The organism is Enterobacter sp. 4974935 (assembly GCF_058661735.1).
In genome coordinates, this window is sequence record NZ_JBZWGT010000003.1 from 3,592,561 (window position 1) to 3,650,231 (window position 57,671).

Genomic DNA, 57,671 nt, shown 5'->3' on the forward strand with positions numbered 1-57,671 from the left:
AACTACACTGAAATTGAAGGCGATCCGCTTTACGATCCGAATCGCCACACTCGCCTGAAGCTCGTCCGCTGGGACGACAACGGGATGCCTGATTTCGGCATCCCGCCTGCGGATACGCTGTAACGGCTTCGGCGCGCTGGGTCAGACCAGCGTGCCGTAAATCGTCAGCAACGCCACAATCACCACCACCACAAACGACGTTTTTTTCGCCATCGAGACGGCAGCTTTAGGCGTTTCGACTTTGTTCGTGTGCGGCTCGCGAGCCAGCGAGAATTGAGCCAGTCGGGTTAAGACCTGATACTGCGCGGTATGGCGGTCTGCAAGGGAGGCAAACCACGCTGGCAACGCCTTTTCACCGTGACCGATGAGGGCATAGACCACGCCGACCAGTCGCACCGGAAGCCAGTCGAGCACGTGCAGAATGGCATCAATGCCGGACTGGAGACGTTCATGCGGCGTAAGGTAGCGGGCAAGCCAGGTCTGCCAGGCGCGCAGAAAAGCATAGCCCATCAGCAGTACCGGTCCCCATGGACCGCCCACCACAAACCAGAACAGCGGCGCCAGGTAGTAACGGAAGTTAATCCACAGCAGCGCGTTTTGTAGCTCGCGCAGAAATTCGCGTTCATCGCAGTCCGGCGGTACGCCGTGGATCATCGTCAGCTCGCTCGCCATCGCGCCGCGCGCGTGGACATCATCCCGGGAAGCAGCTTTCAGATACGCGTGATAGTGCAAACGCACCTTGCCCGCGCCAATACACAACACGCCCAGCAGTATCCATACCACCAGCAGCGGCACGTTGAAAAAGAGGCCGTAAAGTGAGCGTAGCAACAGGAACGTAATCACCATCACACCTGCCGTCATAAGCAGCGTGCGTAGCATGGAAAAATGCCTGATCCGGCGGAATAACACTTCCAGCCGATGATCCAGATGCCAGTGCTCGCCGAGCTTAAACAGGCGTTCGGCGATCATAACCAGCAGCATGGTAAACAACGTCATGTTATCTCCTTATCTGACGACGTGGTAAGCATGGCGTGAAACCGGGACCAGTCAAACGCCGGGCCGGGGTCGGTTTTTCTTTCGGGGGCGATGTCGCTGTGCCCCGTAATGTTGTCTTCAATGGCGGGATAAAGCCCCACTAAAGTTTGCGTCACAGCAACCAGTTTCTGATATTGCGCATCGGTGTAAGGCGTGGTGTCCGTTCCTTCCAGTTCAATTCCAATGGAGAAATCATTGCACCGCTCGCGCCCCTGATACATCGACACGCCGGCATGCCAGGCTCGCTTATCAAAAGGAACATACTGAACCACTTCGCCATCACGGCGGATCAGGCAGTGCGCCGATACGCGCAAATGCGCAATCTCAGCAAAGTAAGGATGAGCATCGGGATCTATCGTTCCTGTGAATAACGCGTCGATCCACGGACCGCCAAACTCACCTGGCGGGAGACTTATGTTGTGAACCACCAGCAGTGTGGGCTTTTCATCCTCCGGGCGGCAATCGTGGTGCGGCGACGGTACATGTCGCGCGTCCACCAGCCATCCGTTTTCTAACAACATGCTGGAACTCCTTATCTATGGTGCTGTTACTCGGTTCAGAGTAGCATGTTTCAATATTATGATTCGTTACCAATTTGGAGTTTTATCATGCCGCCTCGCCGCTATAACCCCGACCACCGACGTGACGCGCTTCTGGAACGTATTAATAGTGATATCCCGGCAAGCGTTGCCCATGCCCTGAGAGAAGACCTCGGCGGTGACGTCAGCGCCGATAACGATATTACCGCCCAATTGTTGCCAAAAGAGACACGGTCGCACGCGGTAGTCATCACCCGCGAAGCGGGGGTTTTCTGCGGCAAACGCTGGGTTGAGGAGGTCTTTACCCAGCTGGCGGGCGACGAGGTGCAGGTAACATGGCACGTTGAGGACGGTGATGCGGTCACGGCAAATCAGCCACTGTTCGAGCTGGACGGCCCGTCCCGCGTCTTGCTGACCGGTGAACGCACCGCGCTCAATTTTGTGCAAACGCTCTCTGGCGTTGCCAGTGAAGTACGCCGCTACGTTGACCTGCTGGCAGGCACCCGCACGCAGCTGCTGGATACCCGTAAAACCCTGCCGGGCCTGCGCACCGCGCTAAAATACGCCGTGCTCTGCGGCGGTGGCGCCAACCATCGTCTGGGGCTATCCGATGCCTTCCTGATCAAAGAGAACCACATTATTGCCTCTGGCTCGGTACGTCAGGCCGTGGAAAAAGCCTTCTGGCTGCATCCGGATGTGCCGGTTGAGGTGGAAGTGGAAACGCTGGATGAGCTGGACGAGGCCATTAAAGCGGGGGCTGACATCATCATGCTCGATAACTTCGACACGGAGCAGATGCGTGAAGCGGTCAAACGCACAAACGGCCAGGCGCAGCTTGAGGTGTCCGGCAACGTGACGTTCGACACCCTCCGCGAATTTGCTAAAACCGGCGTCGATTATATCTCCGTGGGAGCCCTGACCAAGCACGTACGTGCCCTGGACCTCTCGATGCGCTTCAAATAACTGATCTTCCCCTCTCCGCCCGGAGAGGGGAAATACGAAACCGCTCGCAATTACGCTGTCCTTCTCTGCAACACTGAATCATTTCCCTGAAAGCCCTTTCACGTTCGCGCTTTTGCCCCTCGTTTCTGCGCGCCGGTACTGCCACAGTAGCGCCACTTAACGTAAGGAGCAGATATGAACAGACAACAAGGATTTACCCTGATTGAGCTAATGGTGGTCATTGGCATTATTGCCATCCTGAGCGCGATTGGCATCCCGGCTTATCAGAACTACCTGCGAAAAGCAGCGCTCACCGATATGCTGCAAACGTTCATTCCCTACCGCACCGCTATTGAGCTTTGCGCCCTGGATCGTGGTGGTGTGGATCGCTGCGACGCAGGAACCAATGGCATCCCCTCCCCGACTACCACGCGTTACGTTTCAGCGATGAGCGTGGCGAAGGGGGTCGTATCGTTAACAGGGCAGGAAAGCCTTAACGGACTTGAAGTGCTCATGACACCGATCTGGAGCGACGGTAACGGTATGACGGGCTGGACGCGCGCCTGCAACATTGCGTCCGACACGGCGCTCAGACAAGCCTGTGAAGATGTTTTCCGCTTCGACAACAACTGACAGGAGTGGACAATGAACACCGAACAGCTTATGACGCTCTGTCAGCGCCATCACGCACTGCTACTCGCAAGCGACACCGAGATGATCAGCATTGCGGTGGTGGGTAATCCTGCCTCTGAGCTGATGGAAGCGTTACGCTTCGCCACGCAGAAACGTATTGATATTGAGTGCTGGACGGCTGAACGGATGGAGAAACGGCTTCAGTCCCTCTCATCATCACACCTACCGGGAATAGTGCCAAACTCAGCCGCTGACGTGCTCAGTACAACGTTGCAGCAGGCAGTGAACCAGCGGGCTTCTGACATCCATATTGAACCGACGGAGCACGGCTACCAGATCCGTTTGCGAATCGACGGTGTTCTCTACCCGCAACCGCCGGTTTCCGCCGCCCTCGGTACGACGCTTGCCGCACGCCTGAAGGTGCTGGGCCAACTGGATATTGCGGAGCGCCGCCTGCCGCAGGACGGTCAGTTTACGGTGGAGCTGGCAAGCGTCCCCGTCTCTTTTCGTATCGCAACCCTTCCCTGTAGCGGTGGAGAAAAAATCGTGCTTCGTCTGCTTCACCAGGTGCAGCAGGCACTGGAGCTTGAACTGCTGGGGATGAGTGCAGACCAGCAGGCCCGTTTTGCCGGGGCGCTTAACAGCCCTCAGGGGTTGATTCTGGTCACCGGCCCGACCGGTAGCGGGAAAACGGTGACGCTGTACAGCGCGTTACAGGCGCGAAATACCCCTGACGTTAATATTTGCAGCGTGGAAGATCCCGTTGAAATCCCGCTTGCAGGCTTAAACCAGACGCAGATTAATCCGCGCGCGGGGCTGACCTTCCAGAGCGTGCTGCGTGCCCTGCTCAGGCAGGATCCTGACATCATTATGGTGGGTGAAATTCGTGACGGCGAAACGGCAGAAATTGCCATTAAGGCGGCGCAAACCGGGCATCTGGTGCTGTCCACCCTCCATACTAATTCGACGACTGAAACGCTGGTACGGCTGCAACAGATGGGCGTCGCGCGCTGGATGATCTCTTCGGCGCTCTCGATGGTGATTGCCCAGCGGCTGGTGCGTCGTTTATGCCCGTACTGCCGACAGGAAGCCAGCCGCCACACCGAATTACCTCGCACGCTGTGGCCCCGGCCGCTTCCTCGCTGGCAACCCACCGGTTGCGAGCGCTGCTACCACGGTTTTTATGGTCGCGTAGCCATTTTTGAAGTGCTCGTCATCGACGACACGCTGCGGCAGGCCATCGCCAGCGGAGCAAGCACGGAGGTGATTGGGTCCAGCGCACGTCAGGCGGGAATGACCTCTTTGTTTGAGCACGGCTGCATGGCCGTAGAGCAAGGGCTGACCACGCTCGAAGAGCTGTTGCGCGTCCTGGGAATGCCCGATGGCTGCTAATTCGCTCTGGCGCTGGCGTGCCCTGACCACCGAGGGGGAGGTGCAAACCGGCACCCTCTGGGCCATCGACCGTAACGCAGCTTACACGGCTCTGGTGCTTAAACAACTGCACCCGCTGGCGCTAAAACGCTGCCAGCAGCGACACCGATGGCAGGTGCAACACTGCTACGATATTTTTCGCCAGCTCGCCACGCTGCTACAGGCCGGACTCACGCTGTCCCAAAGCCTGCACATGCTGGCGGAACAGCATCCTTTGAAGCACTGGCAGGCGCTGCTGCACAGTCTTGCTGATGACCTGAGCGAAGGTTGCGCCCTGTCAGAGGCCATGAAGAAATGGCCAGAGGTGTTTAGCCCCCTTTATGTCTCGATGGTGAAGACGGGTGAGCTGACGGGTAAGCTCGAAGCCTGCTGCCGTCAGCTTGCGCTGCAGCAAAAATCCCAGCAGCAGCTCAGTGCAAAGGTGAAGAAAGCGCTGCGCTATCCGCTGATCATCCTGACGCTGGCCGTTTTCGTGGTGCTGGCGATGGTCACGCTGGTGTTGCCTGAGTTTGCTGCAATCTACAAAACGTTCAACACCCCGCTCCCTTTGCTCACGCAGGCAGTCATGGGGCTGGCGGCCCTGGTTCAGGCGCATATGCTCACCCTTTTGGCCCTGCTCGTGGCAATGGTTGTCATCGCCTGTAAGCTGCGGCGGCATCCGCGCTGGCAGTACGTCCTGTTACATGTACCGGTGATGGGCACGCTGATGCGTGGGCAAAAACTGGGGCAAATTTTTACCGTGCTGTCATTAACCCAGCAGGCTGGAATTGCTTTTTTACAAGGAGTGGAGAGTGTGGAGGAGACCGTTGAGAGTGGCTATTGGCAGGAGAAACTCCGTGAGATACGCAGCGATATCGAACAGGGGATGCCCGTGTGGTCCTCCTTCCAGAAGGCCTCTGTTTTTACACCACTGTGTATTCAGCTCATTCGCACCGGAGAAGTGTCGGGTTCACTGGATGTGATGCTGATGAATCTGGCCCGCCATCATACGGAACAGACATTTCAGCAGGCAGACAATCTGGCGGCGCTTCTTGAGCCTTTGCTACTGGTCGTGACAGGTCTGATTATTGGCACGCTGGTGGTGGCGATGTATCTGCCAATTTTCCATCTGGGGGATGCAATGAGCGCGGGGTAATGCTGGCGCACGGACGCGCGCCAGCCGTAGCCGTCAGAGGCTATTAAATACGCGGTTTTCCTGCTCCTGAACGCGGATAAACGTCGTGCGTTTAGTCAGCTCTTTCAGGCGGGAAGCCCCCACGTAGGTGCAGGCAGAACGCAGACCGCCGAGGATATCGCGCGCCGTGTTTTCGACCGGGCCGCGCAGTGGCAGCTTCACGGTTTTACCTTCCGCCGCACGGTATTTCGCGACACCACCCACGTGACGGGTCATCGCAGATTCAGAGCTCATTCCGTAGAACAGCATGAATTTCTCACCATTCTCTTCCACCACGGTACCGCCGCTCTCTTCGTGGCCGGCCAGCATGCCGCCGAGCATCACGAAGTCCGCGCCGCCGCCGAAGGCTTTCGCCACATCGCCTGGCATGGTGCAGCCACCGTCGCTGATGATCTGGCCGCCCAGACCGTGCGCGGCGTCAGCGCATTCAATTACCGCAGACAGCTGCGGATAACCCACACCGGTTTTCACGCGCGTGGTGCAAACGGAGCCCGGGCCAATGCCCACTTTCACAATGTCGGCCCCGGAGAGGATCAGCTCTTCACACATTTCACCGGTCACCACGTTGCCCGCGATGATGGTTTTGGTTGGCCAGGCTTCACGCGCCTTGCTGACGAACTGGACGAAATGCTCGGAATAACCATTTGCCACGTCAATGCAGACAAAATTCAGCGCCGGATTGGCGTTCAGGATCTGTTTGGTTTTCTCGAAATCTGCATCAGACGTACCGGTCGAGACCATCACATGCTTCACCACGTCAGCCGAGGCTGAGGCGACAAACGCATTCCACTCCTCAGGGCTGTAGTGTTTATGTACCGCAGTAAGGATGTCGAATTGCGCCAGCGCGGTCGCCATCTCGAAGGTCCCGACGGTGTCCATATTGGCCGCGATAATCGGCACGCCAGACCACGTCTGACCGGAATGCTTAAAGGTGAATTGACGTTCGAGTTCAACGTCTGAGCGACTTTTCAGTGTAGAGCGTTTAGGGCGGATAAGAACGTCTTTGAAACCTAACTTCAGATCTTCTTCAATACGCATGTGCGGATTCCTGGGGTTAGAGGCAAATATATTAAAAGCACAACTCCAGTGACGCTATCATACGCACTAATACCTGCTCCGCAAGACTGCGAAATTCTCTTTTTTTACGCTACAATCCTATAAATTTACCTGGTAAAAAGCGGGTAAAGAGAGCTAAACATTGGCTGTTGTAAGTTTGAATTTTAAGCAACTGATTTTAAAACTGAATAATTCCCAGGATCTGATTTAATGGGGTATATCGTCGCATTAACCGGCGGCATCGGTAGTGGTAAAAGCACCGTTGCGCACGCGTTTGCTCGTCTCGGCGTCACGATTATCGACGCCGATATCATTGCCCGTCAGGTGGTAGAACCCAATACACCCGCCTTAAACGCCATCGAAGCGCATTTTGGTCGCCGTGTGATACAGGCTGACGGCACCCTGAATCGTCGGCAGCTGCGTGAGTGCATATTTTCCGATCCGGCGGAAAAAGCCTGGCTTAATGCCCTGCTCCACCCCATTATCCACCAGGAAACTCAGCGTCAGATTGCCGCAGCCAGTTCGCCCTATGTGTTGTGGGTGATCCCGTTACTGGTGGAAAATCAGCTTCAAAATAAAGCAGACAGAACGCTGGTGATTGACGTTTCCCGCGAAACGCAAATCCAGAGAACCATGGCGCGTGACCATGTTTCACGCGAGCATGCTGAACAAATTCTTGCCGCACAGGCCACGCGCGAAGCGCGCCTCGCCGTTGCGGATGATGTTATTGATAATAACGGCGCACCAGATGCCATTGCATCGGATGTTGCTCGTCTGCACGCGAAGTATCTGACCTTCGCCGCGCAGGCCGTTGCACAGGAAAAACCATAATGTCGACTCATATCCTTTTTGAGCATCCGCTTAACGAAAAAATGCGTACCTGGCTACGCATAGAATTTCTTATTCAACAACTTTCACAACATCTGCCCGTCAACGATCACGCCACCGCGCTGCATTTTTTCCGCAACGTGGGCGATCTGCTGGATGTGATTGAACGCGGCGATGTCCGCACTGAGCTGTTGAAAGAGCTGGAGCGCCAGCAGCGTAAATTACAGGCCTGGGCCGAAGTACCGGGCGTAGATAAAAGTCGAATTGACGCTTTACGCCAGCAGCTAAAAAACAGCAGCGCGACGCTGATGGCCGCGCCGCGCGTTGGACAATTTTTACGCGAGGACCGTCTGATTGCGCTGGTGCGTCAGCGTCTGAGCATACCGGGCGGTTGCTGTAGCTTTGACCTTCCAACGCTGCATATGTGGCTGCACATGCCGCAGGAACAGCGCGATCGCCAGGTAAACAGCTGGATGGGCAGTCTGGAGCCGATGAATCAAACGTTATCCCTGATCCTCGATCTTGTGCGTAACTCTGCCCCGTTCCGCAAGCAGACCAGTCTCAACGGTTTTTATCAGGATAACGGCGACGACGCCGATCTTCTGCGTTTGAATCTCTCTCTTGGCGAGCAGCTTTACCCGCAAATTTCCGGACATAAAAGCCGTTTCGCGATCCGCTTTATGCCGCTGGACAGTGAGCATGGCACCGTGCCGGAACGCCTCGATTTTGAACTGGCCTGTTGTTAAGGAGTGCCGATGTCTGACGTAACCACCGTAAACTGCCCAACCTGTGGGAAAACTGTCGTCTGGGGAGAAGTGAGTCCATTTCGCCCATTCTGCTGCAAACGCTGTCAACTTATAGACCTGGGCGAATGGGCGGCGGAAGAGAAACGCATTCCGAGCGAAGGCGATCTCTCGGATAGCGATGACTGGAGCGAAAACCAGCAGTAACATTTAAAGCCTGCTGGCGCTTCGCTTAGCAGGCCTACGGTTGTGCGACCAGCCGGAGGATCACAGGCTCATTGGCAGGCGGGAATTTTTCCGCATCGCTGGCCTGAAGCTCAATCCAGTTACCCGGCTGCCCCTCTTTTCCCCATGGCTCACCTTCCCAGTTTTCCACCAGCCAGAACCACAGCGTTATGTGCCTGTCCGGAAACTGGTACTCCAGCTTATCGAACAGCGTTGCGTCAAGCGGGGTGATCCCCACCTCTTCCTGAAGCTCACGCACCAGCGCCTGCTCCGGCGTTTCACCTGATTCGATTTTTCCGCCGGGGAATTCCCATTTGTTGGCCATATGCGCATCGGCGGCACGTTGGGTAATGAAGATCTGATTTTGCGGGTTGCGAATGATCCCGACAGCAATTTGCAGTGTTTTCATCATGTCACGTCCATAAAAAAGGCGCAGATATCTGCGCCTTTTCGGTTTGTTATGTTCTTAGCTCAGGCGGCCGTGGCACGCCTTGTATTTTTTGCCGGAACCGCATGGGCACGGATCGTTACGACCGACTTTACGATCGCCCGTCTGCGCTGCGATTGCCGCTGCGGCTTCGCTCTCATCGGTCTGATGGCTCAGCTGCTGCATCTGTGCCAGACGCTCAGCTTCTTCACGACGCTGCTGCTCCATCGCTTCCACTTCTTCCGGCATACGCACCTGAACTTTGCTCAGAGTGCTGATGACTTCATACTTCAGCGACTCCAGCATGGCAGCAAACATGGAGAAGGATTCACGCTTGTACTCCTGCTTCGGATCTTTCTGCGCATAACCACGCAGGTGGATACCCTGACGCAGGTAGTCCATTGCCGCCAGGTGCTCTTTCCACAGGGAGTCCAGGGTCTGCAACATTACGCCTTTCTCGAAGTGACGCATCATCTCAGCGCCAACCACTTCTTCCTTACGCTTATAGACGTCCAGCGCGGTTTCGTAGATACGCTCGCGCAGGGTCTCTTCGTGCAGCTCAGGCTCTTTGTCCAGCCACTCTTTGATTGGCAGTTCGAGGTCGAAGTCGTTTTTCAGACGTTCCTGCAGGCCTTCGATATCCCACATCTCTTCCAGAGACTGCGGTGGAATGTGCGCGTCGATAGTGGCTTTGAACACATCTTCGCGAATGCTGTTGATGGTTTCGCTCACGTCGGACACGTCCAGCAGTTCGTTACGCTGGGTATAGATCGCACGACGCTGGTCGTTGGCAACGTCATCATATTCCAGCAGCTGCTTACGAATATCGAAGTTGCGGCTTTCTACTTTACGCTGGGCGTTGGCAATCGCTTTGGTAACCCACGGGTGCTCGATCGCTTCGCCTGGTTTCATGCCCAGTTTACGCATCATGCCGGACACACGGTCAGAGGCGAAAATACGCATCAGCGCATCTTCCATAGACAGATAGAAACGGGAAGAACCGGCATCACCCTGACGGCCCGCACGACCGCGCAGCTGGTTATCGATACGACGAGATTCATGACGCTCGGTACCAATGATGTGCAGACCACCGGATGCCAGCACCGCGTCGTGACGCACCTGCCAGTCGGCTTTGATCTGCGCGATTTGCTCCGGGGTTGGGTTTTCCAGCTCGGCCACTTCGGCCTGCCAGCTACCGCCGAGCATAATATCGGTACCACGACCCGCCATGTTGGTAGCGATGGTTACGGCAGCCGGGTAACCCGCCTGCGCAACGATATCTGCTTCTTTAGCGTGGAACTTGGCGTTCAGCACGTTGTGCTTGATGCCCGCCTTGGTCAGCTCGTTAGACACCACTTCAGATTTCTCGATGGAGATGGTCCCCACCAGAACCGGCTGGCCCTTCGCGGTACGATCGCGAATATCTTCGATGATCGCCTGGATTTTTTCCGCTTCGGTCATGTATACCAGGTCCGGCATATCCTTACGGATCATTGGACGGTTGGTTGGTACTACCACGGTATCCAGCTTATAGATGGAGCTAAACTCAAACGCTTCGGTATCTGCGGTACCGGTCATCCCCGCCAGCTTCTCGTACAGACGGAAGTAGTTCTGGAAGGTGATAGAGGCCAGCGTCTGGTTTTCGTTCTGAATATCCACGCCTTCTTTCGCTTCCACGGCCTGGTGCAGACCATCGGACCAGCGACGTCCCTGCATGGTACGACCGGTGTGTTCATCGACGATGATGACTTCACCGTCTTTAACGATATAGTCAACGTCGCGGGTGAACAGGGCGTGCGCGCGCAGTGCAGCCGTTACGTGGTGCATCAGCATGATGTTGCTCGGGGAGTACAGAGACTCGCCCTCTTCCATAATGCCTTCAGCCACCAGCAGCTCTTCGATTTTCACCAGGCCGCGTTCGGTCAGGTTGACCTGACGCGCTTTTTCATCCACGGAGAAGTGACCTTCACCCTGGAAAGTATCGGAGTCTTCTTTCTCCTGACGCAGCAGGTGTGGAATGATTTTGTCGACTTTACGGTACATCTCGGAGCTGTCTTCGGCCGGGCCGGAGATGATCAGCGGGGTACGCGCTTCATCGATCAGAATGGAGTCAACCTCATCCACCAGCGCATAGTGCAGTTTACGCTGGACGCGCTCTTCAGGGCTGAACGCCATGTTGTCACGCAGGTAGTCGAAGCCGTATTCGTTGTTGGTGCCGTAGGTGATGTCCGCGTTATACGCTTCACGCTTCGCAGGTGCCGGCAGGCCGGACATGTTAATGCCCACGGTCATGCCGAGGAATTCGAACAGTGGACGGTTATTTTCGGCGTCGCGTTGCGCCAGATAGTCGTTGACGGTAACAACGTGAACGCCCTTACCCGTCAGCGCATTCAGGTAAGCCGGCAGCGTTGCAGTCAGGGTTTTACCTTCACCGGTACGCATTTCCGCGATGCAGCGCTCGTTGAGCACCATCCCGCCCAGCAGCTGCACGTCGAAGTGACGCATGCCGAACACGCGTTTACTGGCCTCACGTACTACGGCAAAGGCTTCCGGGATCAGGCTTTCTAAGGTTTCGCCTTTCTCCAGACGCGCACGGAACTCCGCGGTTTTTGCTTTCAGTTCATCATCAGAGAGCTTCTCCATCGCCGGTTCCATACCGTTGATGACGTTCACAGCTTTGCGCATGCGGCGCAGGGTACGATCGTTACGACTACCAAAAACTTTGGTTAACAATTTGATTAGCATAATAAAATCTCAAACGCCCCAGTCGGGCAGATAAATTAAGGTATTGAAAAAGATTAATTTAGCTGAGGCGTTGAGGCCCGGCACGGATGCCGTGAACCTGGCTAATCCAGGTCGAAACAGAGAAGGATGCGGGGGAAACAAAAGCAGTTTGCGCCGTCTGACTCACGGTCACAGGCGGCTGGTTGTCCTGCGTCAGAAGCGCATTGAGCGTATCGAGCAGAGCAAGGTGCTGAGCCTGGACCGGCAGCGTTTCTTCAGCAACAGGCATCGTCTGCGGCGCCATCGCGAACGACAGATGGCGAATAACCGTGCGAATCGCGTGTTGCTGCCAGTAATCAACGGAGAAATTGGGACGACGGCTGGCTTCAAGCCATGCGAGATTAGTGAAGTTAACCCGCGTGGTGAGATCGTGCTTGGTCGTCGTGGAACGTGCTGGGGTTGCCGCGTCTGCGCTGTTGCTGAGCACAGGCAAGCCGAGACTCGCCGCGACCATCCCCAATAAGAGATGCGGCCAGAAGTAACGTCTGCCAAATTGTCGCCAGCGCGTCAGTATTCCGCTCACTTGCTCCACCACGTTCGCCCGCCAGTGCAGGCTGAGTTCATTTATTCTTTTTTAGCGCCCAGATATTACCACTAAAGCCAATACACGACAGCAGGAATGACACCTTGCAGCAGGTAAAAACGGTCATTAATGCAGCGAACACACCGTTATTTGGCACCCAACACAGGCCAGGGGTGAGAGAGACAAATCCAGAAAGGGCAGAAATAAAAACGACTGGCTTCCCTGGTCGGAGAGAGTACCAGGTGAACCAGTCGCTTTTCTTACGAAACGGCTTTAACCGTTACGCCAGGACCATAGTCGGGGCTTTGAACGCCAGCGGCAGTTCAGCTTCGTCTTCGAAGGTCACATATTCCCAGGCTTCCTGTTTTGCCAGGACGGCCTGCAACAGTTTGTTGTTCAGTGCATGACCGGATTTAAACGCGGTAAAGGCACCAATGATGTTGTGACCACACATGAAGAGGTCGCCGATCGCGTCCAGCATTTTGTGACGGACAAATTCATCTTCAAAACGCAGGCCGTCTTCGTTCAGTACGCGATAATCGTCAACAACGATGGCACAATCGAAGCTGCCGCCCAGGCACAGGCCGCGGGATTGCAGATATTCGATATCACGCATAAAGCCGAAGGTACGTGCTCGGCTGATCTGACGCATGAACGCATCCGCAGAGAAGTTCATCGCATAGCGCTGGGTGCTGGAGTCAATCGCAGGATGGTTAAAATCGATGGTGAAGTCCAACGAGAAACCATTGTACGGTTTGAATTCAGCCCATTTGTCGCCATCTTCGACGCGAACGGTCTCTTTAATGCGAACAAATTTCTTCGCGCAGTTCAGTTCTTCGATGCCGGCATCCAGCAACAAATAAACGAACGGAGCAGCACTCCCGTCCATGATCGGGATTTCTGGCGCATCGACTTCAACCATAATGTTGTCGATACCCAGACCCGCCAGGGCGGCGTTCAGGTGCTCTACGGTAGAAATCCGCACGTCATGCTCGTTCACCAGACAAGTACAGAGCATAGTATCACGCACAGATTTGGCATCGGCCGGAAAATCTACCGGTGGATTCAAGTCGGTGCGACGATAGATGACCCCGGTATTGGCCGGCGCAGGGCGTAACGTCAGTGTGACTTTCTTGCCGGTATGTAAACCGACACCCGTCGCCTGAACGATACGTTTAAGTGTCCTTTGTTTGATCATCGTATAATCTCGCCAAATTAACTATCCAACCGAGAGTGTATATCACTAACGGTGGGCCAGTTTAGCACAAAGAGCGCAAATCCCCAAATTCCAGCCAATTCTTAGTCAGCTTGCTTACGCAGGAACGCCGGGATATCCAGATAATCTGGCTCTTTTGCCGTTTGTGGAGTCGGGTCGTTCACCACTTTCGCAGCCGGTTTTTGCTCCTGAGTCAGAGGCGACATACCGTGCTGCTGGTAACGATCCATCACCGGCTGCTGAGTCTGTTTGTTGGTCACGAGGGTGATCTCAGGACGCTTGTCCATACCGATACCGGTGGCCACAACGGTCACACGCAGTTCGTCGTTCATTTCCGGGTCAAGGGACGTACCGATAACAACGGTAGCGTTGTCAGAGGCGAATGCACGGATGGTGTTACCCACGGTTTCGAACTCATCCAGACGCAGGTCAAAGCCAGCGGTAATGTTGACCAGCACGCCGCGCGCGCCAGACAGATCGATATCTTCCAGCAGTGGAGAAGAGATCGCCATTTCAGCGGCTTCTTCCGCACGGTCTTCACCGCTCGCCACGCCAGAGCCCATCATCGCGTAGCCCATCTCGGACATCACGGTGCGAACGTCTGCAAAGTCAACGTTCATCAGGCCAGGACGGGTAATCAGTTCAGCGATACCCTGAACCGCGCCTTTCAGCACGTCGTTTGCCGCGCCAAAGGCGTCCAGCAGAGAGATACCGCGACCCAGCACTTTCAGCAGCTTGTCGTTCGGAATGGTAATCAGAGAGTCCACGTGCTTGGACAGCTCGGTGATACCCTGCTCCGCGAAAGCCATACGCTTCTTACCTTCAAAGTTGAAAGGCTTGGTCACGACAGCAACGGTCAGAATACCTAAATCTTTAGCGACTTCCGCCACAACGGGTGCTGCACCGGTACCTGTACCGCCGCCCATACCCGCTGCGATGAAGACCATGTCTGCACCGTCCAGTGCAGCGCGCAGCGCTTCACGATCTTCTTCAGCCGCGTTGCGGCCCACTTCCGGGTTAGCCCCTGCTCCCAGACCTTTGGTGATGCCACCACCGATCTGAATCGTCTGGCCAACAGCCGTTTTACGCAGCGCCTGCGCATCGGTGTTCACCGCGAAGAATTCAACACCTTCGATGCGCTCGCGCACCATGTGCTCTACGGCGTTACCGCCGCCGCCACCGACGCCGATGACTTTAATCACCGCGTCGTTGGTTAATTCCATAGGTTCAAACATAATCTCTCTCTCCGTTGTGCCTGTCGCCCGAGACCGCTAATTCTCTCCGGTCTCTTAAAAAATTAAAATTCTTTTCGCAACCAGGTGTTAAGTCGTTTGACCCACGACCCCACCGAGACGCGTTTTTCCACCTCTGCCTCACCACTTAAATGGGATTCTTTCCCGTAGTGCAGCAGGCCCACCGCCGTTGAATAGTACGGCTCCTGAGCATAATCCGTTAAACCGGTGATATTCAGCGGCGCACCAATACGCACCTGCGTATGGAACACGCGCTGAGCGCAGGCCGCAAGACCTTCAATTTGCGCTGCCCCGCCGGTTAATACAATCCCCGCTGCGAGATGATGTTTCACACCCTGCTGGCGAAGCTGTTCCTGTAACTGCAAAATCTCTTCGTTGACCAGGTTGAGCAGCTCGGTATAACGCGGCTCAATTACCTCTGCCAGCGTCTGGCGTTGCAGGCTGCGCGGCGGTCGACCGCCTACGCTCGGCACTTCAACGCTCTCGTCTTTGCCGACGATAGAGCCCAGCGCGCAACCGTGGCGCACTTTAATCGCCTCTGCATCGCTCGGTGGCGTACCAAAGGCGTAAGCGATATCGCTGGTCACCACATTCCCGGCGTACGGGATCACTTTGGTGTGGCGCAACGCACCGCCGGTATAGACAGCCATGTCCATTGTACCACCACCAATATCGACCACACAGACGCCCAGTTCACGTTCGTCTTCGGTCAGCACGGAATAGCTCGCGGCAAGTCCGGCGAAAATTAGTTGGTCAACTTTCAGGCCACAACGTTCAACGGCTTTTACAATGTTCTTCGCCATATCGTTGTGACATGTGATCAGGTGCACTTTTGCCTGCATACGTACGCCCGACAGACCGACCGGATTCTTGATACCTTCCTGGTAGTCGATCGCGTATTCTTGCGGGATCACATGCAGCACACGGTGCTCGTCGCGAACACGCACAGATTTCGCCGTGTGGACAACGTTCTCAACGTCTTCCTGCGTCACTTCTTCTTCAGAAATCGGCACCATACCGATTTCATTCTGGCAGCTGATGTGCTTACCAGAAAGAGCCAGATAGACAGAGGAAATCTGGCAATCTGCCATCAATTCAGCCTGGTCGATGGCGCGCTGAACGCATTTCACCACCGACTCAAGGTCGTTTACCCCACCTTTATCCATACCACGGGAAGGGCAGCTGCCCACGCCAATGATATTGACCATACCGTCGGGCAGAACTTCCCCTACCAAAGCGGCAACCTTCGCGGTGCCAATCTCCAGTCCTACTACCAATTTTCTGTCCGTCGACTTGATCATTGTTGTTCTGCCTGTACCTGTGCCTGATTTTGTTGCTGATTAGGTTCCTCGACCGGAGCCGGCTCCCAACCGACTGCTGCGCCTGAGTCATAGCGCAAATCAACGTAGCTTATCCGTTTGCCATCCGTCTGCGCCTGCTGCTGTAAAACCGGGTAAAGTTCTACAAAACGCGCCAGACGTTTCATTGTGTCGCCGCGGCCAAGATTGAGCTTAATGCCATTCGTTAAGGTCAGCTGCCAGGAACGGCGCGCCGTCATCGCAGCATCTTTTAACGTAAAGCGATCCTTAGCCAGCACCTGCCCCATCTCACGAAAACCCTGCAATACTTCGTTTTCGCTGCCTTCCGGGCCATACAACATCGGTAAATTCTGCTTGTTGACACGATCGCTCGGGACGCTGAACGAATTTCCGTCTACGTCAACCATATGCTGATCATTCCAACGCGCAATCGGCACATATTCAACCAGATGAATCTTCAATTCATCAGGCCATTGCTTTCTGACACTCGCCTGTTTTATCCACGGCAGACGTTCAATCTGACTCTGGATAATGTTGACGTCCTGCGTCATAAAGGTGCCAGGCGACCCCAGCGCCAGAATTGACTGGCGAATGTCATCGTTACGCGTGTAGTGACGCTCTCCGGTCACTACCAGCTTCGACAGCGGCAACCGCTGTGCGTCTTCCATCCAGCCCAGCACCATCCAGCCGCTGATAAACACGGTGCACAGCACCCCGAGCAGGAAGATAATCCCTGCAAGACGCGTTCCATTACTCCGGCGCGAAGAAGAATATTCTTCTTCGTCATCGCGGTTGCGCGTGTTCAACGCAGCCTGAGACATATCAGCCCGCCTGGTCCAAAATACGTACGACTAATTGCGAGAAGCTCATTCCCGCCTGACGCGCCGCCATCGGCACAAGGCTATGGCTGGTCATACCCGGAGACGTGTTTGCTTCCAGCAGATAAAATTGCCCATCACCGTCAAGCATCACATCAATTCGTCCCCAGCCTCGGCATCCCAAAACATTCCAGGCTTTAAGCACCAGAGACTGTAATTCCGCTTCACGTTGTGCTTCAAGGCCAGCTGGGCAGAAATATTGCGTCTCATCAGAGAGATACTTCGCCTCATAATCATAGAAGACTCCGGCGGGTTGGATGCGAATTGACGGTAAAATTTCTTCACCAAGCATCGCGACGGTAAATTCCGGCCCGCTAAGCCATTTTTCAATCAGAACTTCTTCATCATGTTGAAATGCCAGAGCTAAAGCGTCAGCCAAATCTACAGCTTTATCAACTTTGGACATTCCCACGCTCGACCCTTCACGGCTAGGCTTCACAATAACCGGTAAGCCCAGTGCCGCAATGCGTGTATTAACGCTGTCCGACAAGCCCAATTCAAATTCACGGCGCGTCAGTGCAACCCATGGCGCAACGGGCAGACCCGCCCCCTGCCACAGCAGTTTGCTGCGCAGTTTATCCATGGAGATAGCGGATGCCATCACGCCACTGCCGGTGTACGGCATACCGATCAGCTCCAGCAGCCCCTGCAACGTGCCGTCTTCACCGCCGCGGCCATGCAACGCGATAAAGGCTTTATCGAAGCCCATCGCTTTCAGCTGCGTAACGTCCACCTCTTTCGGATCAACCGGATGCGCGTCCACGCCACCTTCACGCAGGCCCGCCAGCACGGCAGCGCCCGAATTCAGAGAAACCTCGCGTTCGGCGGAAGTGCCGCCAAACAGGACAGCAATCTTATCAGCCATGACGCTCGTCCTCCTGAGTTTGCGGCTTCAGTTTGATTTCAGCTAAGGTACGGGCGATTTTGCCGATATTTCCCGCACCCTGAATCAGGATCAGATCGTTACCCGTCAGGACCGGGGCAAGCATTTCAGCTACCTGCACCGGGTCGGGGACCAGGATAGGGTCCACTTTACCGCGTCCGCGGATGGTACGACATAAAGACCGACTGTCCGCGCCCGGAATCGGCGCTTCACCCGCGGCATAAACATCCAGCATCAGCAGGGTATCGACCTGCGAAAGGACGTTGGCAAAATCGTCATACAGATCGCGGGTACGTGTGTAACGGTGCGGCTGGAAGATCATGACCAGATTCTTTTCCGGCCAACCCGCGCGTGCCGCTTTGATGGTTGCGTCCACCTCCGTCGGATGGTGACCGTAGTCATCGACCAGCATCGCAGAACCTGGCTTACCGTTTACTGGCTCCAGTGGGAACTCACCCAGGAAGTCGAAGCGACGGCCCGTTCCCTGGAAGCTTTCCAGCGCGCGCAGGATCGCCTCATCATCAATGCCTTCTTCCGTTGCAACAGCCACCGCCGCCGCCGCATTCAGGGCATTGTGACGTCCCGGCGCGTTCAGGGTGACATGCAGGAGCTCTTTATCCTGGCGTGCCAGGGTGAAATGTCCCTGCGCACCAATCTGCTTATAATCTTCCACGCGTACATCAGCGTCTTCGCTGAAGCCGTAGGTGGTAATTTGACGCCCGACGCGCGGCAGCAGCTCGCGGATCACCGGGTCGTCCACGCACATCACCGCACGGCCATAGAACGGCAGGTTGTGCAGGAAGTTAATAAAGGTCTGCTTTAAGTTCTCGAAGTCGCCCTGGTAGGTATCCATATGGTCAGCTTCGATATTGGTGACGATAGCCACCATCGGCTGCAAATGCAGGAACGACGCGTCGCTTTCATCCGCTTCCGCAATCAGATAACGGCTGTGGCCCAGACGCGCATGCACGCCAGCGGCTTTCACCAGACCACCGTTAACGAACGTTGGGTCGAGACCCGCTTCCGCATAAATGCTGGAGACCATCGCTGTTGTTGTGGTTTTACCGTGCGTACCGGCCACCGCAATGCCGTGACGGAAACGCATCAGTTCCGCCAGCATTTCCGCGCGACGGATCACCGGAATGCGCGCCTCATGCGCCGCAACGATTTCCGGGTTATCCGCGGAGATCGCGCTGGACACTACAACCACGCTCGCATCGCTCACATTTTCCGGGCGATGATTGAAATAGATAGTCGCCCCCAGCGACGCCAGCTGCTGCGTAACAGGGTTTGGCGCCAGGTCAGACCCGCTGATCTGATAGCCTTCGTTAGCTAACACTTCGGCAATACCGCCCATGCCAGCACCACCGATGCCGACAAAGTGAATGTGCCGGACGCGACGCATCTCGGGCACGATAGAACGCAGTTTTGCCAGTTGTTGTGTATTCATTCTCTAAACGCCATCGACTACTTCAAAAAAATCGTGCAGCGCAACACGCGCTGCGAGAATTATGCCTGGGCTGCCAGGCTCACTTCTTTTGCCACCCGTTCCGTTGCATCCGGGATAGCGGTCGCGCGTGCGCGTTGCGCCATCTTCAGTAATACATCCCGGTTCCAGCCCGCCAGGGTAGTGGCGACCGCATCAGCGGTAAATTGTGGCTGCTCAAAAATTTTTGCGGCACCCGCTTTCTCAAGCGGCAGCGCATTCCAGTACTGCTGTCGGTCTTTGTGCTGGAACGGCACAAAAAGCGCTGGCAAACCGGCGGCGGCGATTTCGCTCACCGTCAGCGCGCCCGAGCGACAGACCACGACATCGGCCCAGGCATAGGCTGCGGCCATATCATCAATAAATTCAGTCACTTTATGCTGCGGCTGACCTTCCTGCGCGTAAGCCTGCTCAACGCTCTGCTGAGCGCCCTTCCCGCTCTGGTGCCAGATGGTCACCGCATCACCCAGTTTTGTCGCAACCTGTGGCATCGTCTGGTTTAAAATACGTGCGCCCTGTGAACCGCCGACAACCAGCACGCGCACCGGCCCTTCGCGACCCGCCAGACGCGTATCTGGCAGCGGCAGCGCCAGCACGTCCACACGCACCGGATTCCCTACGACATCCGCTTTCGGGAATGCCCCAGGGAAGGCCTGCATAACTTTGGTGGCGATTTTTGCCAGCCATTTGTTGGTCAACCCGGCAATACCGTTCTGCTCATGCAGAACAACAGGGATGCCCAGTGACCACGCCGCCAGTCCTCCCGGACCGGAAACGTAGCCGCCCATGCCCAGAACGACGTCAGGCTTAAAGCGCTTCATAATGTCGCGCGCCTGACGCCAGGCATTGAAAATGCGCACCGGCGCCAGCAGCAGCGCCTTGATCCCTTTGCCACGAAGGCCAGAAATACGAATAAAGTCGATCTCGATACCGTGTTTAGGTACAAGGTCGGCTTCCATGCGGTCTGCGGTTCCCAGCCAGCGTACCTGCCAGCCCTGTTCCATTAAATGGTGCGCAACCGCCAGTCCCGGGAACACGTGTCCGCCGGTCCCGCCTGCCATCACCATTAACCGCTTCGGTTGATTCATCGTGAACCTCGTGTAAACGCCTGAGCTTTCTCCAGACGCGTTTCATAATCTATGCGTAACAAAAACATGATGGCCGTCGACATGATCAACAGACTCGAACCACCATAACTGATCAACGGCAACGTCAGACCTTTGGTTGGCAGCATACCCGCTGCGGCCCCAACGTTTACCAGTGCCTGGAAGCTAAACCAGATACCAATTGAGCAAGCCAGGAAACCGGAGAAGCGGTGATCGATCTCCAGCGCTTTACGGCCAATCGACATGGCGCGGAAAGCGACGAAGAATACCATTAATAGCGCCAATACCACACCGATATAACCCAGTTCTTCCCCAATAATGGAGAAGATGAAGTCGGTATGCGCCTCCGGTAAATACTCCAGTTTTTGCACCGAGTTGCCCAGGCCTTGGCCCCAGACTTCGCCGCGGCCAAACGCCATCAGCGACTGTGTCAACTGATAACCGCTGCCGAACGGATCTTCCCATGGGTTCCAGAACGAGGTCACACGGCGGATACGGTATGGTTCGGCGAGGATCAGCAGCACCACTGCCGAAATCCCCATCCCGATGATGGCAATGAACTGCCACAGTTTTGCTCCCGCCAGGAACAGCATCGCCAGCGTAGTGACAAACAGTACGACTACCGTACCGAGGTCGGGCTGCGCCAGCAGCAGGATCGCAAGCACCAGAATCACGCCCATCGGTTTTAAGAAGCCGCGCAGGTTGTTACGAACTTCGTCGACTTTACGCACCAGGTAGTTTGCCAGGTAGCAGAACAACGAAAGCTTGGTGAACTCTGCAGGCTGAATACGCAGCGGACCAAAGGCGATCCAGCGTGATGCCCCGTTAACGGAGCTCCCGACGACCAGAACGATCAACAGCATGATGATTGAGGCGATAAGCATGGCCGTACTGTGCCGCTGCCAGAACGACATCGGCAGGCGTAAGGTGATCATTGCCAGGCAGAACGCGAGAATGATGTACAGCCCGTCACGCTTGGCAAACAGGAACGGATCGTTTGCCAGACGCTGTCCGACAGGCATCGACGCCGAGGTGACCATAATAAAGCCGGTCGCTGCCAGCCCCAGCGTGAGCCAGAACAGCGTGCGGTCGTACATAATCAGGCTGTCGGAATCTTTATCCCGTGAAGCCATCACCCAGCCTTTCAGCGCCGTAAACAGCCATACCAGGATACCAAACCCTGGCAGACGCGGCATTTTCAGGCGAGGGAGAGATAAACGCATCAGCCTAACTCCTTCGCCAGGCGGGTAAAGACATCGCCCCGCTGTTCGAAATTCTTAAATTGATCGAGGCTGGCACAGGCTGGCGAGAGCAGCACCATATCGCCGGGCTTCACGCGGGGGGCGATAAGGCGCATCGCCTGTTCCATGGTCTCGGTTTGTTCGGCGACCTCAGGACGCAACGCCGCAAGCTCGCTGCCATCGCGGCCAAAGCAATAAAGGCGCACGTTGTCACCGTTGAGGAACTGCTTCAGCGAGGAGAAATCGGCTGATTTACCGTCGCCGCCCAGCAGCAGATGCAGTGTGCCTTCAACGTGCAGACCGTTCAATGCCGCCTCGGTGCTACCCACATTGGTCGCTTTGGAATCGTTAATCCAGCGTACGCCGTTGTGCTCCAGCGCCAGCTGAAAACGGTGAGCCAGGCCGGTAAAGGTGGTCAGCGCCTTCAGGCTTGAAGATCGCGGCAGACCAACGGCATCCGCCAGCGCCAGCGCCGCCAGGGCGTTGGTGTAGTTATGCTGGCCGGAGAGCATCATCTCTTTCACGTTCAGCACCTTCTCACCTTTCACCCGCAGCCAGGTTTCGCCCTGCTGGCGGTTAAGGTGATAGTCACCCATGTTAATACCGAAGCTAATGCAGCGATCGTCTGCGCCACGCACCGGCATGGTGAGTGCATCATCGGCATTCACCACGCAGACTTTGGCATTTTCATAGACACGCAGCTTGGCCGCGCGGTACTGCTGCAAGCCGAACGGGTATCTGTCCATATGATCTTCGGTGACATTAAGGATCGTCGCTGCCGCCGCATGCAGGCTTGAAGTGGTTTCCAGCTGGAAGCTGGAAAGCTCAAGTACAAACAGCTCACACCCTTTATCGAGCAGCATCAACGCGGGCAGACCAATGTTACCGCCCACGCCGACATTTTTGCCCGCCGCTTTCGCCATCTCACCCACCAGGGTGGTGACGGTGCTTTTACCGTTTGAACCGGTAATGGCAACGATCGGGGCCTGCGCCTCCCGGCAGAACAGTTCGATATCGCCAACAATCTCAACGCCTGCATCCGCCGCGGCACTCAGCGAAGGATGCGCCAGCGCCATGCCCGGGCTGGCAACAATCAGATCGGCGACCAGCAGCCACTCATCATTCAGACCACCCAGGTGGCGTTCAACCTGCTCCGGCAGCTTGTCCAGACCCGGCGGAGAGACGCGCGTATCCATCACGCGCGGCGTCACGCCACGCGCAAGGAAAAAGTCCACGCAGGAGAGGCCGGTAAGGCCCAACCCGATGATAACGACTTTTTTGCCCTGGTAATCTGCCATGATTAACGTACCTTCAGCGTTGCCAGGCCAATCAGCACCAGCATCAGCGAAATAATCCAGAAGCGCACAATGACGCGCGGCTCCGGCCAGCCTTTCAGTTCATAGTGGTGGTGAATCGGTGCCATACGGAAGATGCGCTGGCCGCGCAGCTTGAAGGAACCGACCTGCAAAATCACCGACAGGGTCTCAACCACAAACACACCGCCCATAATCACCAGCAGGAACTCCTGACGCAGCAGCACGGCGATAATGCCCAGCGCGCCGCCCAGTGCCAGTGAACCGACGTCGCCCATAAAGACCTGCGCCGGATAGGTGTTGAACCACAGGAAGCCCAGCCCCGCGCCGACAATCGCCGTACAGACGATCACCAGCTCACCAGCGTGTCGCAGGTACGGGATGTGCAGGTAGTTTGCAAAGTTCATGTTACCGGTCGCCCACGCCACTAGCGCGAAACCGCCCGCGACAAACACGGTTGGCATGATGGCCAGGCCGTCCAGACCATCGGTCAGGTTGACGGCGTTGCCGGTGCCGACGATCACAAAGTAAGCCAGCAGAATGTAGAACAGCCCCAGCTGCGGCATCACGTCTTTGAAGAACGGCACCACCAGCTCGGTGGCCGGGGTGTCTTTTCCTGCCAGGTAAAGCGCGAAGGCCACACCCAGCGCAATTACCGACATCCAGAAATACTTCCAGCGCGCGATCAAACCTTTGGTGTCTTTGCGCACGACTTTGCGGTAGTCATCAACAAAACCGATGATCCCGTAGCCAACCAGAACAGTCAGCACGCACCAGACGTAGGGGTTAGACGGATAAGCCCACAGCAGAACGGACACCACAATCGCGGTCAGGATCATGATCCCGCCCATGGTCGGCGTACCGCGCTTGCTGAAGTGTGATTCCGGACCATCGTTGCGTACAACCTGGCCGAAAGAGAGTTTTTGCAGACGGGCAATCATGCGCGGGCCCATCCACAACGAGATGAACAGCGCAGTCAGCAGGCTGACGATGGCGCGAAACGTCAGATAGGAAAAGACGTTAAAGCCTGAATAATATTTGACCAAATGTTCGGCCAGCCAAACTAACATGTCCCGTTCTCCTGTAATGCGTGCACAACCTCTTCCATGGCGGCACTACGTGAACCTTTAACTAAAACAGTCACAATCTGTTTTTCTGTAATCAATGCCTTCAGGCGTTCGATCAGTGCAGATTTATCGGCAAAATGTTCGCCAACTTCACTGGCATCGGAAATGGCCTTGCTCAGCGTGCCTGCGCTCAGTACGCGGTCAAGCCCGGCAGCTTTCGCCGCTTCGCCAACCTGTATGTGGCAGGCTTCGCTTTCATCACCCAGCTCGGCCATATCGCCCACAACCATCACGCGATAGCCCGGCATCTCAGACAAGACCTGCACGGCCGCCGTCATGGAGCCGACGTTAGCGTTGTAGGAGTCATCCAGCAGGAGTTTGTTTTCAGCCAGCTGGATCGGGAACAGACGCCCCGGCACGGCTTTTAAATTTGCCAGACCAGTTTTTATCGCAGCGTGTGAGGCCCCTACCGCCATTGAGAGCGCTGCCGCAGCAAGCGCATTGGCGATGTTATGACGACCCGGCAGAGGCAGCAGCACGTCGATGTCGCCCGTTGGGGTCGTGAGGGTGAACTCGGTACCGTGTGACGTCACATGAATGTTGGTCGCCGAAAAATCACTGTTTGCCGCATTCGGGGAGAAGCGCCAGGTTTTGCGTGAACCAATGATGCTCTGCCAGTTCAGCCAGTCATTGTTATCGGCATTCATAATGGCGATGCCGTCATCCGGCAGGCCGGTATAAATTTCACCTTTCGCTTTCGCCACACCGGCCAGCGAACCAAAACCTTCAAGATGTGCCGCCGCCAGGTTATTCACCAGCGCCGCTTCCGGACGCGTCAGGCTCACGGTCCAGGCGATTTCGCCTTGATGGTTAGCCCCTAACTCAATCACCGCATATTCATGCTCGTGGGTCAGGCGCAGCAGCGTCATCGGTACACCGATGTCATTATTAAGGTTGCCCGCCGTATAAAGCGTGTTTCCGCACTGGCTAAGGATCGCCGCCGTCATCTCTTTAACGGAGGTTTTGCCCGACGAGCCCGTCAGCGCCACGACGCGTGTTGGCACCTGCTGGCGAACCCATGCCGCCAGCTCACCAAACGCCAGGCGCGTATCTTTCACCACAATCTGCGGCAAATCGATATCGAGCTTACGGTTGACCAGCAGCGCACCCGCGCCGTTATCTTTAGCCTGTTGCGCAAAATCGTGGGCGTCAAAACGTTCACCCTTCAGCGCCACAAACAGGCAGCCCGCCGTCACCTTACGGGTGTCGGTGGTCACAGCCTCGATGGTCAGATTCTGACCATGCAGCATCCCCTGCAATACCGCAGCGGCCTGGCTTAACGTAATGCTAATCATGCCACCACTCCCAGCAGACGCGCTGCCGTCACGCGGTCGGAGTAATCCAGACGACGATTGCCGACGATCTGATAATCTTCATGACCTTTACCGGCCAGCAGAACCACATCGTTCTCCTGCGCCTGCATAATGGCGTTAGTCACGGCCTCCGCACGGCCTTCGACCACGCGCGCACGCCCAGCATCCAGCATGCCCGCCAGAATGTCGTTGATAATGGCCCTCGGCTCTTCGGTACGCGGGTTGTCATCGGTCACCACGGGAATATCCGCGAACTGCTCAGCGATGGCGCCCATCAGCGGACGTTTGCCCTTGTCGCGATCGCCACCGCAGCCAAACACGCACCAGAGCTTGCCTGCGCAGTGCAGACGCGCCGCTTCCAGCGCTTTTTCCAGCGCATCCGGCGTATGGGCGTAATCCACGACCACCGTCGGCTTGCCCGGCGCACTGAACACTTCCATGCGGCCACAGACCGGTTGCAAACGCTCAGACGTTTTCAGCAGATCCACCATCGGGTAACCCAGCGCCAGCAGCGTCGCCAGCGCCAGCAGCAGGTTACTGACGTTGAAAGCCCCCATCAGGCGGCTTTCAATTTCACCTTCGCCCCAGGTGGAAGCAAAGCGGATCGTCGCCCCGCTATCGTGGTAGTTCACTTCGACTGCCTTCAGCCAGCGGCCACGACAGTTCGGATTAATGCGATCTTCCATCGACACCGCCACCGCATCTGGCAGTTTTTCCAGCCAGCGGCGACCGACTTCGTCGTCGGCGTTAATGATCGCCTGCCCGTGGTGGTGAGTGGAATAAAGCAGCCATTTCGCCGCTTCGTAGTGCTCCATATCACCATGATAATCAAGGTGATCGCGGCTCAGGTTTGTAAAGACAGAGGCGGCAAATTTCAGTGCCGCCACGCGATGTTGTACCAGACCATGGGAGGAGACCTCCATCGCCGCGAAGGTCGCCCCCTGCTCTGCAAGGCCTGCCAGCATACGCTGCACGTCAACCGCCGAGCCTGTAGTGTTTTCCGTCGGGCTTACTTTGCCCAGAATACCGTTCCCCACCGTGCCCATGACGGCACCGGTTTCACCCAGCAGCTGAGCCCATTGCGCCATCAGCTGAGTGGTGGTGGTTTTTCCGTTGGTTCCTGTCACGCCAACAAGCTTTAACTGGTCGGAAGGTTCGTTGTAAAAACGTCCTGCCAGCGCGGAGAGGCGCTCATTCAGCTGGCTGAGATAGATGACCGGCACGCCGTGCATTTCACGGATCTCACCGTCTGTTGCCTCATCTTTGGCCTCAGCAATAATGGCAGCAACACCTTGCGCAATCGCCTGCGGGATATAACGACGCCCGTCCGCCTGATGACCTACCACTGCCACAAAAAGATCGCCAGAAGCCGCTAAGCGGCTATCCAGTACCATCTCTCGCAGTGCTCGCGCAGGTAGCATAGGCACCCACGGAGCAAGAAGGTCGCGCAAATTACGATCTGCCACCTGTTCCCTCGCCTTGATTAATTACAAATTCACTTTTTTCGCCCGTCGCCAGCGCATCCGGTTCAATGTTCATGGTGCGCAACACGCCGCCCATAATAGCCCCGAACACAGGCGCGGAGACGGCGCCGCCGTAGTATTTACCCGCCTGCGGATCGTTGATGACGACCACCAGCGCAAAACGCGGATTGCTTGCAGGCGCTACGCCTGCGGTATAGGCAATGTATTTGTTGATATAGCGGCCGTCCGGCCCCACTTTTTTCGCTGTACCGGTTTTGATGGCGATACGATAGCCCTTAATCGCGGCCTTCACGCCACCACCACCGGGCAGCGCGACGCTTTCCATCATATGTACGACGGTACGAACGATAGATTCCGGGAAAACACGTTCCCCCGGAACCGGTGGATCAACTTTGGTGATCGACAGCGGGCGATAAATGCCATAGCTGCCAATCGTTGCGTAGACTCGCGCTAACTGTAAGGGAGTTACCATTAGCCCGTAGCCGAAAGAGAAGGTGGCCCTCTCTATGTCAGACCACCGTTGTTTTTGAGGATATAAGCCACTGCGTTCTCCGACCAACCCCAAATTGGTCGCCTTTCCCAGCCCAAAACGTGAGTAAGTATCTACTAACGCTGAGGACGGCATCGCTAACGCCAGTTTTGACACACCGACGTTACTCGACTTCTGTAAGACCCCGGTCAGGGTCAGTTCGCTGTAACGTGCCACGTCTTTTATTTCGTGGCCGTTAATTCGATAAGGGATCGTATTCAGAACGGTATTTTCGTTGACGATGCCCCGCTGTAGAGCCGTCATCACCACCATAGGTTTTACGGTTGAACCGGGTTCAAACACATCGGTGATGGAGCGGTTACGCATCGCATCTTTTGCTGTACCGGCAAAATTATTCGGGTTGTATGAGGGACTACTGGCCATCGCTAGCACTTCACCTGTCGCCACATCCACCAGCACGGCACTGCCCGATTCCGCCTTGTTAAACGCGACGGCGTTGTTCAGCTCACGATAGACCAGCGCCTGCAAGCGCTCATCAATACTCAGGGCCAGGTTGTGCGCGGCCTGGCTGTCTGTCGAGGAAATATCTTCAATGACGCGACCATAGCGGTCTTTACGCACGATTCGCTCGCCAGGCTGGCCGGTAAGCCACTTGTCGAAGCTTTTTTCAACGCCTTCAATCCCCTGGCTATCCACGTTGGTGAAGCCAATCAGGTGCGCGGTGACTTCGCCGGAAGGATAATAACGGCGGGATTCTTCCCGCAGATGAATGCCGGGCAGCTTAAGTTTTTTAATGTAATCAGCCATATCAGGGTTCACCTGACGGGCAAGATAGATGAAGCGCCCTTTCGGGTTGGCGTTAACGCGTGACGCCAGCTGATCCAGCGGCATTTTCAACGCGTCTGAGAGCGCCTTCCAGCGGTTATCAAGGGTGATCCCGCCTGCGTCATGCAGCTCTTTAGGATCGGCCCAGATCGCCTTCACCGGCACGCTCACCGCCAGCGGGCGGCCGGAGCGGTCGGTGATCATCCCACGAGAGGTAGAAACTTCCTGCACGCGCAGAGAACGCATATCCCCCTGACGCACCAGCATGTCAGGCGCGATGATTTGTAGCCACGCCACGCGTCCCAGCAGGAAACCCAGCGCCAGTAGAATGCAGCCGCAAAGCAACGCAAAACGCCAACTGATAAAGTTGGCCTGTTCTTCCTGGCGTTTTGGTTTTAGCGTTTTTGCCGCTGCTTTCATGCGTCGCGTTTTCCCTTATTTTTGTACTACGATATTTTCCTGCGAAGGATCAACATGCTGTAATTGCAGTTTTTCCGTTGCGATCCGTTCAACCCGGCTGTGATCGCCGAGCGCGTTTTCTTCAAGGATCAGATTTCGCCATTCAATATCCAGCGCATCGCGTTCCAGTACCATCTGTTCGCGCTGCGCAGTTAACAAACGGGTATGGTGAGCGGTGGTTACCACCATGACTGCCGTCACAATGATGCAAATGAACAAGCAGAGTGGCAGCTTCCCAAACCGCAAAAGATCGTCGCCGATCACGCCAGGCAAGGCATGGCGCTCGTTGCTTCCTAACGATCCCTTAACTTTGCTTAGGGTCTCTGTCACTCTGCTGATCATGCGTTCGTCCTCTCTGCAATACGCAGCACTGAACTACGGGCACGTGGATTCTCTGCCACCTCTTCTTCGCCCGGCATCAACTTGCCTAATGCTCGCAACTGACGGCCTCCCAGCTTTCTGAGTTGTTCTTCCGTCATCGGCAGCCCAGCTGGAACCTGCGGACCGCGGCTCTGTTCACGCATAAAGCGCTTAACGATGCGATCTTCCAGCGAATGGAAGCTGATGATGGATAACCGCCCACCCGGGGCCAGCACGTCGAGCGAGCTTTTTAGCGCCAGCTCTATTTCCTCCAGTTCACTGTTTACCCAGATACGAACCGCCTGGAAGGTACGGGTCGCAGGATGTTTGTGCTTGTCCTTCACTGGCGTTGCCGCCGCGATGACTTCTGCCAGCTCTTTGGTACGGGTCATTGGCTCAACGCGGTTGCGCTCCACGATGGCGCGCGCAATACGTTTGCCAAAGCGTTCTTCGCCGAAGGTTTTGATCACCCAGGCAATATCCGCTTCGTCAGCAGTTTGTAACCACTCGGCGGCAGACTGGCCGCGGGTGGGGTCCATACGCATATCCAGCGGACCGTCGCGCATAAAGGAGAAGCCGCGTTCTGCATCATCAAGCTGTGGTGAAGAGACGCCAAGATCGAGGAGGATCCCGTCGATTTTGCCGGTCAGGCCGCGCTCGGCGACATAATCCGCAAGCGCAGAGAAAGGTCCATGCACGATGGAAAAGCGAGGGTCATCGATGGTTTGCGCAACGGCAATCGCCTGCGGATCGCGGTCAATTGCCAGCAGGCGCCCTTCCGCTCCAAGCTGAGAGAGGATCAAACGCGAGTGGCCACCGCGACCAAAAGTGCCATCAATATAGATGCCATCTGGATGAATATTCAGGCCGTTAACGGCCTCATCCAGCAGCACCGTTGTATGTTTATAATTTTCCATCATATTTATAGAGACAAGTCCTGCAGCCGTTCCGATAATGTTGCGGAATCAGACTGCTCAGCGTCGATATCTTCCTTGACCTGTTGATACCAGGTCGTTTCGTCCCACAGTTCAAACTTGTTGAACTGCCCGACCAGCATCACTTCTTTAGTCAGACCGGCATGTTGCCGCAACACAGGCGCAATCAATAATCGCCCGGCGCTATCCATCTGACATTCACTGGCATGTCCCAATAACAACCGCTGTACGCGGCGTTCCTGCGGGTTCATGCTCGACAGTCGCGACAGCTTTTGCTCAATGATTTCCCATTCAGGCAAAGGATAAAGCAGCAGGCAGGGGGAGTTGATGTCAATGGTGCAAACCAGTTGACCCGAAGCGTTCTCAATCAGCTGGTCACGGTATCGGGTTGGTACCGATAAACGCCCTTTGCTGTCGAGATTGACTAACGTTGCTCCACGGAACATGCCAGCCTCACCCCTTCTCACCACTTTAACCCACAAATTCCCACCTGAAGGAGTTTACGGAGCGAGGGAAAAGCTTGTCAAGCCAGGACTCTCTCTGTACGGACCCGAAAGCATCCTATTTACAGAGCAAGAGTGACCTGGCTAATAACTAAACAACTGGCGAGGCAAAATTAACGTTATGAATATTTGTAAGAAAAAAACCGAATATGCACACGAGCGTTAAGACTCACTCAATATCATCGCAGGGAAATATAAAGTGTCAGTTTGCGACGCGGGCAGCATTTTAAGGCATATCGCCGGGGGATAACAGCACCAGTTTAATCCCGAGGCAATATGGATTCGTTCGTGTACATTGAGGCCTGGAGGGAGAGTGAAAAATGGCTGAATATTCATCGGCTGGCGCCTGTTTGTAACAAAACAATACAAAGAAATGTCAGTCAAAAATTTATAATTGTGCTTTTTAACACCAAAATGGATTCAGAAAAATAGCAGGCTATGAATCTTAGAGATAAATCCTAATTTTTATCCGGGAATTATTTATCGCAATAAATTCGCCGCAAAAGGGGCAGTTATACCGCCCCTGTGGAAATATTAATGGCGGCTCAAAATTCCGCGCCGATAGAGATTACGTTTGATACGCGTAAGCCCGGGTTTCGGCTTGCGGGGTTCATCCAGGCTTGCCAGAACAATCTCCAGCACGCGCTCGGCGACGTCGCGGTGACGCTGAGCCACCGCCAGCACTGGACATTGCAGGAAGTCGAGCAGTTCGTTATCACCGAAGGTAGCAATCGCCAGATCGGATGGCAGCTTGCCATCGCGACGTAACGTCACGTCCATCACTCCCTGCAACAGAGCAAACGAGGTGGTAAACAACGCCTGCGGCATCGGGTGCGTTTCCAGCCATTTCTCGAACAGCTGGGCAGCCGCTTCGCGCTCATAACTGTTGGCATAGAGATAATGAACGTCACGCGGATCGTCTTTCCATGCCGTACGGAACCCTTGTTCACGCAGGAAGCTTACCGAAAGTTCAGGCAAAGCGCCAAGATACAGCACCGTTTCAGCCGGGAAGGTACGCAGCTCGGCAGCCAGCATTTCTGCATCGTCCTGATCGGCACCCACGACGCTGGTGAAATGTTCACGATCGAGCGCACGATCCAGCGCCACTATCGGGAACGGATCGTTCGCCCAGCGCTGATAGAACGGATGCTCGGGTGGTAAAGAGGTCGACACGATGATGGCATCAACCTGACGTTGCAGCAGATGCTCAATGCAGCGCATCTCGTTGTCGGGCTGATCCTCGGAGCAGGCAATCAACAGCTGATAGCCCCGCTGACGAGCCTGACGTTCCAGATAGTTGGCGATGCGGGTATAGCTGGTGTTTTCCAGGTCCGGGATCACCAGGCCAATAGAGCGGGTGCGCCCGGCACGTAAACCTGCGGCGACAGCATTCGGATGGTAATTATGCTCACGAACGACTGCCATCACTTTCTCAACGGTCTTATCGCTGACACGATACTGCTTTGCTTTACCGTTAATCACATAGCTGGCCGTGGTTCTCGACACGCCGGCGAGCCGGGCGATTTCATCCAGTTTCACAATTGCCCCTCAAAAAAAGAAAAGAGTCCATGGCCCTGTCAAGGTTATGGTTAAATATTTTAACATCTAAACGCAGAATAGCCTTCACGGCAACCGCTTTTGTCTGCGTTGTCGGCGGATTACGCAAAAAAAAGCCCGGCTTTGGCTACCGGGCTGAAAGAGGCGAACCTATTGCGCTACTCACGCATGATTTTATCGCCGCGCGAGAGGCCAACAACGCCAGAGCGCGCAACTTCAACAATTTTTGCCACATCCCTGACAGAGGCCAGGAAAGCGTCCAGCTTATCGCTCGTTCCGGCAAGCTGGACAGTATATATAGAAGGCGTGACGTCAATAATCTGCCCACGGAAAATATCCGTGTTGCGCTTGACCTCTTCACGGCCGTAACCGCTGGCCTGAATTTTCACCAGCATCACTTCACGTTCGACGTAAGCACCCTGCCCCAGCTCGCTGACGCGCAGTACGTCCACCAGCTTGTGCAATTGCTTTTCGATCTGCTCAAGCACTTTCGCATCGCCGACAGTCTGGATCGTCATGCGCGAGAGCGTAGGGTCATCGGTCGGTGCCACGGTCAGGCTTTCAATGTTATAGCCGCGCTGGGCAAAGAGCCCAATAACCCGCGACAGTGCGCCCGACTCATTTTCCAGTAATACAGATAATATCCGGCGCATATCAGGTTCTCTCCGTTTTGCTTAACCACATTTCATCCATACCACCGCCACGAATATGCATCGGATAAACGTGCTCTGTGCCATCGACGATAACGTCCATGAAGACGAGGCGATTGTTTTTAACGTGCTCAAGCGCTTCGCCGAGCTTCGCTTCCAGCTCTGACGGATTGGTTACCCGCATGCCAATATGACCATAGGCTTCAGCCAGACGGACAAAGTCCGGAAGTGATTTCATATAGGACTGGGAGTGACGGCCCGAATAAATCATATCCTGCCACTGTTTTACCATGCCGAGGTAACCGTTATTCAGGTTCAGCACCAGCACTGGCAGTTCATATTGCAGCGCAGTAGAAAGTTCCTGAATATTCATCTGTATACTGCCGTCACCCGTTACGCAAATAACCGTTTCGTTTGGCAACGCCAGCTTTACCCCCAGCGCGGCGGGCAAACCAAAGCCCATCGTGCCGAGCCCGCCTGAGTTGATCCAGCGACGCGGTTTATCAAACGGGTAATACAGCGCAGCAAACATCTGATGCTGGCCCACGTCAGAAGTGACATACGCATCGCCATTGGTCAGACGCCAGATCGTCTCGATCACCGCCTGCGGTTTGATGTTCTCACTTTGCGTGTCGTATTTAAGGCACTGACGGCCACGCCATTGCTCGATTTGTTGCCACCAGTCGCGGATCTCGTCCAGCGGTTGAGAGGCGGTCTCCTGCGCCAGCAGATCCAACATTTGATCCAGCACCTGTCGTGCGTCTCCCACGATCGGCACATCCGCCGGCACCGTTTTAGAGATAGAAGTAGGATCGATATCAATGTGCAGCACCGTCGCATTCGGGCAGTATTTCGCCAGGTTGTTTGTGGTGCGATCGTCAAAACGCACGCCGACGGCAAAAATCACGTCAGAATTGTGCATCGTCATATTGGCTTCGTAGGTGCCGTGCATACCCAGCATGCCCAGCGCCTGCCGATGCGTGGCAGGGAATGCCCCCAGCCCCATCAGTGATGACGCAACAGGAAGATTGAGCTTCTCGATCAGTTCGCGTAGTTGCGTTTCGCAGGCTGCATTGACGGCGCCGCCCCCCACATAGACCACCGGTTTTTTCGCAGACAGCAGCGTTTGCAGCGCACGTTTAATCTGTCCTTTGTGCCCTTGCGTGGTCGGATTATACGAACGCATGCTCACCGACTCAGGCCAAAGGTAAGGCAGTTTATTCCCCGGATTGAGAATATCTTTTGGCAGATCGACAACCACTGGCCCAGGACGACCGCTGGCGGCCAGCCAGAAGGCTTTTTTCAGTACGCCCGGGATATCTTCAGTTTGTTTAACCAGAAAGCTGTGCTTCACCACGGGGCGTGAGATCCCCACCATGTCGCACTCCTGAAACGCATCATAGCCAATCAGCGACGTCGCCACCTGTCCGGAAAGAATGACCAGTGGAATAGAGTCCATATACGCAGTCGCTATGCCGGTAATGGCATTGGTCGCCCCCGGCCCGGAAGTGACCAGCACAACACCCACTTCGCCCGTGGCGCGGGCCAGGCCGTCAGCCATATGCACAGCAGCCTGTTCATGACGAACCAGAACATGATCAATACCGCCTACCGTGTGCAGCGCGTCGTAAATATCGAGAACCGCGCCTCCGGGATAGCCGAACACTTGTTTCACGCCCTGATCGATAAGCGATCGGACGACCATTTCCGCGCCAGACAACATCTCCATGCTTTGCCTCCAGGCTTTTGTTATAGACGGTCTACAGAATTCATTTCCGCGCCGTCTTCTGACAGGGTAAACCCATCTTATAATGTGCAGAGTGATGGATACCTTAACCGCTCGTTATGAGGCAGGCAATTAGCAAACGGGATGCGGGAATGAGCAATAAAAGCAGAAAAAACAGCTGACAGACATGAATATGGTGAATTCGTCTGGTATGAGTGGAGACAATAATAATTCATCTCTTAAAAAGAGGATGGATCAGGAAATCATCTATTTTTGAGCATGCATAAGTAACTGAAAAAATGAACACAGAACATAATATCGCCAGTTTTAAAAACCGCAGAATAAACCGCATGACGCCATGCGGTTTATTCACCAGAACCTAGCGACGGCAAATATTGATCAGCAGCTCTTCCATCCACTGATGCCCTTTATCCCGACCCGCAGCCTCATGCCAGGAAAGATAACAGGTACGGCTATTAAGCTTGAGCGGCAGAGGTAAAATTTGCAGATTCAGTGAATCGGAGAACTCTTCAGCAAGCCAGCGCGGCGCAATAGCGACTAACTGCGTCTGAGAAACGACATTTAATACGCTGACCATGGCCATTCCCTGATAAGCCACGCTGGCTTGTTTATCGGCGGTGTCATACCACGGCTGACTGAATGAGGCATATCTGTCAAGAGCAACAACGGCGTGTTGCTCACTGTAAACATCGCTTTCACGCAGCGGCGAATTCATACGGGGATGTTTTTTACTGGCGACTAACACCATTTCGTCTTTGAACAACGGAACACAGGCAAACTCTGGACGGCGGAACTCTTCGTATCCCAGAACAAACTCTGTTTCCTGATAACGAAGCTGGTGTTCAGTGTTTTGATTTAATGATGATTTAAAAACGAGATGAATATTTGGGGCGATCTGTTCAACTTTATTATATATAACAGACGTCAAATAATTATCTAACGGACTGCAAACACAGAGATGGAAAACCCGCTCACTGCTTAAGGGTTCAAAGCCCGAACCGGGAAGTTCATTTTGAACCAGCTGTAGCGCCTGACGAATCGAACCGAATAGCTGGAATGCACGCGCTGTGGGCTGAATTCCCCTCCCATAACGAACGAATAACTCGTCGTTAAACATCACCTTAAGTCTGGCTACGGCATTACTCACGGCAGGCTGAGACATTCCCAGAGATTGCGCTGCTCGCGTAATATTCTGCTCCTGCATCACTGCATCGAATACAGTTAACAAGTTAAGATCCACTGTGCGTAACTGAGGCTTAACCCCATCATAAGTCTGTGGTTGGTTAATATTATTTTCTGGCATTTCTGACTCCACCGTCACGCTAAATTCCCTTTGCCCAGGTACAGTAATAACTTCGAAAAATATGATTTACCATGCATATACAACAAGCGAAAGGAAATTATTTAAAATTCGGAATATATAAAGAGCCCCATTCACCGAGCGGCTTTACGCACCCCATAAATGAAGAGTTAAAAATCGTTCAAAAGATATCTCAAACTTTATTGTGAGCATGAAACCATAAACCAGACAAATACACAATCAACGCTCTCATTAATAATGACTTAAGCGTTATTAAACTATTAATAGTATACAACGCATATTCATTAACAAATTGATATCAATTTTGATAACTTACTTACCCGTAAATCATTCATGAAGTTTATAAATCAATGATATGAAACACATTCCATTTCTTAGCATGTTGATGAAAATAGTATGTTCAATTGCTACCAATTATATTCAAATTATTCCAGAGATGAATCCACAGTCCAATAATAGACAATAAAATCGGTTAGCCACGCAAAAACCAGCACAATTAGCTAATGTATTCTCCCTGCGTTGGGTCCCCGTTTTGTCGGGGAGGGGTTGACATGAGTCGGCGTATCCAGTACCACTAAAAGCCTATCGCATTCACCTGGAGCAGGATTCATGATTCGCACCCTTCGTTTCACCGGTCTACTACTACTAAACGCATCCACTGTGCGCGGTAGACTGGCGGGCGAAATTCAGCGTTGAATCGTCTTCAGTAAAACTAAAAACCCGCGCCACTGCGCGGGTTTTTTTATGCTCGTAGCAAGGCGCCCTAAGACTGACAAGGACCTAACCCATGAGCCAGCAAGTCGTTATTTTCGATACTACTTTACGTGACGGTGAACAGGCATTACAGGCGAGCCTGAGTGTTAAAGAAAAACTGCAAATTGCGCTGGCCCTGGAACGCATGGGTGTAGACGTAATGGAGGTCGGTTTTCCTGTCTCCTCGCCGGGTGATTTTGAGTCAGTGCAGACCATCGCCCGCACCATCAAAAACAGCCGCGTGTGCGCTCTGGCTCGCTGCGTTGAGAAAGATATCGATGTGGCCGTGGAATCCCTGAAAGTTGCAGAAGCTTTCCGTATCCATACTTTTATTGCCACCTCCCCCATGCACATTGCAACCAAGTTGCGCAGCACGCTGGATGAAGTGATCGAACGTGCGGTGTATATGGTTAAACGGGCGCGTAACTACACTGACGACGTGGAATTTTCCTGTGAAGATGCAGGCCGCACGCCGATTGACGATTTGGCCCGTGTAGTGGAAGCCGCTATTAATGCCGGAGCCAGAACCATCAACATCCCGGATACCGTCGGCTACACCATGCCGTTTGAGTTTGCCAACATCATTACCGGTCTGTATGACCGCGTACCAAATATTGATAAAGCCATTATCTCTGTACACACCCACGATGACCTGGGCCTGGCCGTTGGCAATGCTATCGCGGCGGTGCACGCCGGCGCGCGTCAGGTAGAAGGCGCGATGAACGGCATCGGCGAACGCGCAGGCAACTGTTCGCTGGAAGAAGTGATCATGGCGATCAAAGTGCGCAAAGACATCATGGACGTGCACACACGCATTAATCACAACGAAATCTGGCGCACCAGCCAGACCGTCAGCCAGATTTGCAACATGCCGATCCCGGCCAACAAAGCGATTGTCGGTACGGGCGCGTTCGCTCACTCTTCCGGTATTCACCAGGATGGCGTGCTGAAGAACCGTGAAAACTACGAAATCATGACTCCGGAATCCATCGGTCTGAACCAGGTTCAGTTGAACCTGACCTCACGCTCTGGTCGCGCGGCAGTGAAGCACCGTATGGAAGAGATGGGCTACAAGGACAGCGATTACAACATGGATCAGCTGTACGACGCCTTCCTGAAGCTGGCGGACAAGAAGGGCCAGGTGTTTGATTACGATCTGGAAGCGCTGGCATTCATCAACAAACAGCAGGAAGAGCCAGAGCACTTCCGTCTGGACTACTTCAACGTCCAGTCCGGCTCAAGCGACATCGCCACCGCCTCCGTGAAGCTGGCCTGCGGGGATGAAATTAAAGCGGAAGCCGCCAACGGCAACGGCCCTGTGGATGCCATTTACCAGGCGATTAACCGCGTCACTGAGTACGACGTAGAGCTGGTGAAATACGACCTGACGGCTAAAGGGCACGGTAAAGACGCCCTGGGTCAGGTGGATATCGTCGTCAATTATAACGGTCGCCGCTTCCACGGTGTGGGTCTGGCGACAGATATCGTCGAATCCTCCGCGAAAGCGATGGTGCATGTCCTGAACAACATCTGGCGCGCCGCCGAAGTCGAAAAAGAGTTGCAACGCAAAGCTCAGAATAAAGAGAACAACAAGGAAACCGTGTGATGTCGAAGAATTACCATATTGCTGTGTTGCCGGGTGACGGTATTGGCCCGGAAGTGATGGCACAGGCGCTGAAAGTACTGGAAGCCGTTCGTTCGCGTTTTGCGATGAAAATTACCACCAGCCACTACGATGTGGGCGGTATTGCGATTGATAACCACGGTACGCCATTGCCGAAAGCCACTGTGGAAGGCTGTGAAAATGCCGATGCCGTGCTGTTTGGCTCCGTGGGCGGCCCTAAGTGGGAACATTTGCCGCCAGCAGAGCAGCCGGAGCGCGGTGCGCTGCTGCCGCTGCGTAAACATTTCAAACTGTTCAGCAACCTGCGTCCGGCGAAGCTGTACCCGGGGCTGGAAGAGTTCTGCCCGCTGCGCGCGGATATCGCGGCCAACGGTTTCGACATTCTCTGCGTGCGTGAGCTGACCGGCGGCATCTACTTCGGTCAGCCAAAAGGTCGCGAAGGCAGCGGTCAGCATGAGAAAGCGTTTGATACCGAGGTCTATCACCGTTTTGAAATTGAACGTATCGCCCATATCGCGTTTGAGTCAGCGCGCAAACGCCGCCGTAAAGTGACCTCGATTGATAAAGCGAACGTGCTCCAGTCTTCCATTTTGTGGCGCGAAATCGTCAGTGAAGTCGCTAAGCAGTACCCGGACGTTGCGCTGTCGCATATGTATATCGACAACGCAACGATGCAGCTGATCAAAGATCCGTCTCAGTTTGACGTGTTGCTGTGCTCCAACCTGTTCGGCGATATTCTCTCGGATGAATGCGCCATGATCACTGGCTCCATGGGCATGCTGCCCTCGGCCAGCCTGAACGAAGAAGGCTTTGGCCTGTACGAACCGGCGGGGGGCTCCGCGCCGGATATCGCAGGCAAAAACATCGCCAACCCGATTGCGCAGATCCTCTCCCTGGCTCTGCTGCTGCGCTACAGCCTGGATGCAGGCGATGCAGCAACCGCAATTGAAAACGCCATTAACCGGGCGTTAGAAGAAGGCGTCCGTACCGGTGATTTAGCACGCGGCACGGCGGCAGTCAGTACCGATGAAATGGGCGACATCATTGCCCGCTATGTCGCTGAAGGGGTGTAATCATGGCTAAGACGTTATATGAGAAGTTGTTTGATGCGCACGTTGTTTACGAGACGCCAGACGAAACCCCACTGTTGTACATCGACCGTCATCTGGTACACGAAGTGACGTCTCCTCAGGCATTTGACGGCCTGCGTGCGCACAAGCGCCCGGTGCGTCAGCCGGGTAAAACCTTTGCCACGATGGATCACAACGTTTCCACCCAGACCAAAGACATTAATGCATCTGGCGAGATGGCGCGTATTCAGATGCAGGAGCTGATTAAGAACTGTAACGAGTTTGGCGTGGAGCTGTACGATCTGAACCACCCCTATCAGGGCATCGTCCACGTAATGGGGCCTGAACAGGGTATTACTCTGCCGGGCATGACCATTGTCTGCGGCGACTCCCACACCGCGACGCACGGCGCATTTGGCGCCCTGGCGTTCGGGATTGGCACCTCTGAAGTGGAACACGTTCTGGCGACGCAGACCCTGAAGCAGGGCCGCGCCAAAACCATGAAGATTGAAGTGAAGGGGAAAGCCGCGCCGGGTATCACCGCGAAAGATATCGTGCTGGCGATTATCGGCAAAACCGGCAGTGCAGGCGGTACCGGTCACGTCGTTGAGTTCTGCGGCGACGCTATCCAGGCGCTGAGCATGGAAGGTCGTATGACCCTGTGCAACATGGCCATTGAAATGGGTGCCAAAGCAGGCCTGGTGGCCCCAGACGACACCACCTTCAACTATGTGAAGGGGCGTCTCCATGCGCCGAAAGGACAGGATTTTGACGACGCGGTAGCGTACTGGAAAACCCTGAAAACGGACGAGGGGGCAATTTTTGATACCGTTGTGACGTTGCAGGCGGAAGAGATCGCCCCGCAAGTCACCTGGGGCACCAACCCGGGCCAGGTCATTTCCGTCAACGACAGCATTCCTGACCCGGCTTCCTTCGCCGATCCGGTCGAGCGCGCGAGTGCGGAAAAGGCGCTGGCCTATATGGGGCTGAAACCCGGCGTACCGCTGACCGACGTGAGCATTGATAAAGTGTTCATCGGCTCCTGCACTAACTCCCGTATCGAAGATTTACGCGCTGCGGCAGAAATTGCAAAAGGCCGCAAAGTGGCACCGGGCGTGCAGGCGCTGGTTGTGCCGGGCTCCGGTCCGGTGAAAGCCCAGGCGGAAGCGGAAGGTCTGGATAAGATCTTTATCGAAGCAGGCTTCGAGTGGCGCCTGCCCGGCTGCTCCATGTGTCTGGCGATGAACAACGACCGCCTGAATCCGGGCGAGCGCTGTGCCTCCACCAGCAACCGTAACTTTGAAGGCCGTCAGGGCCGCGGTGGGCGCACCCACCTGGTCAGCCCGGCAATGGCCGCCGCTGCGGCAGTCACCGGTCATTTCGCCGATATTCGCAGCCTGAAATAAGGAGACAATCATGGCAGAGAAATTTACCCAACATACGGGCCGTGTTGTCCCGCTGGACGCCGCTAACGTCGATACTGACGCGATCATTCCTAAACAGTTTTTGCAGAAAGTGACGCGCACGGGTTTTGGGGCGCATCTGTTCAACGACTGGCGCTTCCTCGACGATAAAGGCGAAGTGCCGAACCCGGAATTCGTCCTGAACTTTCAGGAATACAAAGGCGCCTCCATTTTGCTGGCGCGGGAAAACTTTGGCTGCGGATCGTCGCGTGAACACGCGCCATGGGCATTGACCGACTACGGTTTTAAAGTGGTTATCGCCCCAAGCTTCGCGGATATCTTCTACGGCAACAGCTTCAACAACCAGCTGCTGCCGGTGACGCTGAGTGACGAACAGGTCGATGAACTGTTTGCGCTGGTGCAGGCAAATCCGGGGATGTCGTTTGAAGTGGATCTGGAAGCAGAAGTGGTGAAAGCCGGTGACAAGACCTACAGCTTCAGCATTGATGCGTTCCGTCGCCACTGCATGCTGAACGGTCTGGATAGCATTGGCCTGACGCTGCAACACGAAGAGGCTATCTCCAACTACGAGAAAAAACAGCCTGCGTTTATGGGCTAAAGGCAATGGCCCGCAGGACGCGGGCCATTGATAAGGGTGCGTTGAGGCGTAACCACTCTGGAGAGGCGGGGAAACTTTCCCCGCCAATACCGCTAACGTTTTGCTTCGTAAGCCAACACTGCCGCCAGCTCTGTTTTCTCCTGTCTGAAGTGCAGCTCACACAGCGAGTCACGCACCATCCAGGTGAAGATCAACAACGTCGTACAGATCAGAAACAAACCTAACAGCAGAGTACGTTTTGGCATTCCAGCCTCCTTATTGCTTTTCGGCAATGAAGAGACTAACCTCGCAATGTTGGTTGTGAAGTTTGTCTCCCGATCAGTTTTTTGATGTGGGACTCTCCACTGTTTGCCTCTTGCGAAAGCCTGAGGCAAACAGCCTCAAGCACCCGTCACGCACTCTATGCGCCTTCTCTGCTCCTGTCAGAAAATCGTTTCATTTCGTGAAGCCGCCTTCCATAATCAAACGTCTTTAACCCGGCACGTTAATACAAGCGTGATGACCGAAATCGCTGCGATCACCCAGTACACGGATGCATGTCCATAGCTTTGCGACAGCGCCCCCTGAATCACCCCTGCCAGAATCACGCCGGTAGAGATACTGTTAGTAAACAGCGTGGTCGCGGAGCCTGCTCGCCCCGGCATTAAATCCTGGAACCAGAGCATGCCGATCCCGGCAACGATTCCGATAAATACCGCGTTAAATAGCTGTAACGCCAGCAAAGCTTCACGCGAATGGAAAAGGATTAACCCCGCGTAGAACACCACCCCAGCCGCCACGGCGACGACCATCATCCGACGCTTTCCGAAACGTTTTACGTAGTAACCCGCCAGAATCATCGCCGGGATCTCCAGCCCGGCAGCGGTGCCCATCAGGATCCCCGCGAGCTTGTCGGGCAGTCCCAGATCGCTGCTGATCCACAGCGGCATATCGATAATGTACATGGTGTTGCAGGTCCACATCAGCGTGGAGGCGATAAACAACATGCGGACGTTTTTATCCTGCCAGCCGCTTACCTGGGTGATGGGCTTGTCCGTCACCTGCTCTACGCGCGCCACCGATGGCAGCACAAAGGCTATCAGCGCCAGGCTGATGGCAAAAATTCCCGCGGCGATGGTGAACATGACGGTGAAACCGTAGTTCAGCGCCAGCATGAACGCCAGCGGGGGGCCGATGACCCATGCGAGAGAGAGCTGCGCACGCATCACCGAGCTGAACATCACCACTTCCCGCGCCGAGTTGTCGGCGTACTCCCGGGCCAGGGCGAAGAGCTGCGGCATGGCGGTGTTCGCCAGAGAGGCCAACAGCACGCCACAGGTGATAAGCGTCAGGTAGTGACGATTAAAGGCAAACAGCAACGCGTTGCCCACGGCCATGGCGCAACAAAAGAGGATCAGCTTGCGGCGATCGCCCTGGCTGTCGGATCGTTTCGCCAGCCACAGGCTGACGAGGATCCCGGCAATGGCGTTGACGGTGTAGAACAGGCCTACCCAAAATGGCTGCGCCCCAACCTCACGACTGAGAAACAGGCTCAGCGTCGGCGCCTGTAGCGCACCGGCCACGCCCATCATGAAGGCCACCAGCATAAAAGCGGCGTACACGCCGTTCAGGCGTCGCCCCATCGTCATCAACCAGAGCATGCGCAAGTCCTTATGAAAGCGAATCGAAATTGGGTGAAATAGTAAACGAAAAAAGCCAGCAAAAACATTTTGCTGGCGGGTGATTAGCACCAATACTCAGTCACACATGATCGAGGCGAGTTAGCGAGAAGAGGTCGGTTTCGTAACGTCCCACTGCATCAGATCTTCCAGTATTCTCAGCCGCTGCTCTGCGCACTGGCGGGCCAGCCAGGACACTCCCTTTGTCGCTGAAAAATAGTGCTGATAAAACTGACGTGCGGTAGACCTCTTCATAATTTACCTCCTCGCTTCATCGATAAGGATTATTGGCTTAATATAGGGATTAATAAATTGCTGATTTTTTGTCAGGAGTTCCTCTTTTATGCCTTCTGGTCGTCTGCAACAACAATTTATCCGCCTCTGGCAGTGCTGCGAGGGGCAATCGCAGGAGACCACGCTGAACGAGCTGGCTGAGCTCCTCAACTGCTCCCGGCGTCATATGCGTACCCTCCTTAACACCATGCAGCAGCAGGGCTGGCTAAACTGGGAGGCCGAAGCCGGACGCGGTAAGCGCTCGCGCCTGACTTTCCTCTATACCGGCCTGGCGTTGCAGCAACAGCGGGCGGAGGATCTGCTGGAGCAGGACCGCATCGATCAGCTGGTCCAGCTGGTGGGCGACAAAGCCGCCGTGCGCCAGATGCTGGTCTCGCATCTGGGACGCAGCTTTCGTCAGGGACGCCACATTCTGCGAGTGCTTTACTATCGCCCAATGAAAAATCTGTTGCCCGGTACGGCGTTACGTCGCTCTGAAACCCACATGGCCCGGCAGATTTTTAGCGGTCTGACGCGGATAAATGAGGAAAACGGGGAACTGGAAGCGGATATTGCCCATCACTGGCAACAGGTGTCTCCGTTGCACTGGCGCTTCTTTTTACGTCCCGGCATTCATTTCCACCATGGACGCGAGCTGGAGATGCGCGACGTTATCGACTCCTTAGAGCGCGCCCGCACGCTGCCGCTCTACTCGCATATCGCGCGGATCCACTCCCCAACGGCATGGACGCTGGATATTGAGCTATCGCAGCCGGACAAATGGCTTCCGTGGCTTCTGGGCTACGTGCCCTCGATGATCCTGCCTGCCGAGTGGCGATCCCTGAACAATTTTTCCAGCCAGCCGATTGGTACGGGCCCCTACTCCGTTTCACGGAACAACAGTAATCAGCTGAAGATCCGCGCCTTTGATGATTACTTTGGCTATAGGGCGCTGATCGACGAAGTCAACGTCTGGGTACTACCGGATCTCAACGAAGAGCTGAGCGCAGGCCTGACGCTGGAAGGGCCAACAACCAGCGAAAAGGCGTTCGAGAGTCGCCTGGAAGAGGGTTGCTACTATCTGCTTTTTGACAGCCGCAGCCATCGCGGGGCGAATCACGACGTACGCAGGTGGATCAGCCATATTCTGGCTCCCGCTAACCTGATTTATCACGCTGAAGAGCAATACCAGACCTGGTGGTTCCCAGCCTATGGCCTGCTTCCGCGCTGGCACCATGCGCAGCCAGTACGCAGTGAAAAACCTGCCGGACTGGAGACCATCACCCTCAGCTACTATCGCGATCACATTGAACACCGGTTTATCGCAAGGATCATGAGTAAGCTGCTGGCAGCCGAGGGCGTGACGCTGGCGATACAGGAAGTGGACTATGATGAATGGCACCGTGGAGATGTTATCAGCGATATCTGGCTCAACAGTGCGAACTTCACGCTGCCGCTTGATTTTTCGCTCTTCTCTCACCTGTATGAAGTGCCCCTGATTCAGCACTGTATCAATCGGGACTGGCAGCGAGACGCCGCACGGTGGCGGGCAGGAGAAATGGATCTGGCCGCCTGGTGTCAGGAGCTGCTGGCCGGGCAGACGATCGTACCGTTGATTCACCACTGGCTGCTGATCCAGGGTCAGCGCAGCATGCGCGGCCTGCGAATGAATACCCTGGGCTGGTTTGATTTTAAATCCGCGTGGTTTGCGCCGCCGGAGCCATAACGCTTTCGTAATATTCACCAAATCATTACAATAGCGCCGTTCTCAACGGGGTGCTGCATCACTGATGTGCGCTGAGATAATACCCGTCGAACCTGATCCGGATAACGCCGGCGAAGGGATTTGAGGCTGTCTCTCAAAATCCTTTGCCACTCAACCCTGAGGTGCAAAGTGTTAAAAAACGTTCTTCCTCTGCTGGCGCTGTTTGCGCTGCCTGTTTTTGCTAAGCCTGTCCTGACGGTCTACACCTACGACTCCTTCTCCGCCGACTGGGGCCCCGGCCCGGCGGTGAAAAAAGCCTTTGAAGCCGACTGCAACTGCGAGCTGAAATTCGTGGCGCTGGAAGATGGTGTCTCTCTGCTTAACCGGCTGCGTATGGAAGGCAAAAACAGCAAAGCCGACGTGGTGCTCGGGCTGGATAACAACCTGCTGCAAGCCGCCACTCAAACCAGACTGTTCGCCAAGAGCGGCGTGGCGGCAGATGCCGTCAACGTGCCGGGCGGCTGGAAAAACGACACCTTCGTACCCTTTGATTACGGTTACTTTGCGTTTGTCTACGATAAAAACAAGCTGAAGAATCCGCCCAAAAGCCTGAAAGAGCTGGTCGAAAGCGATCAGAAGTGGCGCGTGATTTATGAAGATCCGCGCACCAGCACGCCGGGTCTGGGGCTGCTGTTGTGGATGCAGAAAGTCTATGGCAACAAAACGCCTGAGGCGTGGCAGAAACTGGCTGCGAAAACCGTTACCGTCACCAAAGGCTGGAGCGAAGCCTACGGCCTGTTCCTGAAAGGCGAAAGCGACCTTGTGCTGAGCTACACGACTTCTCCGGCCTACCACATTATCGCCGAGAAGAAAGACAACTACGCCGCCGCGAACTTTACTGAAGGACATTATTTGCAGGTGGAAGTGGCCGCCCGCACCGCCGCGAGCAAACAGCCGGAGCTCGCCGAGAAATTCCTGAAGTTTATGGTTTCACCGGCATTCCAGAATGCTATTCCGACAGGAAACTGGATGTACCCGGTCACTGATGTTGCGCTGCCGGCAGGTTTTGAGCAGCTGAACAAACCGCAAACCTCCCTGGAATTTACGCCGCAGCAGGTTGCCACCCAGCGCGCCGCATGGATAAGTGAATGGCAACGCGCCGTCAGCCGCTGATCCCCGGCTGGTTAGTTCCCGGGCTGCTCGCCGCTATACTGATGGTGGTCGTCAGCCTGGGTGCATTCCTTGCGCTGTGGTTTAACGCGCCAGAGAGCGATCTGCTTGCCCTCTGGCACGACAGCTATCTCTGGCACGTCATCCGTTTCTCGTTCTGGCAGGCGTTTCTCTCCGCGCTGCTGTCGACGCTCCCGGCCATTTTCCTCGCGCGCGCCCTCTATCGCAGACGTTTCCCCGGCAGGCTTGCCCTGCTGCGGCTGTGCGCGATGACGCTGATCCTGCCCGTGCTGGTGGCGGTGTTCGGCATTCTGAGCGTCTATGGTCGGCAGGGATGGCTGGCATTCCTTTTCAACCTGCTTGGTCTGGAATGGACCTTCTCGCCATACGGCCTGAAAGGCATTCTGCTGGCGCATATTTTTTTCAATATGCCGATGGCGACGCGCCTCTTTTTACAGGCGCTGGAGAACATTCCCGGCGAGCAGCGCCAAATTGCCGCCCAGCTTGGTATGCGCGGCTGGTCGTTCTTCCGTTTTGTCGAATGGCCGTGGCTGCGACGTCAGATCGCCCCGGTTGCCGCGCTGATCTTTATGCTCTGCTTCGCCAGCTTTGCCACCGTCCTTTCGCTCGGCGGCGGGCCGCAGGCCACCACCATCGAGCTGGCGATCTATCAGGCGTTAAGCTACGACTACGATCCGGGGCGCGCCGCGCTGCTGGCGATCGTGCAGATGCTGTGTTGCCTGGTGCTGGTGTTACTCAGCCAGCGGCTGAGCAAAGCGATCCCCGCAGGAAGCAATAACATTACCGGCTGGCGCGATCCGCAGGACAGCCTGCACAGCCGCATCTCGGACGTGATGCTGATCGCGCTGGCGCTCCTGCTTCTGCTGCCGCCGCTGCTGGCCGTGATCGCCGATGGCCTCAACAGGAATGTGTTGTCGGTACTGCAACAACCTGTCCTGTGGCAAGCAACGTGGACCTCCTTGCGCATTGCGCTGGCAGCCGGGCTACTGTGCGTGATCCTGACCATGATGCTGCTCTGGAGCAGCCGCGAGCTGTACGCGCGTCATGCCCGTAAAGCCGGACACGCGCTGGAACTGACGGGTATGCTGATCCTGGCGATGCCGGGCATTGTGCTGGCGACCGGATTCTTTTTACTGTTCAACAGCACCATCGGCCTGCCGGAAAGCGCCGACGGCATCGTCATTTTTACCAACGCACTGATGGCCATCCCTTACGCGCTCAAGGTACTGGAAAACCCGATGCGCGACGTCAACAGCCGCTACAGCTTGCTGTGTCAGTCGCTGGGCATGCAGGGCTGGCAGCGTCTGAAGGTGGTAGAATTGCGCGCACTGAAACGTCCGCTCGCCCAGGCGCTGGCGTTTGCCTGCGTGCTGTCGATTGGCGATTTTGGCGTAGTGGCGCTCTTCGGCAACGAGGATTTCCGCACGCTGCCGTTCTGGCTTTATCAGCAAATTGGCTCTTACCGTAGCCAGGACGGCGCCGTCACGGCGCTGCTCCTGTTGCTGCTGTGCTTTGCGTTATTTACCGTTATCGAAAAACTTCCGGGGCGTGATGTTAAAACTGACTGATGTAACCTGGCTTTATGAGCACCTGCCAATGCGTTTTACCCTCTCCGTGCGTCAGGGAGAGCGAATCGCAGTGCTTGGCCCCAGCGGGGCCGGAAAAAGTACCCTGCTCAATCTGATTGCCGGTTTTTTGCAGCCAGCCAGCGGGTCGATCGTCATTGATAACGGCGAGTATACCTACGCTCCGCCGGCTAAGCGCCCGGTGTCGATGCTGTTTCAGGAAAACAATCTGTTCAATCATCTTACGGTCTGGCAGAACATCGCGCTGGGTATGGATCCGGGGTTAAAGCTCAGTGCTGCGCAGCGGCAGACGCTGGAGGCGATCGCCGAACAAATGGGCCTGTCTGCGTTTATCAACAGACTTCCGGGGGAGCTTTCCGGCGGCCAGCGCCAGCGCGTGGCGCTGGCACGCTGTCTGGTGCGCGAGCAGCCGCTGCTGCTGCTCGACGAACCCTTTTCGGCGCTCGACCCGGCTCTGCGTCAGGAGATGCTCTCGCTGGTTGAGGAGGTGTGCGAGCGCGAACAACTGACGATGCTGATGGTTTCGCACAGCATTGAAGATGCCGCACGCATCGCGCCGCGATCGGTGGTGATCGCAGAGGGACGTATTTTGTGGGATGGAGAAACAGAAGAACTTCTGAGTGGTAACGCAGGGGCATCTTCATTGTTGGGTATTCGTGCGGTCTGATGCCCTCACCCTGGCCCTCTCCCACGGGGAGAGGGAAAACACCTTAACGGCTCACCACCTTCAACAGGATCTCGCCGTACACCGGCATCAGCGGGTGGCGGATTAGCGCCACCAGCGCTACCACCGCCACGCCGAGCGTAAGTGGGGCCAGCCAGAGCAGGCGCGTGCGCGGGAGATAGCGGGTCAGGCGATCGACGCTCGCTTTCGCGCTGCGCCACAGGCGCCAGCAGAGCCAAACCGCCAGCCACAGCAGCACCGCCGTACCCAGCAGAAGCCATTTAAACTCACCGCTTTGCATACCGTCAGGAATATCAATCGCCGCGCCCGCCAGGATACCCGGCAGGAAGTAGAACGGCGGCCAGAAGACGCAGCCGATGATATTCGGCACCACAAACTTCGCGACGGGCAGATCCAGCATCCCGGCCACCATCGGCACCAGTGGACGCGTTGGCCCAACGAAGCGCCCCACGAGGATGGTGAACATGCTGTGCTGGTGCAGCGCATGCTCGGTTTTATCCAGCAGCGCTTTGTTTTTTTTCATGAACGACCAGCGGTGTAGCGGCTTCTTAAAGCGCCAGCCCAGCCAGAAGGAGATCCAGTCCCCCAGCAAACAGCCGATAATACCGGCCATCCACGCCTGCCAGAAATTGACCTCGCCGCTGCCGATAAGCGCCCCAAGCCCCGCCATCATCACGGTGCCGGGCAGGATCAGCCCGACCAGCGCCAGCGACTCCAGAAACGCCACCAGCGCCACGGCGATGAGCGAATACATAACGGACTGGGTAATAAAATGTTCCAGCAATGCCTGCATAACTATTCCGGTCAGAAAACGAATCAGCGATTCTGCTTAGCGCCCTGCACCGCGTCAAGGCATCAATTGTCTGAATAGTTTACAAGATGCGCCTGAAGTTCACCTGAATGTTTACCGATTATTCACATCCCGCACGGAATTCGCTCGGGCTGGCACCGGTGCACTTCTTAAACACGCGAGAGAAATAGAGCTGATCTTCAAAGCCGACGTTACGCCCGACGGTGGCGATAGGCATTCGGGTGGTGCTGAGCAGCAGTTTCGCCTGGCTGATGCGCTGATCCTCGCGCCAGCTGAGCACGCTCACGCCAAGCTGCTGGCGGAACAGATGCGACAGCCGTGACGGCGACAGGCACACATGCTGGGCGACGCTGGCAATATCAAACTGGCTGTCGGCAAGGTGGTCGCTGATGTACTGGCAGGCGTCGCGGACGCGGTTGTCCAGCGGCGGATTAAGCGACTCGTTGATGGCCTCCATGCGGCGCAGCAGCACCTGTTCAAGCAGGTTGATGGCCAGCAGTTCAGCGTAGCGCCCTCCCGCCTGCCCTGCCTCAATAATTTGTGCGAACAGCTCACGGAACTGCGCCAGATGCGCCTCATCCGGGCGATAAAAACCGGTTTGCGCGAAAATGGCCGGCCACGAGAGCCACTCCTGCCAGTAGGCGCGCGGACGGAAATAGACCCACTGGTGATACCACTCTTTGGCATCCGGGTGGCGTCCGTAGTGGTGGATCTCCCCCGGCGGGAACAGCAGCATATCACCAGGACGGCAGATAAACTGCCGATCGCCGTTTTTAATCACCCCTTCCCCGCGAACGGTCAGGTTCAGAATATACCCTTTCATTCCGAGCGGTCGATCGACGTAGAAATCGAGATACCCCTCGGCCTCAATGGGCGTCAGCCCCGCCACCAGATGGGCGTTAAATGAGTATCCCGGCAGCAGGGGATCGTTTTGCGGTTCGGCCATAGATTCAGTTCTCCCAAGGGTCCTGAAGGAAACCAATTGTCCATATCGATAAAAGCAGTATAAAAATGGCCCGCGAAAAGATCCAAAAAGCATCACGCCTCTTTTACGTCCGCCATGTTTCAGCCTTTTCCCCTGATTTCTCCGCCAGCACGGGCGGATAAGCAGTAACAAAAGTGTCTATAAGTACGGCAGAAATGTCCACATTGAATATTTGCACGGCGTCACACTTTCAATCGTAACAGCAATTTAGTCCATAAGATTAGCGGATCCTGCCTGACGATCTTTGTCCCCAGTCTCTAATGTTCTTCCATACCTGTTTTGGATGGAGCAACACCATGGCAATTGCAATTGGCCTCGATTTTGGCAGCGACTCAGTTCGCGCGCTGGCAGTGGACTGTACGACTGGCCAGGAAATAGCAACCAGCGTTGAGTGGTATCCGCGCTGGCAAGAGGGGCGCTACTGCGATGCGCCGAACAACCAGTTCCGTCACCACCCGCGCGATTACATTGAATCAATGGAAGCGGCGATCAAAACCGTGCTGGCGGAGCTGACGGATGCCCAGCGGGCCGACGTCGTGGGGATTGGCGTCGACAGTACCGGTTCAACGCCGGCCCCGGTTGATGCAGAAGGCCGCGTACTGGCGCTTCGCCCGGAGTTTGCCGATAACCCGAACGCCATGTTTGTGCTGTGGAAAGACCATACCGCCGTGGAAGAGGCGGAAGCCATCACCCGCTTATGCCACCAGCCGGGCAAAACCGACTACTCGCGCTACATCGGCGGGATCTACTCCAGCGAATGGTTCTGGGCAAAAATCCTGCACGTTACCCGCGCGGACGCGTCGGTCGCACAGGCAGCGGCGTCATGGATTGAGCTGTGCGACTGGGTTCCCGCCCTGCTTTCCGGCACCACTCGCCCGCAGGCTATTCGCCGTGGCCGTTGCAGCGCCGGGCATAAATCGCTGTGGCATGAAAGCTGGGGTGGTCTGCCTCCGGCAGCGTTCTTCGATGAACTCGACCCGATCATCAACAAAAACCTGACATACCCGCTGTTTACCGACACCTTCACCGCCGATATTCCGGTCGGCATGCTCTGCGAGGAGTGGGCGAAACGCCTCGGTCTGCCGCAAAACGTGACCATTTCCGGCGGCGCGTTCGACTGCCATATGGGCGCCGTGGGCGCGGGTGCGCAGCCTAACACGCTGGTGAAAGTGATTGGCACCTCCACCTGCGACATTCTGACGGCGGATAAAACGACCGTTGGCGACCGCGCGGTGAAGGGTATCTGCGGTCAGGTTGACGGCAGCGTGGTGCCTGATTTTATCGGCCTCGAAGCGGGTCAGTCCGCGTTTGGCGATATCTACGCCTGGTTTGGCCGGGTGCTCGGCTGGCCGCTGGATCAGCTGGCGGCCGCGCATCCTGAACTGAAAAACCAGATTACCACGAGCAAAAAACAGCTCCTGCCGCAGCTCACCGACGCCTGGGCAAAAAATCCGTCTCTCGATCACCTGCCGGTGGTGCTGGACTGGTTCAACGGCCGTCGTACGCCGTTTGCCAACCAGCGTCTGAAAGGGGTGATTACCGATCTCAACCTGGCGACCGACGCGCCCGCGCTGTTTGGCGGCCTGATCGCCGCCACCGCGTTCGGCGCGCGCGCCATTATTGAGTGCTTCACCGGGCAGGGCATTGACGTGAACAACGTGATGGCTTTGGGCGGTATCGCCCGTAAAAACCCGGTGATCATGCAGGCCTGCTGCGACGTGCTCAACCGTCCGCTGCAAATTGTGGCCTCCGATCAGTGCTGTGCGCTGGGCGCAGCGATTTTCGCGGCCGTGGCCGCAGGCGTCCATGCGGATATCCCGACCGCGCAACAGCATATGGCGAGCGCCGTCGAAAGTACGCTTCAGCCGCAGGCTCAGCAGGCACAACGCTTTGAACAGCTTTATCAGCGCTACCAGCAATGGGCAAAAAGCGCCGAACTTCACTATCTCCCTGTCGCCGCCCCGGCCAAAAGCACCGCGGACACTACGGCAACCCTGACACATTAAGGACACGATAATGACCATTTTTAATAATTATGAAGTGTGGTTTGTGATTGGCAGCCAGCATTTATACGGACCGGAAGCGTTGCAGCAGGTGACGAAACACGCGGAGCACGTTGTGAATGCGCTGAACGCGGAAGCCAAACTGCCGTGCAAACTGGTGCTGAAGCCGCTGGGTACTACGCCGGACGAAATCACTAACATCTGCCGCGATGCCAATTACGATGACAAATGCGCTGGCCTGGTGGTGTGGCTGCACACCTTCTCGCCAGCCAAAATGTGGATCAACGGCCTGGCTATCCTCAACAAACCGCTGCTGCAATTCCACACTCAGTTCAACGCCTCCCTGCCGTGGGACAGCATCGACATGGACTTCATGAACCTGAATCAGACCGCGCACGGCGGTCGCGAGTTCGGCTTCATCGGCGCGCGTATGCGTCAACAGCATGCCGTGGTGACCGGCCACTGGCAGGACGGCCAGGCACAAAAACGCATTGGCTCATGGATGCGTCAGGCGGTCTCTAAGCAGGATACCCGTCACCTTAAAGTGGTGCGTTTCGGCGACAATATGCGTGAAGTTGCCGTAACCGACGGCGACAAAGTGGCCGCGCAGATCAAGTTCGGCTTCTCCGTGAATACCTGGGCAGTGGGCGACCTGGTGCAGGTGGTGAATGACATCAGCGATGGCGACGTTAACGCGCTGGTGGACGAGTACGAAAGCAGCTACCGCCTGACGCCTGCGGCACAGGTCAACGGCGACAAGCGCCAGAACGTGCTGGATGCCGCACGCATTGAACTGGGCATGAAGCGCTTCCTGGAACAGGGCGGCTTCCATGCCTTCACCACCACCTTTGAAGATCTCCACGGCCTGAAACAGCTCCCGGGTCTGGCGGTACAACGTCTGATGCAGCAGGGCTACGGTTTTGCGGGCGAAGGCGACTGGAAAACTGCCGCTCTGCTTCGCATCATGAAGGTGATGTCGACCGGTCTGCAGGGCGGCACCTCCTTTATGGAGGACTACACCTACCACTTCGAGAACGGCAACGATCTGGTGCTCGGCTCGCACATGCTGGAAGTGTGTCCCTCTATCGCCGTCGAAGAGAAACCGATCCTCGATGTGCAGTACCTCGGCATTGGCGGCAAAGCGGATCCGGCCCGTCTGATCTTCAACACCCGTACCGGCCCGGCCATTAACGCCAGCCTGATCGACCTCGGCGACCGTTTCCGCCTGCTGGTGAACTGCGTCGATGCTGTGGAAACTCCGCATTCTCTGCCGAAACTGCCGGTCGCGAACGCCCTGTGGAAAGCGCAACCTGACCTGCCAACCGCGTCGGAAGCCTGGATCCTGGCCGGCGGCGCGCACCACACCGTCTTCAGCCACGCGCTTGACCTGAACGATATGCGTCAGTTTGCCGAGCTGCACGACATCGAACTGACCGTGATTGATAACGACACCCGTCTGCCAGCCTTTAAAGACGCGCTGCGCTGGAACGAAGTCTATTACGGTTCAAAACGCTAAGCCCTGAATGCCCGGTGGCACTTCGTTTACCGGGCCTACGGTTCTGTAGGCCGGATAAGCGCAGCGCCATCCGGCAGGAGACGACAATGTTAGAAGATCTCAAACGTCAGGTACTCGAAGCCAACCTGGCGCTGCCAAAACATAACCTGGTGACCCTGACTTGGGGCAACGTCAGCGCCGTTGACCGGGAAAAAGGCGTGTTCGTGATCAAGCCTTCGGGCGTGGATTACACGGTGATGACCGCGGAAGATATGGTGGTGGTCAGCCTCGAAACGGGTGAAGTGGTTGAAGGCAATAAAAAGCCCTCCTCCGATACGCCAACCCACCGCCTGCTCTACCGCTCATTCCCAACCATCGGCGGGATTGTGCATACCCATTCACGTCACGCGACCATCTGGGCGCAGGCGGGCCAGCCAATTCCGGCCACCGGCACCACCCACGCGGACTACTTTTACGGCACCATTCCCTGCACGCGTCTGATGACCGATGCGGAGATCGGCGGTGAGTACGAATGGGAAACCGGGAACGTGATCGTCGAAACCTTCGAAAAACAGGGTATCGACGCGGCGCAAATGCCCGGCGTGCTGGTGCACTCCCACGGTCCGTTTGCCTGGGGTAAAAACGCGGAGGACGCGGTGCACAACGCGATCGTGCTGGAGGAAGTCGCCTACATGGGGATCTTCTGCCGCCAGCTGGCACCGCAGTTGCCGGATATGCAGCAAACCCTGCTCGATAAGCATTATCTGCGCAAGCACGGCGCGAAGGCGTACTACGGGCAGTAAAACATTGTCCGGTGGCGCTGCGCTTATCGGGCCTACGGATCCTGTTGGCCGGATAAGCGTAGCGCCATCCGGCAAAACAGGCACTGTATAAAACCCCAGCAAACACCCCTCAACCAGGCTATAATCAGGCCTGGTTTGTTTTGTGGGATAGCGGCGTGGCACAGGCGCAAGAAGGCTTTTTACTGACCCGACACTGGCGGGATACCCCTCAGGGCACCGAGGTTGCGTTCTGGCTGGCGACGGATAACGGCCCGCTGCACGTTACCCTGCCGCCTCAGGAGTCCGTGGCGTTTATCCCTGAACACCACGTCGAGAAAGTAAAGCAGCTCCTGCGCGGTGAAAACGGCTGGCGCCTCACGCCTCTTGAGCTAAAAGATTTCCACCGCCAGCCGGTTTATGGCCTCTACTGCCGCGCCCATCGCCAGCTGATGCGCTATGAAAAATTGCTCCGCGAAGCGGGCGTGACGCTCTATGAAGCGGACATTCGCCCGCCGGAACGTTTTCTGATGGAGCGGTTTATCACCGCCCCCGTCTGGGTAGATGGCACCGCGCAAAACGGCAGGATCGTTAACGCGCGCCTGAAGCCTAATCCGCACTATCGCCCACCGCTGAAGTGGGTCTCGCTGGATATCGAAACCACCCGCCACGGTGAACTGTACTGCATCGGCCTGGAGGGCTGTGGGCAGCGGGTTGTCTATATGCTCGGGCCCCCGAACGGCGATGCGTCCGCGCTGGATTTTCATCTGGAATACGTTACCAGCCGACCACAGCTGCTGGAGAAGCTTAACCAGTGGTTTGCCGAGCACGACCCGGATGTATTGATCGGCTGGAACGTGGTGCAGTTTGACCTGCGCGTGTTGCAAAAACATGCCGAGCGGTACCGCATTCCCCTGACGTTAGGGCGCGGAAACACGGAGCTGGAGTGGCGTGAGCACGGTTTTAAGAACGGCGTATTCTTCGCACAGGCTAACGGTCGCCTGATTATCGACGGCATCGAGGCGCTGAAATCCGCCTTCTGGAACTTCTCTTCCTTCTCGCTGGAAGCGGTCGCCCAGGCGCTGCTCGGCGAAGGTAAATCCATCGACAATCCCTGGGACCGAATGGACGAGATCGACCGGCGCTTTAATGAGGATAAGCCAGCGCTCGCTACCTATAACCTGAAAGACTGTGAGCTGGTAACGCAGATTTTCCATAAAACCGAGATCATGCCCTTCCTGCTGGAACGCGCAACGGTAAACGGTCTCGCGGTCGACAGGCACGGCGGCTCGGTAGCGGCCTTCAGCCACCTCTATTTCCCGCGGATGCACCGGGCTGGCTATGTGGCCCCTAACCTCGGTGACGTGCCGCCGCAGGCCAGTCCCGGCGGTTACGTGATGGATTCACGGCCCGGGCTGTATGATTCGGTGCTGGTGCTGGATTATAAAAGTCTGTACCCGTCGATTATCCGCACATTTCTGATTGATCCGGTAGGGCTGGTCGAGGGGATGGCGCAGCCAGACGATGCGCACAGTACTGAAGGTTTTCTCGGGGCACGCTTCTCGCGCGAAAAACACTGCCTGCCTGAGATCGTGGGAAACATCTGGCACGGCCGCGACGAGGCAAAACGCCACGGCAACAAGCCGCTCTCACAGGCGCTGAAAATTATTATGAATGCCTTTTACGGGGTGCTGGGCACCAGCGCCTGCCGCTTCTTTGATCCGCGTCTGGCGTCGTCCATCACCATGCGCGGGCACGACATTATGCGCCAGACCAAAGCGTTGATTGAATCCCGGGGTTATGACGTTATTTATGGCGACACCGATTCCACCTTTGTCTGGCTGAAATCGGCCCATTCAGAAGACGACGCCGCGCAAATCGGCAAAGAACTGGTCGCCTTCGTGAACGCCTGGTGGCGCGAAAATTTGCAAAAAGAGCGGTTAACCAGCGCGTTAGAGCTGGAGTTTGAAACCCATTTTGCCCGCTTCTTAATGCCGACCATTCGCGGAACCGACCAGGGCAGCAAGAAGCGCTACGCCGGACTGATTCAGGAAGGCGACAAGCAGCGGATGGTGTTTAAAGGGCTGGAGACAGTGCGCACCGACTGGACGCCGCTGGCACAGCAGTTTCAGCAAACCCTTTATCTGCGGGTGTTCCGCAATGAGCCGTATCAGGACTACGTGCGCGAGACGATAGCCAGCCTGATGGCAGGCGAACTTGACGCGCAGCTGGTGTATCGCAAGCGCCTGCGCCGCCCGCTGGCGGACTACCAGCGTAATGTTCCTCCGCACGTCCGCGCGGCGCGACTGGCGGATGAAGAGAACGTTCGCCGGGGCCGCGCGCCGCAGTATCAGAACCGGGGAACGATCAAATACGTCTGGACAACGAACGGACCAGAACCCGTTGATTACCAGCAGTCTCCGCTCGATTACGATCACTACCTGACCCGCCAGCTTCAGCCTGTTGCGGAGGGAATTTTACCGTTCATCAACGACGACTTTGCTACACTAGTGACAGGACAACTTGGGCTATTTTGACGCGTGACGAAACCGTTGCCATCCAGTACCATAGCGCCCTTTCCATTCCCGGACCCATTTTTCGATGACCGTCTTTTTTGACGGGGTCGAACTATTGCCTGCAATTAAAGATTAGAGCCGAACAACTATGCCTTTTACACTTGGTCAACGCTGGATCAGCGATACAGAAAGCGAACTTGGATTAGGAACCGTCGTTGCCGTCGATGCGCGCATGGTTACCCTCCTTTTCCCTGCTACCGGTGAAAACCGCCTGTACGCTCGCAATGACTCCCCTGTTACCCGCGTAATGTTCAATCCGGGTGATACCGTGACCAGCCATGACGGCTGGCAACTGAAGGTTGAAGACGTAAAAGAAGAGAATGGACTGCTCGCCTACATCGGAACGCGTCTTGATACCGACGAGACAAATGTCATCCTGCGTGAAGTGCTGCTCGACAGCAAACTGGTGTTCAGCAAGCCACAGGACCGTCTGTTTGCCGGGCAAATCGACCGAATGGATCGCTTCTCCCTGCGCTACCGCGCGCGTAAGTTCCAGAGTGAGCAGTACCGCATGCCGTGGAGCGGCCTGCGCGGTCAGCGTACCAGCCTTATTCCCCATCAGCTGAATATCGCCCATGACGTGGGCCGTCGCCATGCGCCTCGCGTGCTGCTGGCTGACGAAGTGGGCCTGGGTAAAACCATCGAAGCA

The 57,671-nt window shown here is 55.9% G+C and carries 53 protein-coding genes and 1 riboswitch (2 of these 54 only partly in view); of the genes, 22 read left to right on the top strand and 31 right to left on the bottom strand.

The annotated features are described in order from the left end of the window. Window positions 1-123: the 3' portion of a glycoside hydrolase family 43 protein gene (locus tag AC4OVS_RS18470; RefSeq protein ID WP_063841249.1), read on the top strand. Its footprint begins 828 nt before the window's first position; 123 of the gene's 951 nt are visible here — the last part of the coding sequence; its start codon lies beyond the left edge, outside the window; its stop codon occupies window positions 121-123. Between the two features lie 18 nt (window positions 124-141). Here the strand turns inward: AC4OVS_RS18470 and ampE are convergent, their stop codons facing one another. Together ampE and ampD are read right to left on the bottom strand one after the other, a co-directional pair. Then, window positions 142-996, bottom strand: coding sequence for a beta-lactamase regulator AmpE (gene ampE / locus AC4OVS_RS18475; RefSeq protein ID WP_023299333.1), 855 nt, complete (start codon window positions 994-996; stop codon window positions 142-144). Further along, a complete protein-coding gene (gene ampD, locus AC4OVS_RS18480) occupies window positions 993-1,556 on the bottom strand; it encodes a 1,6-anhydro-N-acetylmuramyl-L-alanine amidase AmpD (RefSeq protein ID WP_063841250.1) in 564 nt (187 codons plus the stop codon). Before ampD ends, ampE begins: the two co-directional genes overlap by 4 nt. 87 nt (window positions 1,557-1,643) lie before the next feature. On the opposite strand from ampD, the gene nadC reads away from it, so the two are divergent. From nadC to hofC, 4 genes are all read left to right on the top strand, one after another. Further along, window positions 1,644-2,537 (top strand): carboxylating nicotinate-nucleotide diphosphorylase, encoded by an 894-nt coding sequence (gene nadC / locus AC4OVS_RS18485; protein WP_232927570.1) that lies wholly within the window; start codon window positions 1,644-1,646, stop codon window positions 2,535-2,537. A gap of 174 nt (window positions 2,538-2,711) precedes the next feature. Then, window positions 2,712-3,149, top strand: a complete 438-nt coding sequence (gene ppdD, locus AC4OVS_RS18490; RefSeq protein WP_023299332.1) for a prepilin peptidase-dependent pilin — start codon at window positions 2,712-2,714, stop codon at window positions 3,147-3,149. Window positions 3,150-3,161: 12 nt separating this feature from the next. Continuing rightward, entirely contained in the window at window positions 3,162-4,541 is a 1,380-nt protein-coding gene (gene gspE / locus AC4OVS_RS18495; protein WP_022647056.1) for a type II secretion system protein GspE, read from the top strand. Next, window positions 4,531-5,715, top strand: a complete 1,185-nt coding sequence (gene hofC, locus AC4OVS_RS18500; RefSeq protein ID WP_063135787.1) for a protein transport protein HofC — start codon at window positions 4,531-4,533, stop codon at window positions 5,713-5,715. The genes gspE and hofC overlap by 11 nt, the downstream gene beginning before the upstream one ends. Window positions 5,716-5,748: 33 nt before the next feature. Here hofC and AC4OVS_RS18505 read toward each other — a convergent pair whose 3' ends face one another. Continuing rightward, on the bottom strand, window positions 5,749-6,792 hold the full coding sequence (locus tag AC4OVS_RS18505) for a GMP reductase (protein WP_022647054.1): 1,044 nt from the start codon (window positions 6,790-6,792) through the stop codon (window positions 5,749-5,751). 228 nt (window positions 6,793-7,020) lie between these two features. Here AC4OVS_RS18505 and coaE point away from each other — a divergent pair, with 228 nt between their 5' ends. Genes coaE through yacG form a run of 3 tightly spaced genes read left to right on the top strand, consistent with a single transcriptional unit; the run spans window position 7,021 to window position 8,588 of the window. Continuing rightward, window positions 7,021-7,641: a dephospho-CoA kinase gene (gene coaE / locus AC4OVS_RS18510; protein ID WP_180243537.1), complete on the top strand. Its 621-nt coding sequence runs from the start codon at window positions 7,021-7,023 to the stop codon at window positions 7,639-7,641. Further along, window positions 7,641-8,384, top strand: a complete 744-nt coding sequence (gene zapD / locus AC4OVS_RS18515) for a cell division protein ZapD (RefSeq protein WP_022647052.1) — start codon at window positions 7,641-7,643, stop codon at window positions 8,382-8,384. Before coaE ends, zapD begins: the two co-directional genes overlap by 1 nt. Before the next feature lie 9 nt (window positions 8,385-8,393). After that, on the top strand, window positions 8,394-8,588 hold the full coding sequence (yacG, locus tag AC4OVS_RS18520) for a DNA gyrase inhibitor YacG (RefSeq protein WP_003856332.1): 195 nt from the start codon (window positions 8,394-8,396) through the stop codon (window positions 8,586-8,588). A 34-nt stretch (window positions 8,589-8,622) separates the two neighbouring features. Here the strand turns inward: yacG and mutT are convergent, their stop codons facing one another. The 23 genes from mutT to leuO all read right to left on the bottom strand — a co-directional run bounded on the left by mutT (window position 8,623) and on the right by leuO (window position 35,788). Next, window positions 8,623-9,015, bottom strand: a complete 393-nt coding sequence (mutT, locus tag AC4OVS_RS18525) for an 8-oxo-dGTP diphosphatase MutT (protein WP_032621758.1) — start codon at window positions 9,013-9,015, stop codon at window positions 8,623-8,625. Between the two features lie 57 nt (window positions 9,016-9,072). Continuing rightward, the gene (secA, locus tag AC4OVS_RS18530; RefSeq protein WP_022647050.1) at window positions 9,073-11,778 is read right to left on the bottom strand and encodes a preprotein translocase subunit SecA; all 2,706 of its coding nucleotides are present in this window, start codon (window positions 11,776-11,778) and stop codon (window positions 9,073-9,075) included. A 58-nt stretch (window positions 11,779-11,836) separates the two neighbouring features. Continuing rightward, complete coding sequence (gene secM, locus AC4OVS_RS18535; RefSeq protein WP_032677334.1) at window positions 11,837-12,340, bottom strand: secA translation cis-regulator SecM; 504 nt, start codon at window positions 12,338-12,340, stop codon at window positions 11,837-11,839. A gap of 280 nt (window positions 12,341-12,620) precedes the next feature. After that, entirely contained in the window at window positions 12,621-13,538 is a 918-nt protein-coding gene (gene lpxC, locus AC4OVS_RS18540; protein ID WP_003856337.1) for a UDP-3-O-acyl-N-acetylglucosamine deacetylase, read from the bottom strand. Window positions 13,539-13,639: 101 nt separating this feature from the next. Beyond that, entirely contained in the window at window positions 13,640-14,791 is a 1,152-nt protein-coding gene (gene ftsZ, locus AC4OVS_RS18545; RefSeq protein ID WP_022647048.1) for a cell division protein FtsZ, read from the bottom strand. 62 nt (window positions 14,792-14,853) lie between these two features. Further along, window positions 14,854-16,110 (bottom strand): cell division protein FtsA, encoded by a 1,257-nt coding sequence (ftsA, locus tag AC4OVS_RS18550; RefSeq protein ID WP_003856340.1) that lies wholly within the window; start codon window positions 16,108-16,110, stop codon window positions 14,854-14,856. Then, entirely contained in the window at window positions 16,107-16,949 is an 843-nt protein-coding gene (ftsQ, locus tag AC4OVS_RS18555) for a cell division protein FtsQ (protein WP_003856342.1), read from the bottom strand. Before ftsQ ends, ftsA begins: the two co-directional genes overlap by 4 nt. A 1-nt stretch (window position 16,950) precedes the next feature. After that, window positions 16,951-17,871, bottom strand: coding sequence for a D-alanine--D-alanine ligase (locus tag AC4OVS_RS18560; protein WP_023330111.1), 921 nt, complete (start codon window positions 17,869-17,871; stop codon window positions 16,951-16,953). Beyond that, a complete protein-coding gene (murC, locus tag AC4OVS_RS18565; RefSeq protein WP_022647046.1) occupies window positions 17,864-19,339 on the bottom strand; it encodes a UDP-N-acetylmuramate--L-alanine ligase in 1,476 nt (491 codons plus the stop codon). The genes AC4OVS_RS18560 and murC overlap by 8 nt, the downstream gene beginning before the upstream one ends. A gap of 59 nt (window positions 19,340-19,398) precedes the next feature. Further along, a complete protein-coding gene (gene murG, locus AC4OVS_RS18570; RefSeq protein WP_491922619.1) occupies window positions 19,399-20,463 on the bottom strand; it encodes an undecaprenyldiphospho-muramoylpentapeptide beta-N-acetylglucosaminyltransferase in 1,065 nt (354 codons plus the stop codon). Then, complete coding sequence (gene ftsW, locus AC4OVS_RS18575; RefSeq protein WP_022647044.1) at window positions 20,460-21,704, bottom strand: cell division protein FtsW; 1,245 nt, start codon at window positions 21,702-21,704, stop codon at window positions 20,460-20,462. Before ftsW ends, murG begins: the two co-directional genes overlap by 4 nt. Continuing rightward, window positions 21,704-23,020: a UDP-N-acetylmuramoyl-L-alanine--D-glutamate ligase gene (murD, locus tag AC4OVS_RS18580; RefSeq protein WP_058645808.1), complete on the bottom strand. Its 1,317-nt coding sequence runs from the start codon at window positions 23,018-23,020 to the stop codon at window positions 21,704-21,706. The genes ftsW and murD overlap by 1 nt, the downstream gene beginning before the upstream one ends. A gap of 2 nt (window positions 23,021-23,022) precedes the next feature. Further along, window positions 23,023-24,105, bottom strand: coding sequence for a phospho-N-acetylmuramoyl-pentapeptide-transferase (gene mraY / locus AC4OVS_RS18585; RefSeq protein ID WP_003856353.1), 1,083 nt, complete (start codon window positions 24,103-24,105; stop codon window positions 23,023-23,025). Then, window positions 24,099-25,457: a UDP-N-acetylmuramoyl-tripeptide--D-alanyl-D-alanine ligase gene (gene murF / locus AC4OVS_RS18590; RefSeq protein WP_491922620.1), complete on the bottom strand. Its 1,359-nt coding sequence runs from the start codon at window positions 25,455-25,457 to the stop codon at window positions 24,099-24,101. The genes mraY and murF overlap by 7 nt, the downstream gene beginning before the upstream one ends. Then, window positions 25,454-26,941 carry a UDP-N-acetylmuramoyl-L-alanyl-D-glutamate--2,6-diaminopimelate ligase gene (murE, locus tag AC4OVS_RS18595; protein WP_491922621.1) on the bottom strand — a complete coding sequence of 496 codons (1,488 nt, stop codon included), beginning with the start codon at window positions 26,939-26,941 and terminating at the stop codon, window positions 25,454-25,456. Before murE ends, murF begins: the two co-directional genes overlap by 4 nt. Beyond that, window positions 26,928-28,694, bottom strand: a complete 1,767-nt coding sequence (ftsI, locus tag AC4OVS_RS18600) for a peptidoglycan glycosyltransferase FtsI (RefSeq protein WP_022647040.1) — start codon at window positions 28,692-28,694, stop codon at window positions 26,928-26,930. Before ftsI ends, murE begins: the two co-directional genes overlap by 14 nt. 15 nt (window positions 28,695-28,709) lie before the next feature. After that, window positions 28,710-29,075 carry a cell division protein FtsL gene (gene ftsL / locus AC4OVS_RS18605; RefSeq protein WP_003856363.1) on the bottom strand — a complete coding sequence of 122 codons (366 nt, stop codon included), beginning with the start codon at window positions 29,073-29,075 and terminating at the stop codon, window positions 28,710-28,712. Continuing rightward, on the bottom strand, window positions 29,072-30,013 hold the full coding sequence (rsmH, locus tag AC4OVS_RS18610; protein WP_337257903.1) for a 16S rRNA (cytosine(1402)-N(4))-methyltransferase RsmH: 942 nt from the start codon (window positions 30,011-30,013) through the stop codon (window positions 29,072-29,074). The genes ftsL and rsmH overlap by 4 nt, the downstream gene beginning before the upstream one ends. Before the next feature lie 2 nt (window positions 30,014-30,015). Then, the gene (gene mraZ, locus AC4OVS_RS18615; RefSeq protein ID WP_014830641.1) at window positions 30,016-30,474 is read right to left on the bottom strand and encodes a division/cell wall cluster transcriptional repressor MraZ; all 459 of its coding nucleotides are present in this window, start codon (window positions 30,472-30,474) and stop codon (window positions 30,016-30,018) included. A gap of 591 nt (window positions 30,475-31,065) precedes the next feature. Then, window positions 31,066-32,070 (bottom strand): catabolite repressor/activator, encoded by a 1,005-nt coding sequence (gene cra, locus AC4OVS_RS18620; protein WP_003856369.1) that lies wholly within the window; start codon window positions 32,068-32,070, stop codon window positions 31,066-31,068. Window positions 32,071-32,246: 176 nt separating this feature from the next. After that, entirely contained in the window at window positions 32,247-32,741 is a 495-nt protein-coding gene (gene ilvN / locus AC4OVS_RS18625; protein WP_001252742.1) for an acetolactate synthase small subunit, read from the bottom strand. 1 nt (window position 32,742) lies between these two features. Further along, window positions 32,743-34,467, bottom strand: coding sequence for an acetolactate synthase 3 large subunit (gene ilvI, locus AC4OVS_RS18630; protein ID WP_193132252.1), 1,725 nt, complete (start codon window positions 34,465-34,467; stop codon window positions 32,743-32,745). Window positions 34,468-34,843: 376 nt separating this feature from the next. After that, window positions 34,844-35,788 carry a transcriptional regulator LeuO gene (gene leuO, locus AC4OVS_RS18635; protein WP_022647036.1) on the bottom strand — a complete coding sequence of 315 codons (945 nt, stop codon included), beginning with the start codon at window positions 35,786-35,788 and terminating at the stop codon, window positions 34,844-34,846. Between the two features lie 627 nt (window positions 35,789-36,415). Here leuO and leuL point away from each other — a divergent pair. From leuL to leuD, 5 genes are all read left to right on the top strand, one after another. After that, window positions 36,416-36,502 (top strand): leu operon leader peptide, encoded by an 87-nt coding sequence (gene leuL, locus AC4OVS_RS18640; protein WP_057979999.1) that lies wholly within the window; start codon window positions 36,416-36,418, stop codon window positions 36,500-36,502. Window positions 36,503-36,593: 91 nt separating this feature from the next. Continuing rightward, the gene (gene leuA / locus AC4OVS_RS18645) at window positions 36,594-38,165 is read left to right on the top strand and encodes a 2-isopropylmalate synthase (protein WP_491922622.1); all 1,572 of its coding nucleotides are present in this window, start codon (window positions 36,594-36,596) and stop codon (window positions 38,163-38,165) included. Continuing rightward, a complete protein-coding gene (leuB, locus tag AC4OVS_RS18650; protein ID WP_022647034.1) occupies window positions 38,165-39,256 on the top strand; it encodes a 3-isopropylmalate dehydrogenase in 1,092 nt (363 codons plus the stop codon). Before leuA ends, leuB begins: the two co-directional genes overlap by 1 nt. Window positions 39,257-39,258: 2 nt before the next feature. Beyond that, window positions 39,259-40,659: a 3-isopropylmalate dehydratase large subunit gene (gene leuC / locus AC4OVS_RS18655; protein ID WP_022647033.1), complete on the top strand. Its 1,401-nt coding sequence runs from the start codon at window positions 39,259-39,261 to the stop codon at window positions 40,657-40,659. A gap of 10 nt (window positions 40,660-40,669) precedes the next feature. Further along, a complete protein-coding gene (gene leuD / locus AC4OVS_RS18660; RefSeq protein WP_491922623.1) occupies window positions 40,670-41,275 on the top strand; it encodes a 3-isopropylmalate dehydratase small subunit in 606 nt (201 codons plus the stop codon). 92 nt (window positions 41,276-41,367) lie between these two features. Here leuD and AC4OVS_RS18665 read toward each other — a convergent pair whose 3' ends face one another. The 3 genes from AC4OVS_RS18665 to sgrT form a co-directional block, all read right to left on the bottom strand. Continuing rightward, window positions 41,368-41,520 carry a Hok/Gef family protein gene (locus AC4OVS_RS18665; protein ID WP_010427008.1) on the bottom strand — a complete coding sequence of 51 codons (153 nt, stop codon included), beginning with the start codon at window positions 41,518-41,520 and terminating at the stop codon, window positions 41,368-41,370. Between the two features lie 216 nt (window positions 41,521-41,736). Continuing rightward, window positions 41,737-42,915, bottom strand: a complete 1,179-nt coding sequence (locus AC4OVS_RS18670; RefSeq protein ID WP_022647031.1) for a sugar efflux transporter — start codon at window positions 42,913-42,915, stop codon at window positions 41,737-41,739. Between the two features lie 120 nt (window positions 42,916-43,035). Further along, window positions 43,036-43,188: a glucose uptake inhibitor SgrT gene (sgrT, locus tag AC4OVS_RS18675; protein WP_003856388.1), complete on the bottom strand. Its 153-nt coding sequence runs from the start codon at window positions 43,186-43,188 to the stop codon at window positions 43,036-43,038. A gap of 88 nt (window positions 43,189-43,276) precedes the next feature. On the opposite strand from sgrT, the gene sgrR reads away from it, so the two are divergent. From sgrR to thiQ, 4 genes are all read left to right on the top strand, one after another. Next, window positions 43,277-44,932: an HTH-type transcriptional regulator SgrR gene (gene sgrR / locus AC4OVS_RS18680; RefSeq protein ID WP_491922624.1), complete on the top strand. Its 1,656-nt coding sequence runs from the start codon at window positions 43,277-43,279 to the stop codon at window positions 44,930-44,932. A gap of 36 nt (window positions 44,933-44,968) precedes the next feature. Next, window positions 44,969-45,069: riboswitch (TPP riboswitch) on the top strand. Between the two features lie 31 nt (window positions 45,070-45,100). Continuing rightward, window positions 45,101-46,084: a thiamine ABC transporter substrate binding subunit gene (gene thiB, locus AC4OVS_RS18685; protein ID WP_154051879.1), complete on the top strand. Its 984-nt coding sequence runs from the start codon at window positions 45,101-45,103 to the stop codon at window positions 46,082-46,084. After that, window positions 46,060-47,670, top strand: coding sequence for a thiamine/thiamine pyrophosphate ABC transporter permease ThiP (gene thiP / locus AC4OVS_RS18690; protein WP_491922625.1), 1,611 nt, complete (start codon window positions 46,060-46,062; stop codon window positions 47,668-47,670). Before thiB ends, thiP begins: the two co-directional genes overlap by 25 nt. Then, window positions 47,654-48,355: a thiamine ABC transporter ATP-binding protein ThiQ gene (gene thiQ / locus AC4OVS_RS18695; RefSeq protein WP_045308058.1), complete on the top strand. Its 702-nt coding sequence runs from the start codon at window positions 47,654-47,656 to the stop codon at window positions 48,353-48,355. Before thiP ends, thiQ begins: the two co-directional genes overlap by 17 nt. 43 nt (window positions 48,356-48,398) lie before the next feature. On the opposite strand, the gene AC4OVS_RS18700 is transcribed toward thiQ, so the two are convergent. Continuing rightward, on the bottom strand, window positions 48,399-49,166 hold the full coding sequence (locus AC4OVS_RS18700; protein ID WP_017383796.1) for a DedA family protein: 768 nt from the start codon (window positions 49,164-49,166) through the stop codon (window positions 48,399-48,401). A 118-nt stretch (window positions 49,167-49,284) separates the two neighbouring features. Next, on the bottom strand, window positions 49,285-50,130 hold the full coding sequence (gene araC / locus AC4OVS_RS18705) for an arabinose operon transcriptional regulator AraC (protein WP_032625458.1): 846 nt from the start codon (window positions 50,128-50,130) through the stop codon (window positions 49,285-49,287). Between the two features lie 335 nt (window positions 50,131-50,465). Between araC and araB the strand changes: the two genes are divergently transcribed. The 5 genes from araB to rapA form a co-directional block, all read left to right on the top strand. Next, the gene (araB, locus tag AC4OVS_RS18710; RefSeq protein ID WP_491922626.1) at window positions 50,466-52,175 is read left to right on the top strand and encodes a ribulokinase; all 1,710 of its coding nucleotides are present in this window, start codon (window positions 50,466-50,468) and stop codon (window positions 52,173-52,175) included. A 10-nt stretch (window positions 52,176-52,185) separates the two neighbouring features. Then, window positions 52,186-53,688 carry an L-arabinose isomerase gene (gene araA, locus AC4OVS_RS18715; RefSeq protein ID WP_015572656.1) on the top strand — a complete coding sequence of 501 codons (1,503 nt, stop codon included), beginning with the start codon at window positions 52,186-52,188 and terminating at the stop codon, window positions 53,686-53,688. Window positions 53,689-53,774: 86 nt separating this feature from the next. Then, window positions 53,775-54,470, top strand: a complete 696-nt coding sequence (gene araD / locus AC4OVS_RS18720; protein WP_155024480.1) for an L-ribulose-5-phosphate 4-epimerase — start codon at window positions 53,775-53,777, stop codon at window positions 54,468-54,470. Window positions 54,471-54,625: 155 nt separating this feature from the next. Then, the gene (gene polB, locus AC4OVS_RS18725) at window positions 54,626-56,983 is read left to right on the top strand and encodes a DNA polymerase II (protein WP_126291375.1); all 2,358 of its coding nucleotides are present in this window, start codon (window positions 54,626-54,628) and stop codon (window positions 56,981-56,983) included. A gap of 127 nt (window positions 56,984-57,110) precedes the next feature. Then, on the top strand, window positions 57,111-57,671 hold the beginning of the coding sequence (gene rapA / locus AC4OVS_RS18730; protein ID WP_023299306.1) for an RNA polymerase-associated protein RapA. 2,346 nt of this gene lie beyond the right edge of the window; the window shows 561 of its 2,907 coding nt (coding positions 1-561); the start codon lies at window positions 57,111-57,113; the stop codon falls past the right edge of the window.

Coding starts and splice junctions, on each gene's coding strand:
- ampD (WP_063841250.1), bottom strand. CDS start 1,556: ATGTTGTTAGAAAACGGATGGCTGGTGGACGCGCGACATGTACCGTCG.
- murC (WP_022647046.1), bottom strand. CDS start 19,339: ATGAATACACAACAACTGGCAAAACTGCGTTCTATCGTGCCCGAGATG.
- thiQ (WP_045308058.1), top strand. CDS start 47,654: ATGTTAAAACTGACTGATGTAACCTGGCTTTATGAGCACCTGCCAATG.
- hofC (WP_063135787.1), top strand. CDS start 4,531: ATGGCTGCTAATTCGCTCTGGCGCTGGCGTGCCCTGACCACCGAGGGG.
- araD (WP_155024480.1), top strand. CDS start 53,775: ATGTTAGAAGATCTCAAACGTCAGGTACTCGAAGCCAACCTGGCGCTG.
- AC4OVS_RS18700 (WP_017383796.1), bottom strand. CDS start 49,166: ATGCAGGCATTGCTGGAACATTTTATTACCCAGTCCGTTATGTATTCG.
- gspE (WP_022647056.1), top strand. CDS start 3,162: ATGAACACCGAACAGCTTATGACGCTCTGTCAGCGCCATCACGCACTG.
- AC4OVS_RS18560 (WP_023330111.1), bottom strand. CDS start 17,871: ATGGCTGATAAGATTGCTGTCCTGTTTGGCGGCACTTCCGCCGAACGC.
- coaE (WP_180243537.1), top strand. CDS start 7,021: ATGGGGTATATCGTCGCATTAACCGGCGGCATCGGTAGTGGTAAAAGC.
- ftsZ (WP_022647048.1), bottom strand. CDS start 14,791: ATGTTTGAACCTATGGAATTAACCAACGACGCGGTGATTAAAGTCATC.
- ftsW (WP_022647044.1), bottom strand. CDS start 21,704: ATGCGTTTATCTCTCCCTCGCCTGAAAATGCCGCGTCTGCCAGGGTTT.
- ampE (WP_023299333.1), bottom strand. CDS start 996: ATGACGTTGTTTACCATGCTGCTGGTTATGATCGCCGAACGCCTGTTT.
- araB (WP_491922626.1), top strand. CDS start 50,466: ATGGCAATTGCAATTGGCCTCGATTTTGGCAGCGACTCAGTTCGCGCG.
- thiP (WP_491922625.1), top strand. CDS start 46,060: ATGGCAACGCGCCGTCAGCCGCTGATCCCCGGCTGGTTAGTTCCCGGG.
- ppdD (WP_023299332.1), top strand. CDS start 2,712: ATGAACAGACAACAAGGATTTACCCTGATTGAGCTAATGGTGGTCATT.
- ftsQ (WP_003856342.1), bottom strand. CDS start 16,949: ATGTCTCAGGCTGCGTTGAACACGCGCAACCGCGATGACGAAGAAGAA.
- leuL (WP_057979999.1), top strand. CDS start 36,416: ATGATTCGCACCCTTCGTTTCACCGGTCTACTACTACTAAACGCATCC.
- mraZ (WP_014830641.1), bottom strand. CDS start 30,474: ATGTTCCGTGGAGCAACGTTAGTCAATCTCGACAGCAAAGGGCGTTTA.
- yacG (WP_003856332.1), top strand. CDS start 8,394: ATGTCTGACGTAACCACCGTAAACTGCCCAACCTGTGGGAAAACTGTC.
- sgrR (WP_491922624.1), top strand. CDS start 43,277: ATGCCTTCTGGTCGTCTGCAACAACAATTTATCCGCCTCTGGCAGTGC.
- ftsI (WP_022647040.1), bottom strand. CDS start 28,694: ATGAAAGCAGCGGCAAAAACGCTAAAACCAAAACGCCAGGAAGAACAG.
- ilvI (WP_193132252.1), bottom strand. CDS start 34,467: ATGGAGATGTTGTCTGGCGCGGAAATGGTCGTCCGATCGCTTATCGAT.
- mutT (WP_032621758.1), bottom strand. CDS start 9,015: ATGAAAACACTGCAAATTGCTGTCGGGATCATTCGCAACCCGCAAAAT.
- leuA (WP_491922622.1), top strand. CDS start 36,594: ATGAGCCAGCAAGTCGTTATTTTCGATACTACTTTACGTGACGGTGAA.
- araA (WP_015572656.1), top strand. CDS start 52,186: ATGACCATTTTTAATAATTATGAAGTGTGGTTTGTGATTGGCAGCCAG.
- murD (WP_058645808.1), bottom strand. CDS start 23,020: ATGGCAGATTACCAGGGCAAAAAAGTCGTTATCATCGGGTTGGGCCTT.
- leuB (WP_022647034.1), top strand. CDS start 38,165: ATGTCGAAGAATTACCATATTGCTGTGTTGCCGGGTGACGGTATTGGC.
- leuD (WP_491922623.1), top strand. CDS start 40,670: ATGGCAGAGAAATTTACCCAACATACGGGCCGTGTTGTCCCGCTGGAC.
- ftsA (WP_003856340.1), bottom strand. CDS start 16,110: ATGATCAAGTCGACGGACAGAAAATTGGTAGTAGGACTGGAGATTGGC.
- AC4OVS_RS18670 (WP_022647031.1), bottom strand. CDS start 42,915: ATGCTCTGGTTGATGACGATGGGGCGACGCCTGAACGGCGTGTACGCC.
- leuC (WP_022647033.1), top strand. CDS start 39,259: ATGGCTAAGACGTTATATGAGAAGTTGTTTGATGCGCACGTTGTTTAC.
- ilvN (WP_001252742.1), bottom strand. CDS start 32,741: ATGCGCCGGATATTATCTGTATTACTGGAAAATGAGTCGGGCGCACTG.
- rsmH (WP_337257903.1), bottom strand. CDS start 30,013: ATGATGGAAAATTATAAACATACAACGGTGCTGCTGGATGAGGCCGTT.
- murG (WP_491922619.1), bottom strand. CDS start 20,463: ATGAATCAACCGAAGCGGTTAATGGTGATGGCAGGCGGGACCGGCGGA.
- secA (WP_022647050.1), bottom strand. CDS start 11,778: ATGCTAATCAAATTGTTAACCAAAGTTTTTGGTAGTCGTAACGATCGT.
- ftsL (WP_003856363.1), bottom strand. CDS start 29,075: ATGATCAGCAGAGTGACAGAGACCCTAAGCAAAGTTAAGGGATCGTTA.
- lpxC (WP_003856337.1), bottom strand. CDS start 13,538: ATGATCAAACAAAGGACACTTAAACGTATCGTTCAGGCGACGGGTGTC.
- araC (WP_032625458.1), bottom strand. CDS start 50,130: ATGGCCGAACCGCAAAACGATCCCCTGCTGCCGGGATACTCATTTAAC.
- murF (WP_491922620.1), bottom strand. CDS start 25,457: ATGATTAGCATTACGTTAAGCCAGGCCGCTGCGGTATTGCAGGGGATG.
- AC4OVS_RS18665 (WP_010427008.1), bottom strand. CDS start 41,520: ATGCCAAAACGTACTCTGCTGTTAGGTTTGTTTCTGATCTGTACGACG.
- zapD (WP_022647052.1), top strand. CDS start 7,641: ATGTCGACTCATATCCTTTTTGAGCATCCGCTTAACGAAAAAATGCGT.
- mraY (WP_003856353.1), bottom strand. CDS start 24,105: ATGTTAGTTTGGCTGGCCGAACATTTGGTCAAATATTATTCAGGCTTT.
- nadC (WP_232927570.1), top strand. CDS start 1,644: ATGCCGCCTCGCCGCTATAACCCCGACCACCGACGTGACGCGCTTCTG.
- sgrT (WP_003856388.1), bottom strand. CDS start 43,188: ATGAAGAGGTCTACCGCACGTCAGTTTTATCAGCACTATTTTTCAGCG.
- AC4OVS_RS18505 (WP_022647054.1), bottom strand. CDS start 6,792: ATGCGTATTGAAGAAGATCTGAAGTTAGGTTTCAAAGACGTTCTTATC.
- leuO (WP_022647036.1), bottom strand. CDS start 35,788: ATGCCAGAAAATAATATTAACCAACCACAGACTTATGATGGGGTTAAG.